This is a genomic window from Enterobacter sp. 301B (assembly GCF_003850715.1).
Taxonomy (GTDB): domain Bacteria; phylum Pseudomonadota; class Gammaproteobacteria; order Enterobacterales; family Enterobacteriaceae; genus Enterobacter; species Enterobacter intestinihominis.
This window is the reverse complement of the sequence record NZ_PQTC01000025.1, coordinates 1-43,857: the sequence shown is the minus strand read 5'-3', so window position 1 is coordinate 43,857 and position 43,857 is coordinate 1. Positions and strand designations below refer to the sequence as shown.

Here is a 43,857-nt window from a genome sequence, read left to right as displayed (position 1 = left end):
GCCCGCACTCCACGCTGAATTATCAGACACCGTCTGAATTTGCAGCGGGCTGGAGAAAGGGTCATTCTGAGAATGAAGATTCCGACGTTACTAACTGAGTGTTGTATCTAATCGTGGGGGCAGGTCACTGAAACTACACGTTTATGGCGTTGGGACGTTTCCCGTTTTTTCAGGAATAGAACCCGTAACCAATATTGCAGAGTGCGCCTTTATCAGGAATGCAGCATTACCTGTGGGTACGTACTGGATCGTTGATGCACCGGAAGGCAGTATTGCTAATCGGGTCGAGCGGTTTGTAAAAGACTTCAAGAACGGTACCAAACATTCTGAATGGTTCGGTTTGTTTAATGCTACTACCATGGCTGATAACGTATTTGTGAATGGGGTCGACAGAGGCTCATTTCGACTTTATCCATTGAGGCCGAATGGTGAGGGAGAGTCGTGGGGATGCATAACGTTCTATAATATCCCTGATTTTCAACTGGTCAGACAATCTTTGCTTGCACGTAAGAAGATTCGTGTTCCTGGTGGTAAAGGGTTGATGGCATTTGGACGTATTGATGTGACAGGAAGGGCTGATTATGCTTCATGCAAAGTTAAAAAATAATATCCTGATTGGTCTGGCATGCCTCATTGCTTCCTTCTTTATCGTCCTGTTTCCTCTGGGAGGCTTGCTCGATTACTTGTCTCAAGCTAGCAATGATTTTTTAAATCGTACCGGTCTGGGGTTTGCTGATGGTGAAGCAGACCCATCATTCCTGTGGGTGTTGGGTGGGATGATGGTCGTCGTTACCGCGCTACTGATGTTCGCCATTCGGAAGATATGCAATCTGAGGCAGGGATAAGACATTTCATGGGCATTTTCTATGACAATCCTTTTAAACGCCCTGAAGTGGTCAGCGCTCACGGTTACCACTGTATGTATCCTCGGATGGTTGTTTGTATGGCTTGTGGCATCTGATTCTGATGCGACGACCGTTTATACGGAAAACGATTTTTTCCACTACCGGATACTGACAGACAAGGATATTAAGAACGCCCCAAAAGTAACGGACGACTATTATTTTGAGGCGCATTCGGGCGATGGTTACGAACCTTCAAACAGTATCATTTTTAAAGGCGCTACCAGTGCTGCACCGTTGCGCGCTTATCTCGAAACGTTAGGGTATGTGAAGGAAAAGCGTAGCCTGGAAGTGAAGGAGGTCTGGTCGAAACCCGAACGGTTAAACGCAGATTTTTTCTATCTGTACTTTAATACCGCTACGGGTGATATTGAACTGACCAAAGTGATAGGTAACGGGCATGTCATCTCATGCCCGTATTAAGAAAAAACCACTCGTGCTTTATCTGCTCTTTCACAGCCTTAACCAGCACAGCATGGAGTTCGCCAACGGTTAAATCGCGTATCACAGGTTCGGGAATGCCTCGTAGCCTGCGAATCAAGCGGCAGATACCAAAGTAATCTATGCCCTCGGTGCTAAAAAGAAACTCGTTTTCAGCGAGGGAAAAAATTTTCTCATAACCATCTTCTTCAGTGACGAGCGTAACGCCAAACGCTTCCTCGCAGTCTTCAATCAGGGCATCGCCATCCATGCCGCATATATCGAGGTCGGCTTCGATTAGGGTGTTCTCATCAATGCGCTTGCGATGATGTCCCGAGGACTGACGTACAACCTCAATGACCTGCGAAAGAGTGGGGTACATTATGTTGGATTCCGTGGGTGAAGAAATGACGTAGACATTGATTAATAGACCGAATTAACGTCTGGGATTTATTATTGAAGGTACAAAGAAAATCAAAACAGTCCACGCAAACATCCCAATGATTTTTAGCGGCCAGGGTTCGAATACATCAAAGCACACAATTGCGCCTATAACTAATAATGGCCCTCCCAATAATTCCACTATTCCTTCTAAGATCGATAACTTATGAGGCAATACACGATTCAGTAAAATGGCCATGAAATGTGCGCATCCTAAAGTGATGATTATTGCTATAGTGCATTCTTTCCAGTTATCAGTGACGCCCACGCATATGAGGCATAACACAATCACAAAAACACAAAGTAACGTATTCAGCATGGAAATAATAAACTTACTCATAATGCTTGCCGCGACGTTTAAAATAAAAAGAGTCTATAAATATAGCGCTCTTAACAGAATGACAAACAACTATGGCTAATAATGCGTTTAAGAATTATTGCGCCTTGCTTATTTTCGTAATAAAAGAGTTAGCGGCTTCATGCCGGTACCATACACTCCACCGCGAACTCTCTTAACTCACACTCTCAAAACACCGGCACCCCCAGCCCCACCTTCACCTCCCTCAACGTCCCTTGCGTCACCCCCTGCGCCCGTTCGGTCCCGCGCTTCAGCATCGCCATCAATTCCCCCTTATCACCCATATACATCGCCCTCCGCTCCCGCATCGGCGCAATCAGCTCCTGCAAACACCCCTCCAGCTCGTTCTTACATGCCCGGTCACCCAGCCCGCCCGCCTGATAGTGCGCCTTCATCGCCGCCACTTTCTCCTTGTCCGGATGAAACGCGTCGAGATACGTAAACACTACGTTCCCCTCAATCTGCCCCGGGTCGCTCACCTTCAGGTGGTTCGGGTCGGTGTACATGGCGCTGACCGCACGGTGGATCGTCTCTTCGCTGGCCGAAAGGTGCAGCGTGTTGCCCAGCGATTTCGACATCTTCGCGCTGCCGTCGATACCGGGCAGGCGGCTGGTGTCGCTCAGCATCGCCTTACAGTGGCGCAGCACCGGGGTGGGCAGCAGGCTGTTCATCTTGTGCACAATCTCGTTGGTCTGCTCAATCATCGGCAACTGGTCGTCGCCGACGGGCACGCACTCGGCCTTAAAAGCGGTGATGTCCGCTGCCTGGCTGATGGGGTAGGCCATAAACCCGACCGGCAGCGAGCGGGCGAAGCCCTTCTGCGCAATCTCGTTTTTCACCGTCGGGTTACGCTCCACGCGGGCGACGGTGACGATGTTCATGTACAGCATCGTCAGCTCGGCGAGGGCGGGCAGGGCGGACTGCAGGCAGATAGTGGTCAGGTTCGGGTCAATGCCGGCGGCGAGGTAGTCGGCCAGCACTTCGGGGATGTTGTCGCGGATCTTCTGCGGGTTGCAGCCGTTGTCGGTCAGCCCCTGTAGGTCGGCAATCAGCACAAACTGGTTGTGCGTCTGCTGAAGCGCCACGCGCTGGCGCAGCGATCCGACGAAGTGGCCAAGGTGCAGCGGGCCGGTTGGGCGATCGCCGGTGAGGATGGTGGGTGCGTTCATAAAGACTCCTTAACGTTGTAATGCCGAAAGGGGTCTTAGATGTGAGAAAGCCGCCTTTCGGCGGCTATCTGAAAATGGGGAATACTACTCCGTGCCGCCTTTAAGAAGGCAGCCACCAGCGGTTTACGGTGAGGACGGCGTGGTTTATGTTCATCTCTTTACCGTACCACGTCCGGCGCGAAAAACAAAAGGGCACGTCATGCTGCAATCACTCAACCACCTGACCCTCGCGGTCAGCGACCTGCAAAAAAGCGTCACCTTCTGGCACGAGCTGCTGGGGCTTGCGCTGCACGCCCGCTGGAATACCGGGGCCTATCTCACTTGCGGCGATCTGTGGGTCTGCCTGTCGTACGACGAAGCGCGCCAGTATGTGCCGCCGCAGGAGAGCGACTACACCCACTACGCGTTTACCGTGTCGGAGGCGGATTTTGAACCGTTCTCGAACAAGTTGGAGCAGGCGGGCATCACCGTCTGGAAGCAGAACAAAAGCGAGGGGGCGTCGTTCTATTTTCTCGACCCGGACGGGCACAAGCTGGAGCTGCACGTGGGCAGCCTCGCCGCGCGGCTGGCGGCGTGTCGCGAGAAGCCCTATGCGGGCATGGTGTTTACCTCAGACGAGGCTTGAGGCGCGCACTTTCAGCCTGCCCGCCAGCGTCACGTGCGTGGCGGCATCTTCCTGATTGCAGAGGTACTCCACCGCCAGCCGTCCCAGCTCGCTGTAAGGCAACTGGATACTGGTCAGCGGCGGGGTGAGCTGCTCGGAGATCTTCTGGTCGTCGTAGCCCGCCAGCAGCATATCCTGCGGGATGCGCACGCCGTTCACCGCCAGCGCCTGATAGCAGCCAATCGCCAGCCAGTCGCTGGCGCAGAAGATGGCGTCCGGGCGCTCGGCCAGTTCCAGCAGCGAAGCCGTCGCGGTAAAGGACTCGCTGAACTGCCAGTTGGTCTGGCGCACCAGGCCGTCGTCACACGCGAGTCCGGCCTGCTGTAGCGCCGCCCGGTAGCCCGCCAGACGCTGGCGCGAGGCCTCCATCCAGCTCTCCCCGGTGATGTGGGCGATGCGCGTCGCCCCGCAGGCGATGAGGTGTTTCGTCACCTGGAAGGCGTTGGCGTAGTCGTCCGGGATAAACGACGGCAGCAGCGGCGAGCCGGGGTCGCGCTGGTTGAGCAGCACCAGCGGGATGCGGGTGCAGTCCTGGAATGCCGTCATGTCCACCAGCGTGGTGACCGGGGAGGCGAGGACAATCCCGATGCAGTTGCGCTTCTCCAGCTGGCGGATGATGTTCAGCGCCAGCTCGATGTCGTCGCCGTAGTCGTAGACGGTGAGCAACGTTTCATTGCGCCACGCCGCTTCCCGCGCCTGGCTGATGGCGTCGATAAACGGGTCGAAGCTCTGCATGGAGCTCACCAGCAGGGCGATCTCTTCCTGGTTGCGCGGGGCGTGAACGGCGGGGAGGCGGTCGTAGCCGAGCTCGGTGGCGACGCCAATCACCCGCTGGCGGGTGTCGTCGCTGAGCTTGATGTTGCGGGACTGGTTAAGCACCAGCGATACCGTCGCCTGCGACACCCCTGCCGCCCGCGCAATATCGTTCATCGTCACTTTCGTTTTTCGCTTCATCCGTCCTCTCCCTTTCGCGAATTTGCATCATACCCTAACCGCGCGCTTCCGCGCCGTCGATCACGTTTCTCATCCATCGAAGCGTGAACTTTGTGAGAGGCGTCGCTTTTCTGAGCGCCGCGATTTGCGCATTTATTCTGCAGCTAATATTTATTAGCTAAATATTATCAGTAAGAGGATGCGTAATGAAAGAGCAGTGGAGCAGGGAGCAGGCACAGGCGTGGTATCAGCAGAAAGGCTGGCTGTGCGGGTTTAACTATCTGCCGTCGACGGCGGTGAACTGGACCGATATCTGGCAGGAAGAGACCTTCGATGCCGCAACCATCGACCGCGAGCTGGGCTGGGCGGCGGACGCGGGTTACAACACCCTGCGCATCAACCTGCCGTTTATCGTCTGGGAGCACGACCGCGACGGGCTGATGGCGCGCATCGACCGCTTTTTGACGATTGCCGACGGCCGCGGTTTCAGCACCATGCTGACCCTGATGGACGACTGCGGCTTCTCCGGCGACGAGCCGTACCTCGGCCCGCAAAAGCCGCCCGTACCGGGCAAACACAACAGCCAGGCGGCGGCGAGCCCGGGGCGCGACAAGGTGTGCGATCGAGACTGCTGGCCACAGATTGAGCGCTATATCCGCGACGTTGTGCGCCAGTTCCGCGAGGATAAGCGCGTATTGCTGTGGGATCTGTATAACGAGCCGGGAAACCGCGGCATTTTCGCGACGGGCACCGAAGAGGTGCTGTACGACGAGAAGCTGGAGACCTGCGCGCACGAGTTGATGAAGCTGGCGTTCCGCTGGGTGCGTGAGGAAGATCCGACCCAGCCGCTTACCGTCTGCGCCTGGCGTCTGCCGGCGGAAGAGGAGGGCGAGACGTTTTATCAGCACCCGCTGGACCAGACCGCGCTGGAACTGTCGGACGTGGTGAGCTATCACGCCTACACCAATACCGGGCGCATGACGGCGATTATCCAGCAACTTCAGGCGCTGGGCCGCCCAATCTTCTGCACCGAATGGCTGGCGCGTCACGTGGGCGGCACCATCGAAGAGCAGCTCCCGCTGATGTACATGGCAAAGGTCGCGCCGTATCAGTGGGGGCTGGTGCGCGGTAAAACCCAGACCTGGCTGCCGTGGCCGGTGGTGATGAAGGAGTCCACGGACTACTGCCGCCTGTGGTTCCACGACGTGTTCGAGGAGAACGGTATCCCGTTTTCACGCGCTGAAATCGCGCTGATGAAGAAGCTGCGCAATATCGCCCCGGATCCGCAGGGCTAATAATAACGACCCGGCGCGCTGTCGCCGGGCAACCAGGTACGCACTATGGCAATGACAATGAAAATACCGTCTCGCGAGTTGTGGTCCTACTTTGGCTATGGTTTAGGTCAGTGTTTTAGCTTTGGTTTAGTGGGTTCGTTTATAAACTATTTTTACACCGACGTGCTGGGGATCTCGGCGCTGGCGGCAAGTACCATCTTCCTGATTGCCCGCGCGTGGGACGCGGTTCACGATCCGCTGTTTGCCAGCATTATGGACACCATTAACAGCCGGTTCGGCAAGTTTCGCCACTTTTTACTGATTGCGCCGCTGCTGATTACCGGCGTCACCCTGCTGGCGTTCTATAAAATCGAAGCGGACATGACCACCAAAATCCTCTACGCCGGGGTGACGTATATCCTGTGGGGGACGCTGTACGCCATCTCCGATATCCCGTTCTGGTCGATGTCGTCGGTGATGACCAACGACTCCGGCCAGCGCACCCGCGCGGTAACGGCGGCGATGCTCGGGGTGAACGCCGGGATTGCCTGCGCCAATATCTTCTTCCCGAAGCTGGCGGCGTTCTTTGCCCAGTACAGCAACGATAAAGGCTACTTTATGGCGGCGCTGGTGATGATGCTGGTGGGGCTGCCGCTGATGCTCAACGGCTTTATGCAGATCAAAGAGCGCGTCCCGCCCAGCCCGGAAAAGGTGACGATGCGCGACACCTTCCACAACCTGCGCCAGAACAAGCCGCTGTTTATCGTCCTGCTGTCGTTCTTTTTCTGCGTGTTCCATAACGTGGCGGGCGGACTCTATATCTACTTCTTTATCAACAACATGGGCGACGGCAGCCTGCAGATGGCGATTGGCGTGATGGGCATTGTGGCGGCGGTGCTGTGCCTGGTCGCCCCGATGCTGACGCGCCGGATGCAGAAGCGGAAGCTGTTTATGATCCTCTGCGGGCTGGACGTGGCGGTGCGCGTTGTGATGTGGTTTGTCGGGTATCAGCAGGTGACGATGCTGTTTATTCTGCTCGGCCTGAGCACGCTGTTCGTGATGATGACCAACATCCTCACCTCGTCGATGATTGCCGACACCATCGAGTACGCGGAGTACCACACCCACAAGCGCTGCGCGGCGATCACCTTCTCCGGGCAGACCTTTACCGGCAAGATGTCGGTGGCGGTGGGCGGCGGGTTAATCGGCGTGTTTCTGACGATGATTGGCTACGTGCCGCAGGCGCAAGTTCAGAGCGAGAGCGTGCTGTCGGGGCTGTTCTTCGGGATTTGCCTGCTGCCGGCGATTGGGTCGCTGATCCGCATCGTGTTTATGTCGCGCTTTACCTTTACCGAGGAGAAGCACGCGGAGATTTGTCGGCTGCTGGCGGAGCGGAACGCGTCTGCGAAAGCGCCGGGTGGCGGCTGCGCCTTACCCGGCCTACAGAAAATTACAGCGACTTCACAAACGCCAGCAGATCTTCGTTGAGCTGGTCCTGGTGGGTCAGGGCGAAGCCGTGCGGCGCGTTGTCGTACACCTTCAGCGTGGCGTTTTTGATCATCTCTGCCGCCAGCTTGCCGGTGCTTTCAAACGGCACGATCTGGTCGTTGCTGCCGTGAATAACGAGCGTCGGCACGTCGATTTTCGCCATATCCGGGCGGAAGTCGGTTTCGCCGAACGCGGTCACGCAGTCGATGGTGCCCTTCAGCGACGCCAGCAGGGCGATGTTCAGCGTCTGGGTGAGGGCACCGGCAGAGACGGTCTGCCCGGCGTTGATACCGTAGAACGGGGTGGCGAAGTCGCTGATGAACTGGGCGCGATCTTTACGCAGCCCGTCGCGAATGCCGTCGAACACGCTCTGATCCACACCCTGCGGGAAGGAGTCGGATTTGCCGAAGATCGGCGTCACCGCGCCCAGCAGCGCCAGACCGGCCACGCGCGCGCTGCCGTAGTTGTTAATGTAGCGCGTCACGTCGCCGCCGCCCATGGAGAAGCCCACCAGCGTCACGTCCTGCAGGTCCAGGGCGGTAATCAGGTCGTTGATGTCGGACGCAAAGGTGTCGTAGTCGTAGCCGTTCCACGGCTGATCCGAGCGGCCAAAGCCGCGACGGTCAAAGGCGATGGCGCGGAAGCCGCGCTCGGCCAGGTAGTTCAGCTGGCTGTCCCACATGTCGCCGTCCAGCGGCCAGCCGTGGCTGAAGAGAACCGGTTTGCCCGCGCCGCCGTCTTTGTAGTAAATCTGCGTGCCGTCTTTTGCCTTAAACGTTGCCATAGTGTGTTCCTGTGCAGGTGATGATTATGGTTATACCGGCGCGACCAGGTAGCGAATAGCCGGTGATGTTGTGCCCTGATGAAAAGCCAGAACGCGGCTCTGCAGCAGGAGGTCATTCATGGTGTGGCGCTCCTGCTGGCGTAGATGCTCAATCCACGAGCCCATCAGGAAGGTCTCAATAAACAGACCGGGACGCTCGATATCCTCGTACACCGCCCAGCTCATCGCCCCGGCGCGGCGGCGCACCCGGCGCAGCTCGTGCACGGCCTGCAAAAACGCTTTCGCGTTCTGTGGGTCGATGATGTACTCGTGCGACACCAGCACCGGGCCGCGCTCGTTCGGGAGTTCAATCTCCACGCCGTCCAGCGGCTGCCCGCTCAGGTCGAGATTTAAATTCGGATCTTTCTCCAGCTTCCAGCGGAACGCCGTCGCGCTTGCCAGCACCATCCCCAGCGTGGCAACCACCAGCGAGGTCGGGGTGCCGAACTGCGAGGCGATCTGCCCCCAGACGGCGCTGCCTGCGGTCATCGAGCCGAAGAACACCGTCAGATACACAGCCAGCGCCCGGGCTTTTACCCAGCGGGCGGCGCTGCGCTGTGCGCCAAGGTTGAGGGTGGAGAGCACCGCAATCCACGCAAAGCCGGTAAAAAACTCAAACAGGTTCAGCAGCCAGAAGTGGCGCACGAACGCCAGCGCCAGCATGGTGAGGGCAAACGTCAGGCTGGCGGCCACCATCAGCCGATCGGCATTCAGCCGCTGGCGCAGGCGCGGCAGCAGGATCGCCCCGGCAATCGCCCCCAGGCCGATACACGCCAGCATCACGCCGTAGCCCGCCGGGCCTAAGCCCAGCTCGCGGCGCGCCACCAGTGGCAGTAACGCCCAGCCCGCGCTGCCGAAAACGAAGAACGCCACGGTACGCACCAGCACGTTGCGCAGCACCGGGGCGGCGTGCACGTAGCGAATGCCGGACCGCACCGCCGAGAAGAAGTGCTCCGGCGGCAGCCGCTGCACGGAAGGCGCCGGACGCCAGCGCCACAGCACCCACGCCACGCCGACCACGGATAGCGCGTTAAGCGCAAACACCATCCACGGCCCGGCCAGCGACAGCAGGAAACCGCCCAGCGCCGGGCCAATCGCCCGGCTGATGTTGACCCCGAGCGAGTTAAGCGCCACGGCGGAACCCAGCTCGGGCTTGCTCACCAGGTCAGGCACAATCGCCTGAAACGGCGGCGAACTCATGGCCGCGCCCACGCTCAGCAGAAACGTTGCCGCCAGCAGAACGGTGGAGGTGACGTGTCCGGTAAAAGAGAGCAGCGTCAGCCCGGCAGCGGCGATGAATACCCATAGCTGGGAGAAGAGCAGGTATTTTCGTCGGTCAACGATGTCCGCCATCACCCCGGACGGCAGGGCGAAGAGGAACATCGGCAGGCTGCTGGCCGCCTGCACCAGCGCGATATCCAGCGGATCGGCGCTGGGCGTCAGCATGCTCCAGTTGATGCCGACGTCGCTCATCCATGAGCCGACGTTAGAGACCACCGTGGCGATCCACAGCATGCGGAACACCGGCTGGCTCAGCGGCTGCCAGGGCGAAGCCGCCGATGCGGGCGTCGTCTCGACGTGTGCGTCGCGAACGTCGTTAACCTGGGTCATGCGAACCTCTCCGTCGTCTTACGCTGCAGCCGCCACTGGCCCGGTCCGGTGAGGGCGAGGGTGGTGAAGATAATCAGCAGCAGCCAGCCAAACTGCCCTTCGGCAATCGACCAGTCCGGGTGCACCGCCAGCATCGCCACCAGCAGCACGGCGATAATCGGCAGGCACGCCAGGCGGGTGTAAACCCCTGCAATGATAAACAGCGGGCAGATGACCTCGGCGACGATCGCCGGGATTAGGCTCGCGTAAGGTCCGAAACCAAACGGATCTTCGATGCGCGTCAGCTCTTCGCTGAAGTGGAGCACCTTCGGCAGGCCGTGCACGTAAAGCAGCAGCAGGCTGCCGGTCAGGCGCAGGAAAAACAGCCCTGCATCGATCCGGGGCGAAGCGTCGTTTTGTTTCATCAGAATGCAAAGCAGCTGCAGCCCAGCGCCCCCCAGAAAGCGTTATCGTCGGACACCGGCATCTCTGACGTGCGGGCGAAATCATGCTGGTGGCTATGAACCCCGCACGGGCCGCTGCAGTGGTGGACGGCGCTCATGCCGACGCGTGCGGCCTGCGGCGGCGCGCTGCGGTAGTGGCCCGGCACCTTCACCACCGGGGACCACTCGGGCAGGACCGGAATGGCGGGCGGCGCGAGCGGGCCAAAGCTGCCAGCGGCGTAGACGATATCGCCGTTGACCACGGTGAGGACGGACTCGATGCCCTTGATCTCCTCTTCCGGCACGCGGAAGTAATCTTTGCTGAGCACCGCCAGATCCGCGAGCTGGCCCGTTTTGATCTGCCCCTTCTGGTTCTGCTCGCTGGAGAACCACGCGCTGCCCTGGGTCCAGAGCATCAGGGCGGTATCGCGATCCAGACGGGCGCTGTGATCGTACATCTGCATCCCGCCAACGGTGCGGCCGGAGACCAGCCAGTAGAGCGCGGTCCACGGGTTATAGCTCGCCACGCGGGTGGCGTCGGTGCCTAAGCCCACCGGCACGCCAGTCTCCAGCATTTTCGCCACCGGCGGCGTGTGGCGGGTGGCTTCGATGCCGTAGCGCTCGGCGAAGTATTCCCCCTGGAAGGCCATGCGGTGCTGCACGGCAATGCCGCCGCCCAGTTCTTTGATGCGGTCGATGTTGGCCTGTGACACGGTTTCGGCGTGGTCGAAGAACCAGTGTAGCCCGTTGAACGGAATGTCGCGGTTCACCTTCTCGAACACGTCCAGCATGCGGCTGATGGATTCGTTATAAGTAGCGTGCAGGCGGAATGGCCAGCGGTGTTCGACCAGATGGCGCACCACGCGCTCCAGCTCGTCCTCCATGCCCGGCGCGAGATCCGGGCGCGGCTCGAGGAAGTCTTCAAAATCGGCGGCGGAGAAGACCAGCATCTCGCCCGCGCCGTTGTGGCGGAAGAAGTCGCTGCCCTGGCCCGGCGTGAGCATGTCGGTCCATTTTTCAAAGTCTTCCAGCTCGTGGCCCGGACGCTGGGTAAACAGGTTGTAGGCGATGCGGATGGTCATCTGCTTTTTCTCGTGCAGCTCGGCAATTACCTCGTAATCTTCCGGGTAGTTCTGGAAGCCGCCGCCTGCGTCGATGGCGCTGGTCAGCCCCAGGCGGTTCAGCTCGCGCATGAACTGGCGCGTGGAGTTGACCTGCTGCTCCAGCGGCAGCTTCGGCCCTTTGGCGAGGGTTGAGTACAGGATCATGGCGTTCGGGCGGGCGATCAGCATCCCGGTCGGGTTGCCGTTGGCGTCGCGCTGGATCTCGCCGCCCGGCGGGTTCGGCGTGTCCCTGGTGTAGCCGACCACCTTCAGCGCGGCGCGGTTGAGCAGGGCGCGGTCGTACAGGTGCAGGATAAACACCGGCGTATCCGGCGCGGCGTCGTTAATTTCATCCAGCGTCGGCATACGGCGCTCGGCAAACTGGAACTCGCTCCAGCCCCCCACCACGCGCACCCACTGGGGCGACGGCGTGCGCAGGGCCTGCTCTTTCAGCATGCGCAGGGCATCTGCCAGGGACGGTACGCCTTCCCAGCGCAGCTCGAGATTGTAGTTCAGCCCGCCGCGGATCAGGTGCAGGTGCGAGTCGTTCAGGCCGGGGATGGCGGTGTGGCCTTTTAAGTCGACCACCTTAGTGCCGTCGCAGTGGTGTTGCATCACCTCGGCGACGGTGCCCACTTCCAGGAATTTCCCGTCGCGCACGGCAACGGCTTCCGCGAGAGGGTTCTCGCGATCGACGGTGTGAAACTGGCCGTTAACCAGAATGAGATCGGCTTTACCGAGGGTAACCATAACTGCTCCAGACTGAGAGGGGAATGGTCAGGATTATGGGAACCGGTTTCGGGAAAGATCCAGTTATACAATAGGATAGGTATACCAAAGTATAACTATACCTAAGGTTAACTATACGAAGAGATAATTACGCGCCAGCGGCGTGGGTCATAGGATGAATGCGATTTTATCGGCGTGCTGTTCGCGGCGATTTTAACCTTTAACCTCACTGGATAATCTTATGACCACTACAAAACTCGAAGTCTTAACCCCAGCCAACTGTCAGATCATCTTCATCGACCACCAGCCGCAGATGGCGTTTGGCGTGCAGTCTATTGACCGCCAGGTGCTGAAAAACAACACCGTGGCGCTGGCGAAAGCGGCAAAAGTGTTCAACATCCCGACCATCATCACCACCGTTGAAACCGAAAGCTTCTCCGGTAACACCTATCCGGAGCTGCTGGACGTGTTCCCGGGTCAGGACATTCTGGAGCGTACCTCCATGAACTCCTGGGACGACCAGAAGGTGCGTGACGCGCTGAAGGCTAACGGCAAGAAGAAGGTGGTTGTCGCGGGCCTGTGGACCGAAGTGTGCAACAACAGCTTTGCCCTGTGCGCGATGCTGGAAGGGGACTACGAAATTTATATGGTGGCGGACGCGTCCGGCGGCACCTCCAAAGAAGCCCACGACTTCGCGATGCAGCGCATGATCCAGGCGGGCGTGATCCCGGTGACCTGGCAGCAGGTGATGCTGGAGTGGCAGCGTGACTGGGCACATAAAGAGACCTATACCGCGGTGATGGATATCGTGCGCGAGCACTCCGGCGCCTACGGCATGGGCGTGGATTATGCCTACACCATGGTGCACAAAGCGCCGTCTCGCCAGAAGAGCGAGCACCGTACCTTAGCGCCGGTTCCGGCACGCTAAATCCCGGCGGCGGGCTGGTCCCTCATCCGGCTCGTCACTGCCTTTTTCTCTGGAGTTCACAATGAGTACAGGGTTGATATCCCTCGCGGCAGGCGTGCTGATTGGCCTGATGTATGCCGTGCTGAAGGTGCGTTCCCCCGCGCCGCCCGCGCTGGCGCTGATTGGCCTGCTGGGTATGCTGGCAGGGGAACAGGCGATGCGTCATCTTTTATCCCGCGATAATCCCGCTGGCGTGCAGGTGACGGTTCCCCACGTTCAGCACCTGACCGGAGCGTCATCATGAAGGCCTGGATTATTTCGCTGGTGTGCGGGGTCGCGGCTGGGGTAATTTACGCCCTGCTCGACGTGCATTCCCCGGCGCCGCCGGTCGTCGCGCTGCTTGGCCTGTTCGGCATGCTGGTGGGTGAACAACTGATCCCCATCGGACGGCGTCTGGTGAGCCGCGAACCGCTGACCCTGGCCTGGTTTCGTCATGAATGCGTACCGAAAATCAGCGGTACCGCGCCCCCAACGCCCGCGAAGGAAAGCCGCGACGCGTAACGAATTGTTTGAGGAAAGACAGCATGACGCTGCCGTGGCGCATTGCCATCATTGATGATGAACGCTCTGTTCGCAGCGGGCTCAGTAACCTGCTGCAATCGGAAGGGTATGCTACCGATACCTTCGATTCGGCAGAGGTGTTTTTGAGCCACCCTCTCGCCCTGTCCGGCGCGTCGCTGGTGATCACCGACATCAAGCTGCGCGGCATGAACGGGATCGAGCTGTTTGAGAAGCTGCGGTTGCTGGCCACGCCGCCGCCGCCAATACTGTTTATCTCCGGCCATGCGGATGAAAATATGCAGCGGTATGCACTCAGCCTGGGCGCCGCTGCATTTTTGCGTAAGCCGATTAACATCGATATTCTGCTGGATCATATTCAGCGGGAGCTGACCCGCCGACAATAAGGATCGCGGATGAACGAACAAACGTCGCCTGCATTTTGGCCCGCCCGGGGAAGTCTCCATGAAGGGCGGGCTTTTGTTCTGAAAGAGGATGTTATTTTTACCGTGCTGGCGCAGGAGGGCGGCATCTCCTGGATGAACGGGCGGCATCCCCAGTCCGGCGGTTCGTTTATTATTGCCACCGCGGTCAGCGATGAAGAAGAGGAGCGGGCAACGCGGCTGCTTAAAAACGAGTTTGCCCTGCGCGATCGACTTCATGACGGCTGGGCTATCCGGCCCGTCGCTTCAACCCAGTACCGCGGACGTTTTGCGCTGGTATACGCGCCGTTCTGCTTTGAACTGCTGGCGTGCCGGGCAGGTAAGGCGATTTCCGGGATCGCCCGCTTTATCGAGATGGCGATCCGCATCTGCGGTCCCCTGCGCCAGATGCATCTGCACAACCTGATCCACGGCGATATCAAACCCGGGTCGATCTTCGTTCATCACGACGCCACCAGCCGTCTGTGCAGCTTTGGTCTTTCCTGCGCCACTTCCGACGCATTCTCCCAGTCCCGGCTTGCCGCGTCTGGCGGCACGCCCGCCTACATGTCACCGGAACACACCACGCGTACCCGGCGCGCCGTCGACAGCCGGAGCGATCTCTACAGTCTGGGTATCGTGCTTTATGAACTTCTGACCGGGCGATTGCCGTTTGAACTGAGCGCTGATGACCAGACTAACTGGGCGCATTACCACATTGCCTCTGAGCCGCTTGCGCCGGGCCGGGTGCGTCCGGACGTACCCGGCATGCTCTCGACCATTATCCTTAAGCTGTTGGAGAAGAATCCGGAGAATCGCTATCAGACCGTCGACGGGCTGATTGCCGACCTCAGGCGCTGCCAGGCGACGCTGACCGCCGAAGGTGAGATCGTCGACTTTATTCCCGGCCAGCAGGATCGCTCTCCGGCGATCCATCTTGCCGATTCGCTTTTCTCTGCGCATCCGCAGGCCAGCGACGTCATCGCCGCGTTTGAGCGGGTCAGCCAGAGCGGTGCGCCGGAACTGGTGACGATTGGCGGTCCGTCGGGGATCGGCAAATCTTCCGTGATCGCCACCACGCTGAAATCGCTGCAACAGCGCAAGGTGCTGCTGGCGGTGGGCAAGGTCGATCAATACTCTCCCACGCTGCCCTACGGCGTGCTGAGTTCGGCGTTTCGGACGCTCACGCTGCACCTGCTCGGGCTGCCAGCCGGGGAGGTGGCGACGTGGAAAATCCGCCTGTCGCGCGCGCTGGAAGGCTTCGAGGAGCTGGCTGTCAGCCTGGTGCCGGAGCTGAATTTACTTCTTGAGAACAAACCGCGTTTCTCTGCGGATACATTTTCCATCGACGCGCGGGCGCGCTTCAGCCATATGGTGCTGGCGCTGGTGAAAACCTTCGCCACACAGGGCGCGCCGCTGGTGCTGCTGCTGGATGATGTGCAGTGGATCGACGCCGCCAGCCTGCAAACGCTCGATCACCTGCTGCGCGCCTGCGGCGCCATCCCGCTGCTGGTGGTGGTGGCGCACCGCGATCTCAGTTCGCTTTCTGATCCCAGCTTGCAGACCGCGCTGGCGAGCCTGCCGGAGGCGGCGCAGCATGCCATGACGATCGTGCCGCAGCCGCTGTCGGTGAAGGCCGTGGCACGCTGGCTCGGGGGGATTTTTCATGCCCGCAGTACCGGCACCTCCGATCTTGCCACGCTGATCCATGAAAAAACCGGCGGCAACCCGCTGTTCGTTCAGGAATTTTTCCGCCGCATCGTCGATGACGGACTGGTGGTGCACAACAAATATCAGGGGAAATGGCATTACGATCTCCAGGCCATCCGCGCCCGGCATTACACCGAGAACGTGGTGACGCTGGTGCTTGAACAGCTCAAGGAGATGCCCGACGAGACGCGCCGCCTGCTGGGCAGCATCGCCTGCCTCGGCTGCACGGGCGAGCTGGAGATGCTGTGCCGCGTGGTGGGGCAGTCGGCGGCGGAAATCCGCTACGCCCTTCATCCGGCGGTTACCGCTCAGCTGATTGTGCTGACGGAGAAAGAGTACGCTTTTACCCACGATCGGGTGCAGGAAGCCGCCTTTGCCCTGCTGGATGAGGGCGAGAAAAGCCATCTGCACCTGACCACCGCCAGCCTGCTGGCGGATGCCGCGCGGCAGACGGCGGGTAACGAACTGCTGTTCCGCGCGGTTCACCACGTCAGCGCCGCGCTGGACTGCATCCAGCCTGCGCCGCAGCGCCAGAGATTCCGTGAGCTGAGCCTCCAGGCCGCGCGGCGTGCGAAGCGTACCGGCGATTACCTTTCCGCCTTAAGTTACATCCAGACCGCCAGAGCGCTGGGGAACGCGGGTCCGGTCTCGGACTTTATGCTGGATATCGAAGAGGCGGGCTGTGAGTTCGCGCTCGGGCACCTGGAGCGCACGCGCGCGCTGTGCGATACGATCCTCGGCTCACCGGGCGGGCTGACGGAGAAAGCGCTGGCCGCTAACCTGCTGGCGGAAGTCTATATGCGCCAGTCGGAGATCCGCCTGGCGCTGGAGGCGTCGTTATGCTGGCTGGGCGTGTTCGGGATCCAGATCAGCCGCTACCCGGAAAATGCCGAATGTGACGAGGCCTGGCAGCAGTTCTGTCAACGCACCGCCGACGCGCCGCAGAACCCGTTTACTCAGCTTAAGCTGATGGAGAGCGCGGAGACCGAAGCGGTAATGAACCTGCTTTACAGCGCCAGTATTTTCGCCAGCTTTACCTGCCCGCGCCTGCACTTTTTACTCCTGTGCCGGATGATGCACCTCACGCTCGATCGCGGCATAACCGGCGCATCCACCACGGCGATGGCCTGGTTTGGCGTGCTGATTGGCCACCGCTACGCCGAATACCGTCTCGGGTTTGAGTACGGCACGCTGGCTCGCGAGCTGGTGAACCGCCACGGCTATGATGCCTATGAAGCTAAAACTCTGCTGCCGCTCGACCAGCTCAGCGTCTGGACCCAGCCGCTGTCGTACACTATCGAGTGCGCCAAGGCCTGCTTTACCTCGGCAGTGACCCACGGCGACATGACGATGGCCTGCTTCGCGGCTTGTCATCAGATCATTAACTTCCTCTCCCGGGGCGATCATCTGGACGGCGTGTTGACCAGCATCGATCGCGGTCTGGCTTTTGTGCGTAAAACGGATTATCAGGACATTGAAACCGTTCTGCACATTCAGCGCCGCTACGTGGAGTTTTTACGCACGCCGGTGACGGGCACATGGAGCGCCGCCCAGGCGCTGCCTGACGATCTGCTGCCCGCACCGCCGGAGCAGGCGCCCGAGCAGACCTCGACCATGCTGTTCTGGTACTGGCTCTATCGCGGGATGGCGCACTTTACCTGCGGCGAATACGCCGACGCGCAGGCGGATTTAGAGAGGGCGGGCTGGTATGCGTGGTCCGCGCCGGGCCATATCCATCTGCTGGATTACCATTTTTACAGCGCGCTGGCGCTCTCCCGCCAGCTCACGCCGGAGACCTTCTCGGCGGATTATCGCCGCAGTATTCATCACCATTACGACAAAATTGCCCTCTGGGCGCGGATCAATCCGGGCACGTTTGCCGATAAAGAGGCGCTGATTTATGCCGAAATCGTCCGTCTGGACGGCATGAACAGCATCGCGCTGGAGCAGTATGAAAATGCGGTGCGGCTCTCGCGGGAGGGCGGGTTTAACCCGAACAATGCCCTGGCCCACGAGCTGGCAGGGCGTTTCTCGCTGGCCTGCGGCTACCCGACCGCCTCCGACGCCCATTTCCGCGGTTCGATTGCCGCCTGGGGCCGCGCCGGGGCGCAGGCCAAGGTGCGTCAGCTGGAGCAGGATTTCCCGCATCTGCTGGCCTCCGGGCAGAGCCGCGCGTACGACACCGTGGCATTTGCCCAGAACGAGGTGATCCGCGATTTACAGAGCGTCATCAAAGCCTCACGCGCCTTGTCCGAAGAAATCAACCTCGAGCGTTTAATTGAAAACCTGATGACGCTGCTGCTTGAACGGGCCGGGGCGCAGCGTGGCCTGCTGCTTCGCGTCAGCGATAATCACATCCCGGAGATCGAAGCCAGCGCCTGGACCAGCACCGACGGGGTGCGGGTTCGCATCCTGAAAGAGACACCGATGGCGACGGACATGCCGCTGTCGGTGCTGGCCGCGGTGATCCGCACCGGGCAGGAGATCCGCACCGGCAAACCGGAGGAATTTCACCCGTTCAGCCAGGATCCTTATCTGGTGACATCCGGCGCCGCCGTGATGTGCGTGCCGATGTTCAAACAGGCGCGACTGGTGGGGGTGCTGTATCTGGAAAACCGCCTGATGCCGGAAGTGTTTACCGCCGAACATTCGCGCGTGGTCAGCCTGCTGGGCGCGCAGGCGGCGGTTTCGCTGGAGACGGCACGGCTCTACGCCGAGCTGCTGGCGGAAAACATCCACCGCCGACGGGTGGAGAAAGAGCTGCGCGCCAGCCAGACCTCGCTGATGCTGGGTGAGCAGATCAGCCATACCGGCAGCTGGCGCTGGGAGCTGGTGCAGGATCTGATGTTTATGTCCGAAGAGTACGCCCGTATTCTTGGCCTGCCGGAGCAGCAAAAGATGATCTCAATGGCGGAGTTTTTGACCTTCGTGCATGAGGATGATTATGGCCGGATTGGTAACCTCGTTAATCAGAGCGTGCGTGACGGGCTGTCGATGCGCGCGGAGTTTCGCATTATCCGCACCGACGGCTCCGTTCGCTACATTCTCGGGATTGGCGATCCGGTGGGCGTGGGCAGCGAAGTGAATGAGTATTACGGCATCATTACCGACATCACCAGCCAGCGGGCGGCGGAAGATGCGATGCGGGTGGCGCAGGCGGATCTGGCGCGAGTCTCACGGGCCACCACCGTCGGGCAACTCACCTCCTCGATCGCGCACGAGATCAACCAGCCGCTGATGTCGATTGTCTCGAACGCCGGCGCGAGCCTGCGCTGGCTCAACCGCGATCCGGCGCGGCTGGACAAAGTGCGAGAGGGGCTGGAGGAGATCGCCGCCGAGGGCGAGCGGGCAGGGGAGATCATCCGCAGCATTCAATCTCTGACGCGCAAACAGGACCCCACGTTTAGGCGCATCGATCTGCACTTCCTGATCCACCACATCATTATGCTCTCCCGCAGCGAACTTGAGCTGCGACACATAAGCGTTGATTATCTCCTGAACGCTGACGACAGCTTTATCATCGGCGACAGCGTGCAGATCCAGCAGGTGCTGCTTAACCTGGTGATGAATGCGATGGAAGCGATGGCGGAAGTGACGGATCGCCCGTGCAGCATCACGATCGCCACCGCGAACTGCGCCGAAGGGAAGGTGATCTTTGAGATCGCCGATACCGGCAGCGGCATTGAGCCGGAGCTCACCGAGCGGATCTTTGACTCGTTCTATTCGACCAAAGCGCAGGGAATGGGGATGGGGCTGACCATCAGCGCCAGCATCATTGAACGGCACCGGGGAAAACTGAGTGCGCGCCGCAGAGAGCCGTACGGCACGGTGTTTACCTTCGCGTTGCCGCTTGCCGGACAGGAGGCGTAACGGTTATTCCGCTGGCTGATGTTTGGTCAGGCGCTCGACGGCCCTGACCAGCTCGGCCACGGAGCGGACCTGCATTTTCTCCATCACCCGGCGGCGGTGTACTTTCACCGTAATCTCACTGACGCCCAGCTCGGCGGCGATCTGCTTGTTGAGCTTGCCGCTGATGGCAAGCTCAAGCACCTCATGCTCGCGCGGCGTGAGGGACATGTGGCGCTGTTTCAGGGCGTAGTGCTCTTTGACGCGGGCGGCGTTGTGCTGTGCCAGCCTGAGCGCGGATTCGATAGAGCCAATGAGGGCGCTGGATTCAACGGGTTTAGTGAGAAATTCGTAGGCCCCGCCTTTGATCGCCCGGACGGACATAGGGATGGTGCCGTGACCGGTGAGAAAAATGATCGGTATTTCTCGCCCGTTGGCTTTCAGCGCATCTGCGACATCAAACCCGGTGATCGTGGGCATTTGCATATCGAGGATCACGCAGGAGGGCAGATCCTCAAAGGGATGGCTGAGAAAGGCTTCTGCTGAGGAAAAGCCAAGGGCGTGTATATCCGCTGATTCCAGCAGCCCAACAACGGACTGCCTGACTGCATCATCGTCATCAACCACATAAACAATGTGTTCCATTCACCGCCCCGGTGTGATCAGTAAACCATCGAGAATAAAATGCGCCTTTTTGAACGTAAGCGACTGTTTGCTATCCTCATTCATACTAACACATTAATAATTATTATCATTCGGCAATATGAAGATGATATGAAAGTGTAATAAAAATGTGGCGAATTGGTTAGGATCGGAACGCTGTTTTTAGAGACCTTTCCGGCTGCGAAGCCAGTGCGTGACACAGGCGATATTCATCCTGAGCCACGATGTTTTGTGTGAGGACGCCGACGGGTAAAACAGGCTACACTCTGATTTTGAGCGCGACAAGCTGAGGACATAACGATGCACTACACACTGAAAAGCAGTGACGATAAAGAAAAAGCGGAAGGAACAAGCGGCGCGGGCGCTCTACAGCAAAAACTGCTGGAATCCCGTTCGATTGTCATCTCCGGTGAGATCAACCAGGAGCTGGCCCAGAAAGTCATCACTCAGATGATCCTGCTGCAAAGCGTCAGCAACGATCCGATCAAGCTGTACATTAACAGCCAGGGCGGCCACGTGGAAGCGGGCGACACCATCCACGACTTCATTAAGTTTATCCGACCGGAAGTGCACGTCATTGGCACCGGCTGGGTGGCAAGCGCCGGGATCACCATCTTCCTGGCGGCGAAAAAAGAGCACCGCTACTCGCTGCCGAATACCCGCTTTATGATCCACCAGCCGCTGGGCGGCGTGCGCGGTCAGGCAACGGATATCGAAATCGAAGCGCGCGAGATTATCCGCATGCTGGAACGCGTAAACAAACTGATTGCTGACGCCACCGGCCAGCCGCTGGAGAAAGTGAAGAAGGACACCGACCGTAACTTCTGGATGTCACCGGCGGAAGCGCTGGACTACGGCATCGTGGGCAAACTGATCACCCATTATGACGAGCTGAACCTGGATTAAGTTTTAGCCCGCGCGTGCGTCGGGTGACGGCTTCGCCTTACCCGACCTACGCGCGCTCGATTGACCCATGACAAGTTCCCCCCTGGCTGTCTCTTCTATAATCGCGCCTGTCTCCCCTCTCACTGGTGCTAACCATGGCGTATCAACTGAACCTCGACTGGCCGGAATTTCTTGAGAAATACTGGCAAAAACAACCCGTTGTGCTGAAAAATGCCTTCCCGAATTTTGTCGACCCCATTACCCCTGATGAACTGGCGGGTCTGGCGATGGAGCCGGAAGTCGATAGCCGCCTGGTAAGCCATGCTAACGGCAAGTGGCAGGCGAGCAATGGCCCGTTTGAGCATTTCGATAACCTCGGTGAAACCGGCTGGTCTCTGCTGGCGCAGGCGGTGAACCACTGGCATATGCCCGCCGCAGAGCTGGTGCGTCCGTTCCGCGTCCTGCCGGACTGGCGTCTCGATGACCTGATGATCTCCTTCTCCGTCCCGGGCGGCGGCGTTGGGCCGCATATCGATCAGTACGATGTGTTTATTATTCAGGGGATGGGTAGCCGTCGCTGGCGCGTGGGTGACAAGCTGCCGATGCGTCAGTTCTGTCCGCATCCGGCCCTGCTGCACGTCGATCCGTTTGAGCCAATCATTGACGAAGATCTGGCCCCGGGCGATATCCTCTATATTCCGCCTGGATTCCCGCATGACGGCTTCACCCATGAAACCGCGCTCAACTACTCTGTCGGTTTCCGCGGGCCGAACGGTCGCGATCTGATTAGCAGCTTTGCCGATTACGCGCTGGAAAACGATCTGGGTGGCGAGCACTACAGCGATCCGGATCTGACCTGCCGCGAACACCCGGGCCGCGTGGAGCAGTACGAGCTCGATCGCATTCGCCAGATGATGATCGACATGATTAGCAAGCCGGATGATTTTACAAAATGGTTCGGCAGCTTCGTCTCCACGCCGCGTCACGAGCTGGATATTGCCGCCGCCGAGCCGCCGTATTCCGCAGACGAGGTGCTCGACGCGCTACAAGGGGGCGAAACGCTTTCACGCCTGAGCGGGCTGCGCGTGCTGAACGTCAACGGCAGCTTCTTTATCAACAGCGAACAGCTGGAGACGGCGGATGTGAACGGGGCGGACGCGCTGTCCCGCTACACCCAGCTCGGCCAGGCCGAACTGGGCGATGCGCTGAATAATCCGGCGTTTGTGGAAGAGCTGACCGGATTAATTAACCAGGGATACTGGTACTTCGACGAGTAACAGACTGCGGCGTTTAGTCAGACTAAACGCCGCTACGTTCAAACCAGCATATTACAGGCCTTCCAGTAGTTCAGAAGCCGCTCATCGTCGCGCTCTTTTTCCGCTTTAATTTTCATCGCCTGGGCGAGATTTTCTCGCGATACCTCATGGCCTTTTTGCACGATGTCTAAGACCGCTTCACCAAGAGCCAGCGAAATTTCTGTCCGATTGTTGCGAATCGTCATAAATACCTCCTCGTTGGTTGCGATACTTTAATTATGAACGGGAAATAATCAGTCGCTAATAATTAATCTTATTCTTATTTTTTTCAATTCGGCGCTAAATAGACATAATATTCGGTTCTGTCAATGATGTTTCAAAATGCTAATACGCATTTCAGGTCCGAATTTATGCGCTACAGTTAATTTCGTGCAACAGGCAAATAACCGAAACAGGAGAATGAATATGGTAGATAAAAGCGCAATTAAGGATCACACTCAGGTTGTCGCCAGCTGCGGAACGCATGTCGGGGTTGTGGACCATCTTGATGGTGAGCGTATCAAGCTTGCAAAGAGCGACCCGGAATCAGGCGGCAAGCACCACTTTATTCCTCTCGGCTGGGTCGATAAGGTCGAAGATAATAAAGTTGTCCTGACCAAAAACCATAAAGAGGTTTTTGCTGAGTGGCAGGAAGCATAAATATATTTCTCGTAAAGAAATATACGCCTTCGCTCCGGCTTTGTCCGGAGCGTAATAGTGTCTGCGCCCGGTGATTGCTGCCATGGCAAATGAATGGTACTGTTTTGCCTGTCCTTTCCCCGATGCAGGTTCCGAATTATGCTCCAGAGTGAAAATACATCAGCGAAGCGCATATTTTTTGTTGAGGATTTTCAAATATTCGGCGAGCGCTACGGCATCGACTACCGTTTCCCGCAGCTAAAAGATGAGCAGGTCAGCGGCAGCCCCGTGTTGCAGGGGAATGTTGAAGAGATGACGCTCTCGTCCGGCATTTCACTGACCCATTCCGACGTACGTGTATTACAGCCCTATGAAACCACCTCTCGCCACAGCAGCCCGCTTTATATGCTGGTGGTGCTGGAAGGGTGCGTGACGCTCACGCTCAATGGTATCGATTATCCCGTCCGCCCGGGCATGGCGTTCAGCTCGCGTCTGAGTGAAGATCAGGTGATGAGCGCGCGTCACGATGCTGACAGCACGCTGAAAACGCTCTCGTTTGGCGTGTACCCGCACGATGCCGGACGTGAAGCCCTGCTTGAGTCGCTGCTACTGGAATGGCAAAGCCTGAATACCCCCGCGTTTGTCTGGCACGTTCCCGAGTTTGTGATGTCAGGCATTCAGCATGCACAGCGGCAGGGGGGAAGCGTGCTCTCGCGTAAGCTGTTGCTGGAGGGGCTCATGTACCAGCTGCTCGGCCACGGCCTGAACCAGTGCCAGCTGCCCTGTCCGAGCCGCCCTGAGCATGCGCGTCTGGAACGCGTCCGGTGCCTGCTGGAACAGTCTCCTGAATGTGACCATACACTCGCGCAGCTGGCAGCCCTTGCTGCCATGAGCCCAAGCAGCCTGCGCAGCAAGTTCCGTCAACGCTACGGCTGCACACTCTTCGATTATCTCCGCGACTGTCGCCTTGCGCTGGCGCGTCGCTATCTGCTGGAAGGCCACAGCGTACAGCAGGCGGCGTGGATGTGCGGGTATCAGCATGCCACCAACTTCGCCACCGCGTTTCGTCGTCATTACGGGATTTCACCGGGTGACGTGCGCAAACTCCGCTAACGTAATTTTGTCCATCGCGCGAACGTATCCCGTGCGGTTTAGCATCGCGCATACATAACCTGGCGGCGCGCATAGCTGTTTGCACCCTCAAAAAGGTAATAATTCTTATTAACAATAAGAAATATCTCTGGAGAGGGTTATGTTTGCTAAATCGCGTCTGGCACTGCTGGTGGGATGGGTTACCGGTAGCGTCGCTTTTCCTTTACTGGCGCAGGATGCCCAAAAAACTGACACCGTGGTGGTGACCTCGCAGATGCAGTCTGCGGCCACCAAGCTTGAAACGCCGGATATTGAAACCCCGCAATCGGTCTCTATCGTCACCCGCGAGCAGTTCGAAGAGCAGGGCGCAACCAGCGTGCGTCAGGCCGTGAGCTACACGCCGGGGGTCTACAGCAACCAGATTGGGGCATCAAACCGCTTCGACTACATGGTGCTGCGCGGCTTCTCGGACGGCAGCCTGGACAACGTCTACCTCGACGGACTGAAGATGATGGGCGACACCAATTCCCACAGCTCGCTGGTGGTTGATCCGTGGTTCCTGGACAGTATCGAAGTCGTGCGCGGCCCGGCCTCCGTGCTGTACGGTCGCTCATCGCCGGGCGGCATCGTGGCGCTCACCTCCCGTAAGCCATCGTTCGATCCGGGCGGGGAGATCAAGCTCTTCGCCGGTAACAATAACCAGCGTGGGGCGATGTTCGACGTCACCGGCCCGGTTGATGATAACGACCGCGTGGCGGTACGCCTCAGCGGGATGACCCGCTATGCCGATTCCCAGTTCGATCAGCTCAAAGAAGAGCGTTACGCGCTGATGCCGAGCCTGACCTGGCGTATCACCGATAATACCCGTCTGGATCTGATGGCCTACCTGCACCGCGATCCTGAAGGCGGCAGCCACTCCGGCCTGCCGTATGAGGGCACCGTCGTGCCGCACAGCGGTAAGAAAATCTCCAACACCTTTTTTGAAGGTGAAGACGATTACGACAAGTACGATCGTCGGGAAAACATGGTCGGTTATAACATCGAGCACCTGTTTGACAGCGGCTGGGCCGTGCGTCAGAAGCTGCGCTACCTGCACACCAAAGTCGAGCTGAACCAGGTGTATGCCGCAGGCTGGCTGAACGACACCGAGCTGAACCGCGGCTATTCCGGCTCCGACGAGAAGATGAACGCCATCACCCTGGATAACCAGGTCGACGGCAGCTTCGATACCGGCGAGGTGAACCACCGAGTGCTGATCGGCATGGACTACCAGGACCGCACCAACAACGTCACCGGCTACTACGGCGGCTTCCCGCCGATTGACGCTTTCCATCCTGCTTATGGCGCGAAGCCGGACTACATCACCCAGTACAGCAGGGAAAAGCATAAGCTGCGCCAGACCGGCTACTACCTGCAGGATCAGATGTCCATTGACCGCTGGCGCCTCACGCTGGGTGGGCGTTACGACCAGGTAAGCGTGTCGAACGTCGACAACTTCAACCATACCCGCAGCGATCTGGATAAAAACAACTTCAGCAGCCGCGCGGCGCTGCTGTATCTGTTTGATAACGGTGTCGCGCCGTACGTCAGTTACTCCACCGCCTTTACGCCGACCAGCTTTGCCGACGAGCAGGGGAATATCCTGGATCCGATGAAGGGCAAGCAGTGGGAAGCGGGCGTGAAGTATGAGCCGGAGGGGATGAACAGCCAGTTCAGCGCCTCGGTGTTCCGCATCAACCAGAAGAACATTGCCACTAAAGAGGAGCCGACCGATCCGTACCGTTCCATCGGTGAAATCGAATCCGAAGGCGTTGAGCTGGAGGCGATTGGACAGCTGACCGACAGCCTGCGCATGCAGGCGGCCTACACCTATACGGATATTCGCTACAAGAAGAGCAGCCCGGAAGAGGAGGGCAAGCGCGCCGTCTATGCCCCGCGTAACATGGCCAGCGCCTGGCTGAGCTACGACGTCAAAAGCGGCCCGCTGGACGGCCTGACCGTCGGCTCCGGCGTGCGCTATGTCAACGGGATCGCCAGCGATCGTCAGAACACCCATACGCTACCGTCATACACCCTGGTGGATATGGTCGTGGGGTATGACCTGTCGAAAGTGGGGCTCACGGGCGTGAGCGCGCAGTTGAACGTCAATAACCTGACGGACAAAAGCTACGTTGCGGCGTGTAATTCGCTCTCTTACTGCTACTTCGGTGCAGAGCGCAGCATTGTCGGCAGCGTTTCGTGGACGTTCTGAGTCGTTAGCCAATGCCCGGTGGCGCTGCGCTTACCGGGCCTACGGGATCGGTTTTCACCCTCTCCCTGTGGGAGAAGGCCGGGGTGAGGGCAACAGGCCGCACTACCCCTCCATCGCAATCACAATCGCCTCACCCATCTTTTTCAACGCCTCGCGATGTTTATCCGTCGGCGGCAGCGCCACGTTGATCCGCAGACAGTTGCGGTACTTACCGGAGGCGGAAAACAGCGACCCGGCCGCAGCCTGGATTTTGAGACGGCACAGCTGCTTGCTGACGCACACCATGTCGACCGTCTCCGGCAGCTCGACCCACAGCAGGAAGCTGCCCTGCGGGCGGGTAACGCATATCTCTGCCGGAAAATACTGCCGCACCCAGCAGGTATAGGTCTCCATATTCTGCTGATAAATCTGGCGCATGCGCCGCACGTGGCGATGGTAATGGCCGTCGCGAATAAACGCCGCCACCGCCATCTGCGTGCCCGGCACGTTAAACCCGCCCGCGGCGTATTTCATGTGCATCACCCGGTCGTAATAGCGCCCCGGCACAATCCAGCCGACGCGCAGCCCGGGCGCCACGGTTTTGGTAAAGGAGCTGCAGAGGATCACGCGGCCATCAATGTCCATCGAGTGAATGGTGCGCGGGCGCGGGTACTCTGCGGCCAGCTCGCCGTAGATATCATCCTCCACAATCACAATATCGTGCCGCTGGGCGAGCGCCAGCACCTGCTTTTTACGCGCTTCCGGCATGATAAACCCGAGCGGGTTATTGCAGTTGGGGACCAGGATCACCGCTTTGATCGGCCACTGCTCCAGCGCCAGCTCTAACGCCTCGATGCTGATCCCGGTCTCGGGATCGGTAGGTATTTCAATCGCCTTGATGTCGAATCCGCGCAGCATCTGCATGGTGCCGTGAAACGACGGCGACTCGACCGCCACGATGTCCCCCGGTTTGCACACCGAGAGCAGGGCGATCGACAGCGCGCCGTGGCAGCCGTTGGTGATCACAATCTCGTTTGCCGCCACGGTGGAGCCGCCGTCCAGCATCAGGCGGGCGATCTGCTCGCGCAGCTCCAGACGACCATCGAGCACGTCATAGCTCAGCATTTCGCCAGGGTTATGCTGCGCAATGCGGCTCATCTCGCGCCACAGCGGCTTCAGGCTCGGCTGGTTGATGTCCGGCGAGCCGCCGCCAAAGGAGATCATCTCTTTGTCGGCGCGGGCGTCCAGCAGCATCATCACCTCATCCCACTGGGTGACGTCCACGGGGCGCTGCACCGGGCGCGTCATCGCCGGTACGGGCGGCTGCGCTTTGCGTTTCGAGACAAAATAACCGGAGCGCGGCTGGGGCGTGATCAGCTGGAGATTTTCGAGGATCTGGTAGGCCTGCTGTATGGTGCTGATACTCACGCCGTGTTCCTGGCTCAGCGTGCGTACCGACGGCAGACGTTCGCCGCTGCGATACAGCCCTTGTTCGATACGTTCCGCCAGTAGGTTGGCCAGATGTTGATAGCGCGTCATGCTGTATCCTTTGTTTTCACCATACAGATTATTAAACCAGTACAGACTGGTGGGTAAAACGCCATGCAGATACCGTTTTAGCGGATCTGTATGGTAAACAAAAGCAGTTTTTGAATCTGTATTGTACTGGCCGTTTTCCATGATGATAACCCCACTGGCACAGCGAGGAGAGCATCATGGAATTCTACGAGAATCGTTCAAAACGTCCGTTTATCGCGTTTGTCTGGGTAGCGAAAACGCTGCGTAACTGGTATCGCATCAACCGTACCCGCCGCATTCTGAGCCAGATGAGCGACGAGCAGCTCAAGGACGTTGGGTTATCGCGATATGATGTGTAAGCCACGTCGTCGCCGGGTGGCGGCTACGCCTTACCCGGCCTACTCCGAGCCCGTAGGCCGGGTAAGGCGCAGCCGCCACCCGGCGGTTTTCAACTCAACAGCGCAAGCGTCTGCCGTTTCGGCCTTTCCAGCAGCTCAACCGCCTCCTGATATGACCGCACGTTGTTATAGCCCATCACCAGCCCGTAGCGTTTGCCCGACCCGCGATACCACTCCGACAGCGCATTAACCTGTAGTTGCTGTTCCTGCCAGCAGCGGGCGATCTCCCGGTCAGCGCTTCCCTTTGCGAGGAACGCGACAATATGCATTCCACCGTCGTTTTGCTCGGTGAAGAACAGGTCACCATAGACCTCACGCAGGGCGGCAATCATCCAGTCGCGGCGGATCTGATACAGGGCGCGCATCTTTTTCAGATGACGAAAAAAATGCCCTTCGTTGAGAAATGCGGTGAGGATTTTTTGCGTCAGCACCGGCTGGCCGCTGGTGGTAATGTCCGCGCAGTCGGTAAAGGTCCCGACGGTGCTGGCGGGCATCACCACGTAGCCCATGCGCAGTGAAGGCATGATGGTTTTGCTGAAGGTGCCCATAAAGATCACCCTGTCATGCTGGTCGAGGCTTTTCATCGACGGCAGCACTTTGCGGGTGTAGTGAAATTCCCCGTCGTAATCGTCTTCGATAATCCACGCCTCGTTTTGTGACGCCCAGTCGAGCAGCTGCTGCTTGCGCGGCAGTGAGAGCGTCACCGCCAGCGGGCTCTGATGCGACGGGGTCACGATGGCAAAACGCGCGTCGCGATGATGACGGAGCAGGTAGTCCGTATCGATGCCGCAGCGATCAACCGGCACGGTGTGCAGGCGGGGCACGATCCGCTTGAGCAGCTGCTGGCCCATAAAATAGCCCGGATCCTCAAACACCACCTTGTCGCTGCGGCTGGCAAGCGTGTCGAGGATCAGGCGCAGGCTGCCGCTGTAGCCGCTGGTGATCAGTACCTGTTCGGCGGTGCAGGATAACCCGCGCGAGATATTGAGATAGCGGGCAATCGCCTCGCGCAGCGGATACCAGCCCAGCACCGGCGGGTTGAGCATTTCATCCTGACGCATGGCGCGCGTCGCCTGGCCCGCCAGCAGCAGCCATTTTTTATAGGGGAAGCTGTCGAGCGCCGGAATGCCGGGGCGCAGAAAACCGGCCCGTTCGCGCTGGCTAATCAACGACGCCGGCAGCGTGCCGGTCGCTTGTTCTGCGGGGGCGTGTTGCGCGGGCAGCAGAAGATCCGGGTTCACCCGCGTCCCGCGCGCGCCCTGGCTTACCAGATACCCTTCGCCCGTCAGAATGGCATACGCCGTCTCGACGGTTTTTCGCGCGACCTTAAGCTCTTCCGCCAGCACGCGGATGGCAGGCACTTTATCGCCCGGCTTCAGCACGCCGCGCGTGATGTTGTCGCGATAACGGGAATAAATCTCATGATAGCCCGGCTTCATGTCCTACCTCATTTCACGCTTTTTGTGTCTTTTTACTATGTCATTAACGGCGTAGATTTGCCTTATCGCATGAAAAAAACGGCACAAAAAGAGGAAAGACAATGAGCACCCGCGTAAACCACCACAAAGCCACACCTGCACTTGCCAACGCGCTTTCTGCCCTGAGCATGGAGGTGGCGAAAACCTCCATCGACCCGGCGCTTAAGCACCTTATCGACATTCGCGTATCGCAGCTGAACGGCTGCACCTTCTGTCTGGATATGCACTCGAAAGAGGCTAAAATCGCCGGTGAGCGCGAGCTGCGCCTGTACCATCTGGCGGCCTGGCGCGAGTCCCCGCTGTTTAGCGCCCGTGAAAAAGCGGCGCTGGCCTTCACCGAAGCGCTGACCCAGATTGGCGTACATGGCGTGAGCGATGCGCTGTACCGCAGCGTGGCGGAGTACTTCTCGGATGTCGAGATTTCAGAGCTGAACTTCGCCATCGTAGCGATCAACGCCTGGAACCGCCTGGGCATTACCTCTCGCATGGAGCCGGGCGCGCTGGATGCGGCTTACGGTCTGAACAAGGCTAACCTGGAATAATTCCGCGCTCGCGGATCATCGCCACCAGCGCCCGTAATCCAGGCGAGTGGGGGATTGGGGCGTTTATGGAGTCGAAGTCGATGGTGGGTTAAACCCTGCCCGGTGGCGCTACGCTTACCGGGCCTACATGAGCCCGTAGGCCGGATAAGCGCAGCGCCATCCGGCAAACACTTCGCTCCATACCGAAGCATTGTGGTTTTTCCTCCTGCATTCTCTCCACACCCTCACTACGGAGAGACACCCATGATCGCAGTCCTTTTTGAAGCCAAAGCGGAGCCTCATCATCAGGCGCGCTATCTGCAGCTTGCCGCTGAACTCAAGCCTTTGCTGGCGGACATCGACGGCTTTATTGATATAGAACGTTTTCAGAGCCTGAGCATCGACGGCAAAATCCTGTCCCTTTCCTGGTGGCGGGATGAAGAGGCCGTCCGCCGCTGGAAGCAGAATGTCTTCCATCAGGCCGCGCAGGCCGAAGGCCGGGAGTCGATTTTTTCTTTCTACCGTATTCGCGTGGCGCAGCTGGTGCGGGAGTACAGCTCCGAAACGGGAGGGCACGCGGATGTATGACGTTCACGTGATTTTTAGCGACAGGCCCGGCGAGCTGGCGCGCTTTGGACAGCTGTTAGGCCGCAACGGCGTGGGGCTGGAGGGGGGCGGCGTTTTCGGTACGGATGCCCATTTCCTGGTGGAGGACGGGGAAAAAGCCCGCCGTGTGCTGCTCGACGCCGGGTTTACCGTGCAGGCGCTGCGAAAGCCGGTGATCAGAAAGCTTAAGCAGGAGCGTCCTGGCGAGCTGGGCGAGATAGCGGCGGCGCTGGCCGCAAAGGGCGTGTCTATCCTGACTCAGTACAGCGACCACGCGAATCACCTTATTCTGCTGACGGATGATGATAAGCTGGCCGCTGAGATCACCACACCCTGGGCGACGAATGTTAAAGACGAGCTTACCCTCTGATAACAGCGCGATGCTGGAAAAATCCATTGCCGCTGTAGCGGCTGCAATGGCCGATCCGTCGCGCGTGAAAATGCTCTGTGCACTAATGGACGGGCGGGCGTGGACGGCCACCGAACTGAGTGCGGCGGCAGACGTTGCGCCGTCGACCGCCAGCGGGCATCTTGCCCGGCTGGTTGAAGGGCAGCTAATTACCTGCCTGTCGCAAGGGCGGCATCGTTATTATCGTCTTGCCGGGCACGACGTGGCGGCGCTGGTGGAACAGATGATGGGGCTTTCGTGGAGCCGCATTACCCCGCCGGAAACTACCGCGCCGAAAGCCATGCGGGAGGCGCGGACCTGCTACGACCATCTCGCAGGCGCGGTGGCGGTGCAGATCTACGATTTCATGCAGGCAGCAGGCTGGCTGGAGGCAGACGGTTCAGCGCTCACGCCGTATGGTCGGGAGCAATTTCTGAAGCTCGGCGTTTCGTTAAGCGCTCATTCGCGCCGAAAAGCGTGCTGCGCCTGCCTGGACTGGAGCGAGCGGCGGTTTCATCTCGGAGGCGAAGCCGGCGCGGCGCTGCTTATTTATCTGGAAAGCAAAGGGTGGATCCAGCGGGTGGCGGGGTACAGGGAGGTGGTTGTGACGGCTTCAGGACAGGGCGCCATCTCCAGACATTTTAGCCGCTAAACTCCGCTGCGGGCTGTGCCCTCACTCTGGCCTTCTCCCACAGGGCTGAGGGTTCCCCACAAATTAATGCGAGCACTGAGCAATCCCCTCGCCCCTCCGGGGAGAGGGTTAGGGTGAGGGGAACATACGGCGGTGGTGGTCATTCCGTTCACTTTATGTTCCTTGCTACTCTGTAACGACATGACCGGTGAACGTGCCAGGGTGGCTCAGTCGCCACCACCCTGGCGACCCGGGCTCCCGGCGGTAAATCGCCGCTTCGCGGTGCCCTCGGCTTATTCCTTCCGGCTTATCGGGTACGGGCGGAGGCAACGTCCCTGTAAAGCCGCCCTCTCGGCGCATCCCTGCGCCTCGCCCCGGCCGGAAGGCAAACGCCTCAGCGATTTACAGCCGGACCAGGGCATCGCTGACAGCCCTCAGTCATTTAGAAAGCAACTTTATTGCTTCTGCATAAAAAAATTACTGGGGATCCCTCAGCCCACAGGGAGAGGGATAATCTCATTTCGCAATTCCTGCGCTTTAACTTCTCGTTTCTTGATACTTACCCTGATAACTATTATCGTGACCGCGTGTGACGAGAGGTTTCCCCATGAGTGAAGAAGAACTGTTTAGCCGCAGGCCGATGGGCATGCGGATGGCGATGATCGTGCGCCAGTGGCGTGCCGTCATTGACGACGCCATTCTCGATACCGGGTTAACCCAGTCGAGCTGGACGGTGATGATGCAGCTGCATCAGCTCGGGGATAACGTCTCGGTGAGTGAGCTGGCGGAGGTGCAGGGCATTGAACTGCCGCCGCTAATGCGCACCCTGACACAGCTGGAAAAACAGGGTTACCTGCTGCGCACCGTCTCGCCGTATGACAAGCGCATCCGGCTTCTGACGCTGACGCCTGAGGGAAAAGCTGTACTTAACAGGCTCACCCAGGTAATTGAGACGCTTCAGACGCGCGTATCGCAAAACATCGCGCCTGAACATCTCGACATTTTCAGCGCCACCCTGAATCAAATCGCCTGCAATTTGCGGACAATCCGCGAAGAAGATAACAAGACCGAAAAATAATGACTCCTGAACAAAAGTTTGCCCGCTGGGTAAGGGTAAGTATTGCCTCTTTCCTGCTGATGTTTGTCTACTTTATCGTCGCGGATATCTGGATCCCGTTGACGCCGGATTCCACCGTGATGCGCGTGGTGACGCCGGTGTCTGCCCGTGTCTCCGGCTATGTGGCGGCGGTCCATGTCCACAACAATAGCCTGGTGAAGAAAGGCGATCTGCTGTTTGAGCTCGACGACACCCCGTTTCGCAATAAAGTGGAAGCGGCGCAGATCGCGCTTGAGCAAGCTCGCCTTTCCAACGAACAACTGGACGCGCAGATCGCCGCCGCGCAGGCCAGCCTAAAGACCGCCGTGCTGACCGCGCGTAACGACAAAGTGACTTTCGACCGCTACCAGAAACTGAGCACCCTGCAGAACGTGTCGCAGGCGGATCTGGATAAGGTCCGCACTACCTGGCAGAGCAGCGAGCAGTCCGTCAGCTCGATTCAGGCGAATATTCATAACCTGCGCATTCAGCGCGGCGAGCGGAATGAACACCGTAACGTGACGCTGCAAAAATACCGTAACGCGCTGGATGAAGCGGAGCTGAATCTTGGCTGGACGAAGGTCTACGCCGAGGCGGACGGCACGGTGAGTAATCTGCAATTAAGCCCCGGTTTTTACGCCTCGTCCGGTTCGGCAGCGCTGGCGCTGGTGAATACGCAGACGGATATTGTGGCGGATTTCCGCGAGAAGAGCCTGCGTCATACCCACCAGGGGACCGACGCCGCCGTGGTGTTTGACGCCTTTCCGGGACGGGTTTTCCGCGCCCACGTGACCAGCAGTGACGCGGGGATCCTCGCCGGTCAGGAAGCCGTTAACGGTCAACTTTCTGAACCGGAAACCTCTAACCGCTGGGTGCGCGATGCCCAGCGAATGCGCATTCACGTGGCGCTGGACGAAGCCTTACCGAAGTCGCTGCCGACCGGCGCGCGCGCCACCGTGCAGCTCTACAACAGCGAAGGGCCCTTTGCGCGCTTCTTCTCCGGGATGCAAATCCATCTGGTGAGCCTGCTTCACTATGTCTATTAGCACTCTGGCGCGGGTATTTACCCCGCACGGCAACATCGTCTACACGGCAAACGACTTCCGCCAGACCCTGCGCATTGTCTTTGCCGGGATGATTGCGCTCAGTATTTCGAGCTTCTACAACACCAGCTACGGCGTGTTTTTTGTGGTCTACCCGATCATGCTGCTGTCGCTGGTGCCGGTGTTTAACCGCCACGTGGCGAAGCAGTTTATCTTCAGCGCATCGCTCAACTGCGTCGAAATGGTGATCATCATCGGCTTTCTGTCGCAATGGCCGGTCATTATGACGCTGGTGGTCTTTGCCCTGTACGTGATGCGCTTTCGCTTTATGAGCAAGGGGCCGCTGTTTCTGTTCGGTTCGATGGGCGTGGTGTGCCAGAGCGTAATGCTCAACTTTATGAGCTACCCCACCACCAACTGGCACACGCTTTTGTTCTCCTACATTGAAGCGAGCGTGATGGCGGTGTGTCTGAGCGCGCTGATGAATTACCTGCTGCCGGACGTGGAGCCACGTAAGCCGCCGCCGCTGATAGAGAAAGACGATGCCCGCGTGCGCCACGAGTCGCTGCTCTCCGGCACCGTGGCGACGCTGATTTTCGTGGTATTTCAGATGAGCGACTTAAGCGATTCGCTCTCGGCGCTGATGGCGGGCATTCTGATCCTGTTCCCGATGCACTACCGCGGCGCGGTGATGAGCTCTATCTGGCGCGTGGTCGGCGTGGTGCTGGGCTGTCTCTATATCCTCGTCGTTCAGCTTATCCTGTACGATCACAGCAGCCATATGCTGCTGATGATGCCGCTGATCGGCCTCGGGCTGGCATTTGGCGCGCGCCTGCACGTGATGGAGAAGGTCGGGGCCGGGGTGGGATTTTCCAGCATTACCACCATCGGCATTATGTTCGGGCAAAACATGCATCCGGACAGCGATCTGGTGTTCAGCGATCTGTACCGCATCACCTCCGTTACCTTCGCGCTGGTGGTCACGCTGACGATGGTCTTTCTGGTGCACCTGATCCTGAACCGCTTCGAGGCGACGCGCTACGTTATCGCGCCGCCAAAAGCGGATTAATGCCCCAGCACGGCGGGCAACTGAGAAAGTAAAAACAGGATCAGGCCAATCGTTCCGCCTACCAGGGTACCGTTTACGCGAATGAACTGAAGATCTTTACCGATATTGAGTTCTATCTGGCGTGACATATCTTTGGCGTCCCAGCTTTTCACCGTGTCGCTGATATGGCGCGTCAGGAATGCCGCAAAATCCGGCGCGACGCGGTGCGCGGCCTGCTCCAGATGCTCGTTCAACGACGCACGCAGGCTGGCATCATTCGACAGCGTCTCACCAAACCACAGCCCGGCGTTGGCGATACGTTGCTTCACGCGGGAATCGTCGCTCTGCATGTCATTTTTCAGCCACTGGCGCAGGTCAGCCCACATTTCACCCAGGTAGCGGTTAAATGCTTCATCATTCTTCAGATAGTGCTTGATGTTGTCGGCTTTGGCCGTCATCTCCGGGTCGTTTTTCAGGTTGTCGATAAACTTCAGCGTGGCGCGGTCAAATGCCCGACGGATCTGGTGCGTGCGGTCGTGGCTGATATCATCCAGCAGCGTGTTCACCGCGTTCGACACCATCTCTGCGCTCTGATCGCCCAGCCACTCGGTGGGCAGCACCATCGCCTTGCGCGGATGCTCGGTCTTCAGCCAGTGGACGATCTGGTCAGAGATAAATTCCCGCGTGCTCTCTCGCTGAATCAGGGTTATCAGACGGTTGATGATGGCGTCCAGCAGCACCTGGTGACGGTTGTTTTTGGTCATGCTTTCCAGCATGACGGCGCTGGTCTCGGTTAAATCGACCTTGTCGATAGCCTTATGCACCGCGCGTTTGAGCAGGCGCTGAATGCGCCCGTCGTCAGTCAGCTCAAGAAAACCGCTCATCACCTGCATCAGATGCAGCCCGACGCGCTGGGCGTTGTCGGGCTTGCTGAACCAGGCACCAATCATCTGGGCCGGCTCGTAGCGGCGAATTAATGCGACCAGCGACTGGGTATCCAGAAACTTTTCCTGCACGAACTGGCCAAGATTGTCGCCGATGCGGTCCTTATTGCGCGGGATAATCGCCGTATGGCGCGAGATAAAGGGAATTGGCACCCGGCGGAACAGCGCGACAACGGCAAACCAGTCCGCCAGCGCGCCGACCATCGCCGCCTCGGCAATAGCTTTTGCGCCGCGTACCCAGAAGGTTTGCGGCAGGAACAGGGTAGTGATAAAGGCCGCAGCGGCAATCAGCAGCAGCGACAGCGCGAGAAGCTTGGCGCGTTTGAGTTCAGCTATTTTTTCCATGGGGTAAGGATAGAGGCAAGTGAACCAAAAGTGCAAAGCTGGTGAAAGGGGGAGACGTAATCTCTGCCTGAACACACGGCTTTTATATAAAAATTATATACATCAAAATTATCTATTATTAATTTTTCTATATTTTTTGTGCTTGTTTATTTTGGACGTCATGTTTTGTGACCATCGTTGTGATTTTAACGCTCTTATTAGCCATAAGATAAAGGACTATTTATGAAAGGAGACGGTATTGATGACATGGGATTATAAAGTTTCGACGGGGGTATTGAGCCATAATGGTGAGTTTGTTGCTAACTGCTACAGCGGTGCGGGTGAATCGAAAGATAAGCCAGAGTGTGAAAGTCAACGAAACAGAGGCCCCATTCCCAGAGGTATTTATTTTATTGCCGGGTGGAATAATCATAAAAGTGCAGAGGCCATTATTCTTGAGCCTATAGCGGGGACCAATACCTTTGGTAGAGATCATTTTCAAATTCATGGTGATAAAAAAGGCCAGCCGCCAGGCTCTGCATCAGCAGGTTGCATCATTATGAACAGTCAGGACAAACGTCATATGATTTATGAATCGGGTGATACAATACTGGTGGTGCGATAATGAATTATATTATTGCGCTATTCTTCTTGTGTTTACCGATGGGTTTATTTGCCAAAAACCACACTCCTGAACAGATCTTGCAGATGATAAACGGCAAAGGCGCCATGTCTGTTGTAGCGGAGCTGGATTCAAATGATACGGGTGAGTCGGAATGGTGGAATCATGTCATACCAGAGATAAGTAAAGGAACTCAGGCATGGTTAGCCGTGGCGAGTGCCCTTGAACCCGGAGTGGACGCCAGTACGGCTGAAGATTTAAAGGCGGCGCTTTCTGAAGCCATCCCACATAACCCTGAAGGTGTCCTGGCAATCTTAAATAACAATAAACCGTTACTCACTGTTGAACAAATTTGCGCGTTTGCGAATTTCCCCGAAACGGAGGCTGAGAGTAATAAGCTTTTTGTGGATTCAATCAGGGAGATGTTCAAAATAAAAAGCCCGCCGGGTAAAAGATGTCTCGCCGTTATGATCGCCACTGTTGAACACTCTGTTCCATTCGATAAGGATATGTAAATGGCCATTCCGGGATATATGTCATTAACTGACGATGCGGGCAATAGCATAAAAGGCAGCGTGAAAGTTAAAGGCCGTGAAAACCAGATTGAGGTTTTGGGTCTCTATCATAACGTAAGCTATAATTCTGACCTGCACAACGGCAGAGCATTGAGCAAACGCCAGCATCGTCCCTTTCTTATTGAGAAAGAAATTGATGCCTCCAGCGTTTTTCTCTATAAAGCACTCAGCACGGGCGGTACGCTCAGGAAAGCGACTATCGACCTGTACAGAATCAATGATGCCGGTCAGGAAGAAATCTATTTCACGATAACGCTGGAAGCGGTGAAGGTCGTCACGGTGTTTTCATTAATGCATGACGTGAAAGAGACTTACCATGAAAAACAGGGGCATCTTGAGCTTGTTTTGCTTCGTTATGAAAAGATTACCTGGCATTACCGTGACGGTAACGTTATTCATTCGGATGACTGGGATTATCGGTTAGGGGCTTGATTAACTGGCAACGGGAGACAAATGGTTTCCCGTTGCCAGAGTGTAATAACTTATGTATTTCAATCTGTTAACCGTGTGATTTGTTTTTTGTTAAAAATAGTAAAGTTCAAATTCTTATAGGTTTTCCCTTCACCCCAGTGGTTTGTTGTTGGGCGTACTTTACCGACAACAATAATCTCGTCTTTTGGTTCGAGGTTTTCAAAAAAGGTAGCATCGTTACAAGTTAAACCTGGCGCGAAAAACTCTTTGCTTTTATCCTCGTGCTCCAGTGTGCATACCTCTCCTTTGAGGGCGAAGAAATTATTCCTTTCATTATTAATGTGTTCTCGCGCTTTTTTAACCGTTATAAGAATTGCGACAGGATGAGCGATTTTTGCGGCCTTTTTAAAAAGAATGGGATAACGGTCTTCATCATAGAAAAAGTCATTCCAGCTAATTTTCTTGCCGTTATAATCTATCTTTACCAGGTCAGAGAGTGTTTTCTTATCGCTGCTTTCCTCTATTTTTGCTCTGATTTTGGCAATGCCTGCAGCCGTGTTAAAGTAATCAGCGAGATGCTTTTCTGTTTTCTTATATCGAATTCGCTTGCGTGCTTTCTCTTCCGGATCGGATTCTTCTTCCAATCTTAAAGTGGCTTTTCTTAGAGCGGCACTGGCTTCAATAAGGACATTCATTCGGAAGATAAAACCTGAATCTTGCGCTTCGAGGAGAAGTTTTCCGTCTTCAATATTTTGTGAATGGGCTACAAGCGAAGTAATCGCTGATTTGACGCTGTTTTTGCAATTGAATGCATGTTCCTCATTTTTCTGTAAACGTAAAAACGCTGAAATGTTCTTGCCGTTACGTTTGTGCGCCTTGACCCAGCTGATTTTAGCGGGGCAGAACTCACATATCAGCCCCTCTCTATTACTCTCTTTAATATCTTCTACAGGAATGCGGGAGTGTACATTGCGCTCATCACGCGCGTAAAACATTTTTAATCCTTCGGCCATAATATGCTCCTTATAATTCTTTTTGCACTGGAAGAACAGACTTTGCCAAAATCATTTGACATATTACATTTTTATCGATCCCATATTTTCTTTAAAATTCTCTGCCTGCATCAGTACGCCCAGATAGACCTCGTCGTTTGCTACAGGAGGGAACTTATGTTTATGCAGTAAAAGAATCAACTCAACTTTTAGTTTGGCTTTGATATCATCACGTTTGCTCCAGTCTGGATACTTCGACGTGTTATCAACGACTGCTTTCATCTCTTTTGCCAGCGCCAGCATCCTGTCGTCTTCGTAAGTAAACTGATACTTGTCACGCATGTGTGCCAGGATGTCATAAAACGCTTTCTCTTCGATATCAATCCCCAAATCTGCATAAGTGCCCATTTCGGTTTTAATATCATAGATAATGTCAGTCATTTCCTGACTGAAGTGATCAAACTCTTCACCATTCAGCACGTCGTCTTCCCGGCGCTCGTTATATTTATCCATGATGGACTGGAAGCGACGGGTGAAGTTGATCCCCTGAAGCTGGTTAATTTTTTTAAAGTCGCTGATGGCTTTCTCAAGCAGTTTCTGCAGAAGCTGGATCTTTGTTGCGGGCAGCTTGATCTTATTAATACGCGCCAGATAATCCTCGTCGAAAATATCGATCGATTCCGCTTTCTTATCGCCCAGGAAAAATAGCTCTTCCACGCCATCTGCCTTTAATGCGTCAGAAATCATCTCTCGCACACGGGCGTTCATCTGGGTAACGTCAGGAGCATCACCCTTGGTCAGCTTAAAGACGATGGAACGCACGGCAAGATAGAAATGGATACGATCTCGCTCTGGCTGCGATAGCGCCTCGCTGCCGCAGCAGACATCGTAGGCTGCCTTCAGGCGCTTCACTAGCCCCATAAATCGACGTTCAATTTTCTGGGTACGCAAGACAAATTCTGCCGCCAGATTCAAACATGCCAGCTGAGCCTGAGGCTCTCCTGTGAAGTAAGCGCGGCTGTCGAAATCGTGGAAAACTTGCGACAGAAGGTCGAGATGATTCTTTACCTCAATGACCGACTGCTGAATGTCCTCAAAGTTGGTGGCATCAATGCGGGAATACATCGCCAGTGCCTGGTTCATCTGGCGCTTGATGCCGATATAGTCCACCACCAGGCCTTTGCTTTTTCCTTCCAGCTTGCGGTTAACACGGGATATGGTCTGGATAAGGTTATGTTTTTGCAGCGGCTTATCGATATAGATAGTGTCCAGTTCCGGGACGTCGAAACCGGTGAGCCACATATCGACCACAATAGCGATTTTGAAATTCGACTTTGCATTTTTGAACTGTTTATCCAGTTCTTTACGATACTCTTTGCTGCCCAGCAGGTCGTACAGTTTGGCGTCATCGTCTTTACCTCGCGTCATCACCATCTTGACCATTTCGGACGGTGGCAGCTCTTTCTGCTCCTGCTCGGTAAGCACAACCCCTTCAGGGGCCTGTTTGACCTCAAACCACGCCGGACGACAGTCTTTTAACTGACGATACAAATCCCAGGCAATTTCCCGGCTGGCGCAGACAAACATTGCCTTACCTTTCACCGTTGAGCCTTCAGCGACGCGTTTTTCATAGTGTTTGGCAAAATCTTCCGCCAGCGCCTTCAGGCGATCCTCATCACCGAGGATCGCGTTCATGGTAGCGCTGGCTTTTTTACTTTCATCGATTTGCCACTCATTGGTGCCCGCGTTAGCGCACTCTTCGTAATATTTCTCTACCTCTTCCAGCTTGCTGGCATCCAGGATCACTTTTGCAGCACGGCCTTCATAGACGATGCGTACCGTGATCTCATCCTGAACGGATTCGGTCATGGTGTAGCTGTCCACTACCGCGCCGAAGACATCCAGCGTAGCGTCTACAGGCGTCCCGGTGAAACCGACATAGGTGGCCGCTGGCAGCGAGTCGTGCAGATATTTGGCGAACCCCCAGGTCTTGCGTACCTTGCCGCTCTCTTTATCGACGATCACTTTCTGATCCAGATTGACCTGGCTGCGGTGCGCTTCGTCAGAGATACAAATGACGTTGTTTCGCTCGGAGAGCAATTCGGTGTCTTCAGTAAATTTATGGATGGTGGTCAGGAAGACGCCGCCGCTATTACGACCGGCAAGCTTTTCTCGCAGATCGTCGCGGCTGGTGACTGGCTCCACGGTATCGTCACCGATATAATTTTTGGCATTACACATCTGCGTGGAGAGCTGATCGTCCAAATCGGTACGGTCAGTGATCAGCACGATGGTCGGGCTGGCAAACTCGACGCTTTTCATCAGGAGACGTGTTAAGAACTGCATGGTGTAGCTCTTACCGCAGCCCGTGGCGCCAAAGTAGGTGCCGCCTTTACCGTTACCGTAAGGTTTACGCGCTCGCTCAATGCTGTAGTAGAGCTTGCGCGCGGCATAGTACTGCGGATAGCGGCAGCAGATTTTCACTTCGTGTTTGGCTTTATCCGGGAAGCAGATAAAGTTTTTAATCACATCCAGCAGGCGTACCGGGTGAAATAGTCCCTGAATCATTGAGTGTAGGGAAGGAATGCCATCCTGCTCTCGGTTTTCATTACCAGTGACTTTGCGCCAGGAGTAGAAATACTCATACGGCGCGAACAGGTTGCCCATGCGGTTATTCACGCCATCGCTGATGATGCACAGCGCGTTATAGATAAACAGCTGCGGAATATCGCGACGATAGCGGGTGCATAGCTGCTTATACGCATCACCAATATTGACTTCCTGCTCTCGCACCGCGCTTTTAAATTCAAACACCACTAACGGTAGGCCGTTGATATACAGGATGGCATCCGGAATGCGCGGCTGGTTTTCTTTGCCGGTGATGGTCAGCTGATTAACGATCTTAATGCGGTTCAACGGCTGGATAAGATAGCTTGCTGGCGTTTCAGCAGCCTGTTGCATCGGTACGTCTTCGCTATCGAATAGCTCACGCAGCGCGGCGGATAGGTGCCGTGTATCGAGCAGTTCGATATAGAGATCTTTCTGCTGACGATCGTCGCGTTTAAACAGGAAGCCATTGGCCAGCCAGGTGCAAAAGATCTTATTGCTTTCGTAGAGATCGGAAGCGGGCAGGGTGGTCAATTGTTTAATCAGCCGCTGGATTTCATCTTCCGTAATACCGTCGACCTGATAGCGAGCAGCGAGATAGTGACGAAGATCGTCTTCAATAATCACCTGATCGTGGCTGGAACGCGGCACATTGTCACCTGTCAGGTGCTGGTAGCCCTGCTCCTGTAACAGTCCAATTATTGCCTGTTCTAACTTCGCTTCACTGAATGAGAGATGCATATCCCGCTCCGGCCCTGGCTGGTTTTCTGGTAAGGATTCCTGTAATAAGAGAAAACCTTACCAGAAAGCCCCTGATTTTACAGGGGCAAAAATGCGTTATGCGGCTTCTGTTTGTTTGATGAGGTCGGGGAGATCCTCCAGGGGCAGCTCGCCGGAGATGAGTTTGGGGAGCAGAGTGTCGCGGAGGGCGGTTAGAAATTCGTTTTGAACTAATGAATTATTCATCAGGTATCTAAAATTGCTTGTTAACTCATCAAACCTCTGAACGATCTCCTCTGATGGGATTATTAAAGGTAAAGAGCATATATCATCAGGCTTAATTGCCGGATATGCGCCGCCATCTGCAATTCTTGCCAGTTCTTCAACGTTTTTGTCGTAGGTAACAAAATAATAAATGAAATTTTTATAAATTGTATTTTTCGCTCTGATCACAGCGAAACCAGTACTACCAGTTAAACCATCAATATGTACATATGCAAACGATCTATTTGCAGGTCTAACAAGACCAAAGATTAGATCGTCTTTTTTTAATATTCTTCTTGCTCGGCTTGGCGCTTCTTTAAATGATATTTTATCAATGGAGCTGATTATTCCATCTTTTGCATTAGAAAGATCTACATAATTAACATAATTAGGCTGATTCTTGGTTCCCCATGACGTGGGATTTATAAAAGCTATATCAGGAAGTGATCCATCTTTCCACCCCATAGGAACCCAGCCCGACTCTGCTTCTTCAAATTCAGCCGGGAATAGTGCACGAATATCCGCCGGAAGTGGTTTGAAATCTGCACTTTTGCGTACTTTTTGACGCATTTCGGCGCGAGATTGCAGCGCTTCCGGGATTGGGTTTCCCGCATCCAGCGCGTTATCAATCACCGGGTCGAAATCCACAAACCAAGATTTAAACACGGTTTGGGACATTTGTTCCAGGGTTTGGTTGATTTGCTTGCCAAGCGTGACTCTTTTCTCTAATTGATATAGCTGGGCAGCCACTTTTTGTTGTATCTCCAGAGAAATAGGTACTTTAACTTTGGCTTTATGCAGATGATTCCTGTTTATCCCTGGTACTGCGGCTTTATCTGTATAGTCTGCATATGATATTGTTTGAAGAAGATAGTACACAAATAACGGATCGTTCCCCTTAAAATCAACAACATAAAGTGTTGTATTTAAAGGCCAAAAGTCTTCTTCAGAATAGAAAACTGAATCGCCACGGGTTTAACAGACACCTCAGAGTCATTTAAGATGGCTTAAAGAGAGGTGCCCATGAGCGGTAAGCGTTATCCCGAAGAGTTTAAAACTGAAGCAGTCAAACAGGTTGTTGATCGCG

At 56.7% G+C, this 43,857-nt stretch carries 41 protein-coding genes and 1 pseudogene; 27 read left to right on the top strand and 15 right to left on the bottom strand.

All coding sequences use genetic code 11. The annotated features are described in order from the left end of the window. Positions 1-94 precede the first annotated feature (94 nt). The 3 genes from C3451_RS20620 to C3451_RS20610 are packed head-to-tail and all read left to right on the top strand — an operon-like array spanning position 95 to position 1,325. On the top strand, positions 95-607 hold the full coding sequence (locus C3451_RS20620) for a DUF2778 domain-containing protein (protein WP_124304393.1): 513 nt from the start codon (positions 95-97) through the stop codon (positions 605-607). Continuing rightward, entirely contained in the window at positions 582-845 is a 264-nt protein-coding gene (locus C3451_RS20615; protein WP_046621075.1) for a hypothetical protein, read from the top strand. The genes C3451_RS20620 and C3451_RS20615 overlap by 26 nt, the downstream gene beginning before the upstream one ends. A 21-nt stretch (positions 846-866) precedes the next feature. Next, the gene (locus C3451_RS20610; protein ID WP_063139200.1) at positions 867-1,325 is read left to right on the top strand and encodes a hypothetical protein; all 459 of its coding nucleotides are present in this window, start codon (positions 867-869) and stop codon (positions 1,323-1,325) included. On the opposite strand, the gene C3451_RS20605 is transcribed toward C3451_RS20610, so the two are convergent. Both C3451_RS20605 and trpS read right to left on the bottom strand, forming a co-directional pair. Beyond that, entirely contained in the window at positions 1,306-1,704 is a 399-nt protein-coding gene (locus C3451_RS20605) for a hypothetical protein (protein WP_022646912.1), read from the bottom strand. The two genes, C3451_RS20610 and C3451_RS20605, sit on opposite strands and share 20 nt — an antisense overlap. Positions 1,705-2,288: 584 nt before the next feature. Next, the gene (gene trpS, locus C3451_RS20595; RefSeq protein ID WP_063139199.1) at positions 2,289-3,290 is read right to left on the bottom strand and encodes a tryptophan--tRNA ligase; all 1,002 of its coding nucleotides are present in this window, start codon (positions 3,288-3,290) and stop codon (positions 2,289-2,291) included. A gap of 199 nt (positions 3,291-3,489) precedes the next feature. Here trpS and fosA point away from each other — a divergent pair, with 199 nt between their 5' ends. Next, positions 3,490-3,915: a FosA/FosA2 family fosfomycin resistance glutathione transferase gene (gene fosA, locus C3451_RS20590; RefSeq protein ID WP_045621742.1), complete on the top strand. Its 426-nt coding sequence runs from the start codon at positions 3,490-3,492 to the stop codon at positions 3,913-3,915. Here the strand turns inward: fosA and C3451_RS20585 are convergent. Beyond that, positions 3,901-4,908, bottom strand: a complete 1,008-nt coding sequence (locus C3451_RS20585) for a LacI family DNA-binding transcriptional regulator (protein ID WP_045621744.1) — start codon at positions 4,906-4,908, stop codon at positions 3,901-3,903. The two genes, fosA and C3451_RS20585, sit on opposite strands and share 15 nt — an antisense overlap. Positions 4,909-5,093: 185 nt before the next feature. Here C3451_RS20585 and C3451_RS20580 point away from each other — a divergent pair, with 185 nt between their 5' ends. Both C3451_RS20580 and C3451_RS20575 read left to right on the top strand, forming a co-directional pair. After that, complete coding sequence (locus C3451_RS20580; protein ID WP_045621745.1) at positions 5,094-6,182, top strand: cellulase family glycosylhydrolase; 1,089 nt, start codon at positions 5,094-5,096, stop codon at positions 6,180-6,182. A 45-nt stretch (positions 6,183-6,227) separates the two neighbouring features. After that, positions 6,228-7,649 (top strand): MFS transporter, encoded by a 1,422-nt coding sequence (locus C3451_RS20575; RefSeq protein WP_045621746.1) that lies wholly within the window; start codon positions 6,228-6,230, stop codon positions 7,647-7,649. Here the strand turns inward: C3451_RS20575 and C3451_RS20570 are convergent. From C3451_RS20570 to C3451_RS20555, 4 genes are read right to left on the bottom strand one after another with little or no spacing between them, the layout of a single operon-like run. Continuing rightward, entirely contained in the window at positions 7,612-8,433 is an 822-nt protein-coding gene (locus C3451_RS20570) for an alpha/beta hydrolase (RefSeq protein ID WP_045621747.1), read from the bottom strand. The two genes, C3451_RS20575 and C3451_RS20570, sit on opposite strands and share 38 nt — an antisense overlap. 30 nt (positions 8,434-8,463) lie before the next feature. Continuing rightward, positions 8,464-10,083, bottom strand: a complete 1,620-nt coding sequence (locus tag C3451_RS20565) for an MFS transporter (protein WP_124304392.1) — start codon at positions 10,081-10,083, stop codon at positions 8,464-8,466. Further along, positions 10,080-10,487 (bottom strand): DoxX family protein, encoded by a 408-nt coding sequence (locus C3451_RS20560; protein WP_063139198.1) that lies wholly within the window; start codon positions 10,485-10,487, stop codon positions 10,080-10,082. Before C3451_RS20560 ends, C3451_RS20565 begins: the two co-directional genes overlap by 4 nt. Continuing rightward, a complete protein-coding gene (locus C3451_RS20555) occupies positions 10,487-12,358 on the bottom strand; it encodes an amidohydrolase (protein WP_023299235.1) in 1,872 nt (623 codons plus the stop codon). Before C3451_RS20555 ends, C3451_RS20560 begins: the two co-directional genes overlap by 1 nt. Before the next feature lie 220 nt (positions 12,359-12,578). Between C3451_RS20555 and C3451_RS20550 the strand changes: the two genes are divergently transcribed. The 5 genes from C3451_RS20550 to C3451_RS20530 all read left to right on the top strand — a co-directional run bounded on the left by C3451_RS20550 (position 12,579) and on the right by C3451_RS20530 (position 19,804). Next, positions 12,579-13,265 carry a hydrolase gene (locus tag C3451_RS20550; protein WP_022646922.1) on the top strand — a complete coding sequence of 229 codons (687 nt, stop codon included), beginning with the start codon at positions 12,579-12,581 and terminating at the stop codon, positions 13,263-13,265. Between the two features lie 61 nt (positions 13,266-13,326). Further along, positions 13,327-13,548, top strand: a complete 222-nt coding sequence (locus C3451_RS20545; RefSeq protein ID WP_022646923.1) for a DUF1427 family protein — start codon at positions 13,327-13,329, stop codon at positions 13,546-13,548. Beyond that, the gene (locus tag C3451_RS20540) at positions 13,545-13,805 is read left to right on the top strand and encodes a XapX domain-containing protein (RefSeq protein ID WP_045621749.1); all 261 of its coding nucleotides are present in this window, start codon (positions 13,545-13,547) and stop codon (positions 13,803-13,805) included. Before C3451_RS20545 ends, C3451_RS20540 begins: the two co-directional genes overlap by 4 nt. A 23-nt stretch (positions 13,806-13,828) precedes the next feature. Continuing rightward, complete coding sequence (locus C3451_RS20535) at positions 13,829-14,209, top strand: response regulator (RefSeq protein WP_006810275.1); 381 nt, start codon at positions 13,829-13,831, stop codon at positions 14,207-14,209. A gap of 9 nt (positions 14,210-14,218) precedes the next feature. Continuing rightward, a complete protein-coding gene (locus C3451_RS20530; protein ID WP_045621750.1) occupies positions 14,219-19,804 on the top strand; it encodes an ATP-binding sensor histidine kinase in 5,586 nt (1,861 codons plus the stop codon). 3 nt (positions 19,805-19,807) lie between these two features. On the opposite strand, the gene C3451_RS20525 is transcribed toward C3451_RS20530, so the two are convergent. After that, positions 19,808-20,425: a response regulator gene (locus C3451_RS20525; protein ID WP_022646926.1), complete on the bottom strand. Its 618-nt coding sequence runs from the start codon at positions 20,423-20,425 to the stop codon at positions 19,808-19,810. 318 nt (positions 20,426-20,743) lie between these two features. Between C3451_RS20525 and C3451_RS20520 the strand changes: the two genes are divergently transcribed. Together C3451_RS20520 and C3451_RS20515 are read left to right on the top strand one after the other, a co-directional pair. After that, a complete protein-coding gene (locus C3451_RS20520; RefSeq protein ID WP_022646928.1) occupies positions 20,744-21,349 on the top strand; it encodes an ATP-dependent Clp protease proteolytic subunit in 606 nt (201 codons plus the stop codon). Positions 21,350-21,483: 134 nt separating this feature from the next. Further along, positions 21,484-22,605 (top strand): cupin domain-containing protein, encoded by a 1,122-nt coding sequence (locus C3451_RS20515; RefSeq protein ID WP_045307858.1) that lies wholly within the window; start codon positions 21,484-21,486, stop codon positions 22,603-22,605. Between the two features lie 38 nt (positions 22,606-22,643). Here C3451_RS20515 and C3451_RS20510 read toward each other — a convergent pair whose 3' ends face one another. Further along, positions 22,644-22,829 (bottom strand): hypothetical protein, encoded by a 186-nt coding sequence (locus C3451_RS20510; RefSeq protein WP_010427252.1) that lies wholly within the window; start codon positions 22,827-22,829, stop codon positions 22,644-22,646. A 220-nt stretch (positions 22,830-23,049) separates the two neighbouring features. Here C3451_RS20510 and C3451_RS20505 point away from each other — a divergent pair, with 220 nt between their 5' ends. From C3451_RS20505 to foxA, 3 genes are all read left to right on the top strand, one after another. Then, on the top strand, positions 23,050-23,283 hold the full coding sequence (locus tag C3451_RS20505) for a DUF2171 domain-containing protein (RefSeq protein WP_003863067.1): 234 nt from the start codon (positions 23,050-23,052) through the stop codon (positions 23,281-23,283). A 138-nt stretch (positions 23,284-23,421) separates the two neighbouring features. Next, the gene (locus C3451_RS20500) at positions 23,422-24,375 is read left to right on the top strand and encodes an AraC family transcriptional regulator (RefSeq protein WP_023305384.1); all 954 of its coding nucleotides are present in this window, start codon (positions 23,422-23,424) and stop codon (positions 24,373-24,375) included. Positions 24,376-24,496: 121 nt separating this feature from the next. Beyond that, positions 24,497-26,605, top strand: coding sequence for a ferrioxamine B receptor FoxA (gene foxA, locus C3451_RS20495; protein ID WP_114138783.1), 2,109 nt, complete (start codon positions 24,497-24,499; stop codon positions 26,603-26,605). A 102-nt stretch (positions 26,606-26,707) separates the two neighbouring features. Here foxA and C3451_RS20490 read toward each other — a convergent pair whose 3' ends face one another. Further along, complete coding sequence (locus tag C3451_RS20490) at positions 26,708-28,123, bottom strand: PLP-dependent aminotransferase family protein (protein WP_022646932.1); 1,416 nt, start codon at positions 28,121-28,123, stop codon at positions 26,708-26,710. Positions 28,124-28,299: 176 nt separating this feature from the next. On the opposite strand from C3451_RS20490, the gene C3451_RS20485 reads away from it, so the two are divergent. After that, positions 28,300-28,461, top strand: coding sequence for a DUF1127 domain-containing protein (locus C3451_RS20485; protein ID WP_003863073.1), 162 nt, complete (start codon positions 28,300-28,302; stop codon positions 28,459-28,461). Positions 28,462-28,550: 89 nt separating this feature from the next. Here the strand turns inward: C3451_RS20485 and C3451_RS20480 are convergent, their stop codons facing one another. Further along, positions 28,551-29,939, bottom strand: a complete 1,389-nt coding sequence (locus C3451_RS20480) for a PLP-dependent aminotransferase family protein (protein WP_045621752.1) — start codon at positions 29,937-29,939, stop codon at positions 28,551-28,553. Positions 29,940-30,040: 101 nt separating this feature from the next. Here C3451_RS20480 and C3451_RS20475 point away from each other — a divergent pair, with 101 nt between their 5' ends. The 7 genes from C3451_RS20475 (at position 30,041) to C3451_RS20445 (ending at position 35,332) form a co-directional block, all read left to right on the top strand. Beyond that, entirely contained in the window at positions 30,041-30,520 is a 480-nt protein-coding gene (locus C3451_RS20475) for a carboxymuconolactone decarboxylase family protein (protein ID WP_045621753.1), read from the top strand. A gap of 243 nt (positions 30,521-30,763) precedes the next feature. Beyond that, entirely contained in the window at positions 30,764-31,087 is a 324-nt protein-coding gene (locus C3451_RS20470) for an antibiotic biosynthesis monooxygenase (RefSeq protein WP_038415232.1), read from the top strand. Beyond that, positions 31,080-31,475, top strand: coding sequence for an amino acid-binding ACT protein (locus tag C3451_RS20465; protein ID WP_022646936.1), 396 nt, complete (start codon positions 31,080-31,082; stop codon positions 31,473-31,475). The genes C3451_RS20470 and C3451_RS20465 overlap by 8 nt, the downstream gene beginning before the upstream one ends. Further along, complete coding sequence (locus C3451_RS20460; RefSeq protein ID WP_063139196.1) at positions 31,450-32,145, top strand: winged helix-turn-helix domain-containing protein; 696 nt, start codon at positions 31,450-31,452, stop codon at positions 32,143-32,145. The genes C3451_RS20465 and C3451_RS20460 overlap by 26 nt, the downstream gene beginning before the upstream one ends. A 586-nt stretch (positions 32,146-32,731) precedes the next feature. After that, on the top strand, positions 32,732-33,202 hold the full coding sequence (locus tag C3451_RS20455) for a MarR family transcriptional regulator (RefSeq protein ID WP_022646938.1): 471 nt from the start codon (positions 32,732-32,734) through the stop codon (positions 33,200-33,202). Then, positions 33,199-34,266, top strand: coding sequence for an HlyD family secretion protein (locus C3451_RS20450; protein WP_114138770.1), 1,068 nt, complete (start codon positions 33,199-33,201; stop codon positions 34,264-34,266). Before C3451_RS20455 ends, C3451_RS20450 begins: the two co-directional genes overlap by 4 nt. Continuing rightward, entirely contained in the window at positions 34,256-35,332 is a 1,077-nt protein-coding gene (locus C3451_RS20445; protein WP_124304391.1) for a DUF2955 domain-containing protein, read from the top strand. The genes C3451_RS20450 and C3451_RS20445 overlap by 11 nt, the downstream gene beginning before the upstream one ends. On the opposite strand, the gene C3451_RS20440 is transcribed toward C3451_RS20445, so the two are convergent. Next, on the bottom strand, positions 35,329-36,600 hold the full coding sequence (locus C3451_RS20440; protein ID WP_045621197.1) for a DUF445 domain-containing protein: 1,272 nt from the start codon (positions 36,598-36,600) through the stop codon (positions 35,329-35,331). The two genes, C3451_RS20445 and C3451_RS20440, sit on opposite strands and share 4 nt — an antisense overlap. Before the next feature lie 241 nt (positions 36,601-36,841). Between C3451_RS20440 and C3451_RS20435 the strand changes: the two genes are divergently transcribed. From C3451_RS20435 to tssD, 3 genes are read left to right on the top strand one after another with little or no spacing between them, the layout of a single operon-like run. Further along, positions 36,842-37,204 carry a tlde1 domain-containing protein gene (locus tag C3451_RS20435; RefSeq protein WP_045621199.1) on the top strand — a complete coding sequence of 121 codons (363 nt, stop codon included), beginning with the start codon at positions 36,842-36,844 and terminating at the stop codon, positions 37,202-37,204. Continuing rightward, entirely contained in the window at positions 37,204-37,716 is a 513-nt protein-coding gene (locus tag C3451_RS20430; RefSeq protein ID WP_124304390.1) for a hypothetical protein, read from the top strand. The genes C3451_RS20435 and C3451_RS20430 overlap by 1 nt, the downstream gene beginning before the upstream one ends. Beyond that, positions 37,717-38,208, top strand: coding sequence for a type VI secretion system tube protein TssD (gene tssD / locus C3451_RS20425; RefSeq protein WP_045621202.1), 492 nt, complete (start codon positions 37,717-37,719; stop codon positions 38,206-38,208). Between the two features lie 59 nt (positions 38,209-38,267). Here tssD and C3451_RS20420 read toward each other — a convergent pair whose 3' ends face one another. The 3 genes and pseudogenes from C3451_RS20420 to C3451_RS20410 form a co-directional block, all read right to left on the bottom strand. Next, a complete protein-coding gene (locus tag C3451_RS20420) occupies positions 38,268-39,200 on the bottom strand; it encodes a hypothetical protein (protein WP_045621204.1) in 933 nt (310 codons plus the stop codon). A gap of 63 nt (positions 39,201-39,263) precedes the next feature. Beyond that, positions 39,264-42,527: an HsdR family type I site-specific deoxyribonuclease gene (locus C3451_RS20415; RefSeq protein ID WP_045621205.1), complete on the bottom strand. Its 3,264-nt coding sequence runs from the start codon at positions 42,525-42,527 to the stop codon at positions 39,264-39,266. Between the two features lie 96 nt (positions 42,528-42,623). After that, positions 42,624-43,718, bottom strand: a pseudogene (locus C3451_RS20410) (restriction endonuclease subunit S); the annotation flags it as partial. Positions 43,719-43,857 lie beyond the last annotated feature (139 nt).

Coding starts and splice junctions, on each gene's coding strand:
- trpS (WP_063139199.1), bottom strand. CDS start 3,290: ATGAACGCACCCACCATCCTCACCGGCGATCGCCCAACCGGCCCGCTG.
- C3451_RS20585 (WP_045621744.1), bottom strand. CDS start 4,908: ATGAAGCGAAAAACGAAAGTGACGATGAACGATATTGCGCGGGCGGCA.
- fosA (WP_045621742.1), top strand. CDS start 3,490: ATGCTGCAATCACTCAACCACCTGACCCTCGCGGTCAGCGACCTGCAA.
- C3451_RS20530 (WP_045621750.1), top strand. CDS start 14,219: ATGAACGAACAAACGTCGCCTGCATTTTGGCCCGCCCGGGGAAGTCTC.
- C3451_RS20460 (WP_063139196.1), top strand. CDS start 31,450: ATGTTAAAGACGAGCTTACCCTCTGATAACAGCGCGATGCTGGAAAAA.
- C3451_RS20605 (WP_022646912.1), bottom strand. CDS start 1,704: ATGTACCCCACTCTTTCGCAGGTCATTGAGGTTGTACGTCAGTCCTCG.
- C3451_RS20575 (WP_045621746.1), top strand. CDS start 6,228: ATGGCAATGACAATGAAAATACCGTCTCGCGAGTTGTGGTCCTACTTT.
- C3451_RS20555 (WP_023299235.1), bottom strand. CDS start 12,358: ATGGTTACCCTCGGTAAAGCCGATCTCATTCTGGTTAACGGCCAGTTT.
- C3451_RS20435 (WP_045621199.1), top strand. CDS start 36,842: ATGACATGGGATTATAAAGTTTCGACGGGGGTATTGAGCCATAATGGT.
- C3451_RS20445 (WP_124304391.1), top strand. CDS start 34,256: ATGTCTATTAGCACTCTGGCGCGGGTATTTACCCCGCACGGCAACATC.
- C3451_RS20505 (WP_003863067.1), top strand. CDS start 23,050: ATGGTAGATAAAAGCGCAATTAAGGATCACACTCAGGTTGTCGCCAGC.
- C3451_RS20475 (WP_045621753.1), top strand. CDS start 30,041: ATGAGCACCCGCGTAAACCACCACAAAGCCACACCTGCACTTGCCAAC.
- C3451_RS20415 (WP_045621205.1), bottom strand. CDS start 42,527: ATGCATCTCTCATTCAGTGAAGCGAAGTTAGAACAGGCAATAATTGGA.
- C3451_RS20565 (WP_124304392.1), bottom strand. CDS start 10,083: ATGACCCAGGTTAACGACGTTCGCGACGCACACGTCGAGACGACGCCC.
- C3451_RS20550 (WP_022646922.1), top strand. CDS start 12,579: ATGACCACTACAAAACTCGAAGTCTTAACCCCAGCCAACTGTCAGATC.
- C3451_RS20490 (WP_022646932.1), bottom strand. CDS start 28,123: ATGACGCGCTATCAACATCTGGCCAACCTACTGGCGGAACGTATCGAA.
- C3451_RS20485 (WP_003863073.1), top strand. CDS start 28,300: ATGGAATTCTACGAGAATCGTTCAAAACGTCCGTTTATCGCGTTTGTC.
- tssD (WP_045621202.1), top strand. CDS start 37,717: ATGGCCATTCCGGGATATATGTCATTAACTGACGATGCGGGCAATAGC.
- C3451_RS20615 (WP_046621075.1), top strand. CDS start 582: ATGCTTCATGCAAAGTTAAAAAATAATATCCTGATTGGTCTGGCATGC.
- C3451_RS20560 (WP_063139198.1), bottom strand. CDS start 10,487: ATGAAACAAAACGACGCTTCGCCCCGGATCGATGCAGGGCTGTTTTTC.
- C3451_RS20465 (WP_022646936.1), top strand. CDS start 31,080: ATGTATGACGTTCACGTGATTTTTAGCGACAGGCCCGGCGAGCTGGCG.
- C3451_RS20520 (WP_022646928.1), top strand. CDS start 20,744: ATGCACTACACACTGAAAAGCAGTGACGATAAAGAAAAAGCGGAAGGA.
- C3451_RS20580 (WP_045621745.1), top strand. CDS start 5,094: ATGAAAGAGCAGTGGAGCAGGGAGCAGGCACAGGCGTGGTATCAGCAG.
- C3451_RS20525 (WP_022646926.1), bottom strand. CDS start 20,425: ATGGAACACATTGTTTATGTGGTTGATGACGATGATGCAGTCAGGCAG.
- C3451_RS20430 (WP_124304390.1), top strand. CDS start 37,204: ATGAATTATATTATTGCGCTATTCTTCTTGTGTTTACCGATGGGTTTA.
- C3451_RS20570 (WP_045621747.1), bottom strand. CDS start 8,433: ATGGCAACGTTTAAGGCAAAAGACGGCACGCAGATTTACTACAAAGAC.
- C3451_RS20500 (WP_023305384.1), top strand. CDS start 23,422: ATGCTCCAGAGTGAAAATACATCAGCGAAGCGCATATTTTTTGTTGAG.
- C3451_RS20610 (WP_063139200.1), top strand. CDS start 867: ATGACAATCCTTTTAAACGCCCTGAAGTGGTCAGCGCTCACGGTTACC.
- C3451_RS20470 (WP_038415232.1), top strand. CDS start 30,764: ATGATCGCAGTCCTTTTTGAAGCCAAAGCGGAGCCTCATCATCAGGCG.
- C3451_RS20440 (WP_045621197.1), bottom strand. CDS start 36,600: ATGGAAAAAATAGCTGAACTCAAACGCGCCAAGCTTCTCGCGCTGTCG.
- C3451_RS20480 (WP_045621752.1), bottom strand. CDS start 29,939: ATGAAGCCGGGCTATCATGAGATTTATTCCCGTTATCGCGACAACATC.
- C3451_RS20545 (WP_022646923.1), top strand. CDS start 13,327: ATGAGTACAGGGTTGATATCCCTCGCGGCAGGCGTGCTGATTGGCCTG.
- C3451_RS20535 (WP_006810275.1), top strand. CDS start 13,829: ATGACGCTGCCGTGGCGCATTGCCATCATTGATGATGAACGCTCTGTT.
- C3451_RS20540 (WP_045621749.1), top strand. CDS start 13,545: ATGAAGGCCTGGATTATTTCGCTGGTGTGCGGGGTCGCGGCTGGGGTA.
- C3451_RS20515 (WP_045307858.1), top strand. CDS start 21,484: ATGGCGTATCAACTGAACCTCGACTGGCCGGAATTTCTTGAGAAATAC.
- C3451_RS20420 (WP_045621204.1), bottom strand. CDS start 39,200: ATGGCCGAAGGATTAAAAATGTTTTACGCGCGTGATGAGCGCAATGTA.
- C3451_RS20455 (WP_022646938.1), top strand. CDS start 32,732: ATGAGTGAAGAAGAACTGTTTAGCCGCAGGCCGATGGGCATGCGGATG.
- C3451_RS20510 (WP_010427252.1), bottom strand. CDS start 22,829: ATGACGATTCGCAACAATCGGACAGAAATTTCGCTGGCTCTTGGTGAA.